The organism is Jeotgalibacillus marinus, assembly GCF_040801915.1.
Classification (GTDB): domain Bacteria; phylum Bacillota; class Bacilli; order Bacillales; family Jeotgalibacillaceae; genus Jeotgalibacillus; species Jeotgalibacillus marinus.
The window spans coordinates 1-57626 of sequence record NZ_JBFMIA010000015.1 but is presented as its reverse complement, the minus strand read 5'-3'; the positions used below and the strand labels follow the sequence as shown (position 1 = coordinate 57626).

The following is a 57626-nucleotide window of genomic DNA, read 5'->3' as shown; positions in this document are numbered from 1 at the left end:
AGGATTTTGATAGCCTGTTTTTATTTGGGTCTTATCGGCTTGTCATTACTCCTTAGATACCGAAATTTAAGAAGGATTGAAGGGAAGCACCTCGAATTGGTAGGCGGGGTGTTTTTTGTTTGCCATAAATGGGGTATCGTCAGGAAAATGCGAATTTACAACGTTAAGCACATTTTCTAGATGATACCCCCATTTTTAACAACGTTAAGAAAGCTTTAATGGTCTTAAAGAATCTACTGAGACAATTTTTTCTGAATTAAAATGGTATTCTCCCAGTAAGTTTATATGTTCCCATCCCAAAGGAGACATATGATGTAACAAGTCCTCATTAAAATCCCCTAAATCTTTTTTGTATTCCATTGCTTTTGTCAGATGTAGAGTATTCCATACACTAATGGCATTGAGCACTAGCTCTTTGTAGTTGATGCTGTATAGTTCGTTCCCGAAGTTCTCCTTGTTTCCCAAAGAAAATAGCTCTTGCGAGTCCATTCATGGCTTCTCCTTTATTTAAGCCTTTTTGAATCTTTCTTCTTAAAGATTCACTAGTAAGGTAATTAAGAATAAAAATAGTCTTTTCGATCCTTCCCATTTCACGTAAAGCTGTGGCTAAAATGTTTTGCCTAGAGTAGGAGCCTAGTTTTCCCATAATAAGTGATGCGGAGACAGTTCCTTCTCTTATAGAATGAGCTAATCGCAAAACATCTTCATAATTTTCTTTAATAATCTTTATATTTATTTGGCCACGTAAAATGGACTCTAATTTTGGATACTCGCTTGCCTTTTCTAATGTAAAAAGCTTTGAATCTGACAAATCTCTTATTCTTGGTGCAAATTTAAAACCTAATAGGTGAGTTAATCCGAAAATTTGATCTGTATAGCCAGCTGTGTCAGTGAAATGCTCTTCTATATTTAAGTCGGTCTCATGATGCAATAAACCATCTAGAACATGAATAGCATCCCTTGAATTGGTATGAATGATTTTTGTGTAATAAGATGAAAACTGGTCGCTAGTAAATCGGTAGATTGTTGTACCTTTTCCGGTTCCGTACTGTCCTCAAACTTTAAGATTATCGATACGAACAGGTTTGAAGTTTACAAAAAAACATTTCCAAACTGATTACCAAATCTCTTTACAATAATGTTTGTTCTTTGCATAACTCTATTTTAACCTTTTAAGGGAATTTACTTTGCGGTCTATAGCAAGAACCCAGTCACTAAGCCTAAAGGGGCAAGCTGATACCTTTGATCTGTACGATACAAAGAAATACAGCATTAAGGAGATCACGGAAAAAACAGGTGTATCAAAGCCTAAACTGTATCAAGAATTGAGGAAACGCAAGTCTAAAGAGAATGACTCAAAATTCATAATGTTGGTTCTTCTTGGGATTGCTGCTATTTATGTTATTATCAGTTTTTACTTATTAACAAGAGGGAGAGAATGACCATGAAAAAAATTAATATTCTTATCGCTTTATTGCTATCTTTGCTATTAGGCGCATGTGGTTCAGAAGAATCGACGAAAGAAGAAGTACCAGGGTATTCAATTGTTCAAGAAGACGAATATAACAACGGTACGTTTGAATATTGGGTTATACCCGATGGAATTTTCACAATTGATGAAAGTGGAATCGAATTAATATCAGAAGAATTGATAGATAAAGAGAATAAAACGGAAAAAAACGTGGTTATTTTCTTTATTGATGATGAAAGGCAAATTGGAAACGGTTATAACATGTCTAGATTAAATTACATTGATAAAAATTATGAATATACACATAAGTCTCCCGTAGCAATGTCAGAAGAAGACTATCCGACAGCGGAACAATTAGACATTTATTTCCGTTGGATCGAAATTTTTTATGATGTAGAACCTGGAGAGTTGAAAGAAGAAGATGACGTTACGCAAGAAGTGGCTGACGAGTTTGGTATAAGTTTTGAAGAATCGAATGAAGTATACCTCAAGGGGAGTCGAAGATAGCTATACAAGCGTGTTGCACTCGATAAATGAGTTACAACACGTTTTTTTATTTACAAAAACATTCAACTATTGCAAGTGTTCTTCTTGCGAAATCATAGAAGACCTAACGAACGTAGTGAGTCCATGTTCTAACAACCATTTCTGCACTCACAACAGCACCAGGATTCACCCTGTGGCCTTTGCCATTCGTCTGCAACAAACACCACTTGAAGGGATGTGACAAACGACTATGAACAAACTCATCAACGCTATGAACAAACTAAGCAGCATCACCGACACCCTCTTGATCATCATTGTGCTGTATTTTCTATGGTGGAGGCATTATGTTCCAGAGGGAACTGTCAAAGAAACCATCTATTTTATTATCATTGTGGTTTCGATTCTGCTTTCTGTTGCAGCTGCTATTACTCTTTCAGGTAAAATAAAGGAACTACGTGAGCGAATCAAGCAGCGAAAACAACGGCAATGATTCACCCTGGTTTCACATATTGTTCACTGGCGTTTCGCCCACCGTTCACATGATCTATAGGGTTCTGGTGCAAGAATCGTTCTGGTAGAAACATGGAACCATATAACCGATTCTAGTGACCATTTTGGATCTTCTCTCTAATGTTAAACATAAGGAATTGGCGGAAATGTTAGGTGTATCGGTATTTAGAATTGATTCCTTTAAGAGCTAGTTAAAAAGTTTGTACTGGTTGTCGCCCTTATATTATGGGGGGGTTGTTTTTTTTATGACTGATAGTTTAGGAGATTTATGATGGATATTCGTATTATAAGTGTTTTTATATCTGCTGCTGTGGTTACTGTTGAGGGGAGATTTAGAGAATGTTTCTAAATTTTGCGAGTTTTAACGTAGAGGAACAGTTAGCTACTTTTGGAACTGTTCTTGGTTATTTAGTTGTTGAATCTGATGAAATTTGAAGATTTCAATTTGGTTAGTATATTTTATTGGTGAGAGTATGTGATAGGTTTTATTACTGTTGCAATTTTTGTTTTTATAATTAAATTCATACATAGGAAGTGCATTTTGATTGAAAATACTAATAGGTTTTTGTTTAATTTTAGCTCCTTTGGTTATTTTAGGTTTACTTCATTCTCCATTATTTAGTTGGGCTCTAGGGTCTGTTGATTCCTGGATTGCGTTTTGGGGTAGTTATTTGGGAGCGCTAATTGGTGCTGGAATAGTTTATTTTGTGACTAATAAACAAGTACAGGCTCAACGTGAACTTCACAGTAAAGAATTAGAGGCTCAAGTTGAGCTTTTAAGAAAGCAAATAGAGGCTGAGCGTGAGACTCAACTAGACCTTCTAAAAGACGAGCATAATAATGCATTGAAAAGGGATATGAGACAATTTTATTTTCGTAATCAAGTTGAAAAAATTGAGGGGTTTTATGACTTGATAGATGAACTAGTGCTCTCAACAAATAAATGTTTAAATGATTTTTTTTATGTTGTTAAATTGAGTGATATTTATTATAAATCAAGAGGCGGATCTGAATCTGAACAGTTAGTACTGAAAATAGAGGAATTGCAGTTAAAAGCAAGTGATTGGTATGATATTTTGAATAGTGTAGTTTTTAAAATGAGGAGTTTACAGTTATCTGTTGAAAATACTGGATCTACTGTAAATGATATAGGAAATGAAATTAACAATTTAATTAAAGAAATTAAAACTTGTTACGGAGATCGTGATTCTTTACTTAGATATACTAAGCCCGATACACAACCGTTGAGTAAAACCCAGGACAGTATTACAGATTTTCTCAGTAAATTAAGGAATGTTTTACAACCGCAATTAAACGCCAAAATAAAAGAAATGAAAACAATGAGTGAGCAGTAACCTTGTTATTTTTATGGTGAAAAGTTTCAATACCCTTTACTATTGAGGATTACATAAAAGGGTTCTGGTGCAAAAACAATTTAATAGAGACATAGATCAAAGAAAGAAAAGCAACGCAGAGATACGGATAGAAAGAGTGAACAACGTAATTCTGTGACTCGCTCAGCGTATTTAGAAGAACAATCAAATGTTACGGACAATAAATTGTGGTTGTTACAAAAGGCATTAGAACGAAACCCCGAGGCTAAAACAAGAAACTTGGCTGAGATGCTGGGCGTTTCTATGAGAAGAGTACAGCAACTTAAGAAAGAGTTATAAAAAAGCTAAATGGTTGTCTGCTTATATTATGGGCGTTAGCCTGCGTGCTCGTGTGTGTTCGTTGAAGCGAAGGTTTTTACTTGGTGTTTTATATTTGTTTTTAGAGGGCCTAGTCCACAGCGGGAGGCGTATATATGGCTTAGTGGTAGTATTTCACAGTGATTTTAGGCTGTTTTCTATGTTACTCTTATTTCTCATTACATATAGACATCTAGGAGGATACATACATGGGAGCAATAATATGGGCTATTGGGCTTGCTGTACTTATTTTTGGTATTATGAAGTTTAGAAAGGCAAAGAAAGCGAATGAACCAACGAATAAGAAGCCAATTTTGATTGGTGCGGCTCTTTTGTTACTGGGGATGATCTTAAATCCTTCTAACGACTCTAAAGAGGTTGCGGAAGCTGAGGATACTAGCGAAGAAACAGCGGACGTTGAGGAAGAACCTGCTGACGAGCCGAAAGAGGAAGCTACAGAGCCTGAACCAGCTGAGGAAGAGTCTAATGATGACTCAGAGGTAGCAATGCAAGTTTATAAGGATGATGTTAAATCCTTCGTACAAGTCGTGCTTGATAGTTACGATAGCATTTGGGAAGAAACATGGACGAAACCGTGGGAAGATGTTGGTAACGGGGTTATTGGTGAATCAGAATTAATGGAAAGTATGGACGAATTGTACGAGCAGTATGAAGAGGTTATTGTCGATCTATCTGATTTCAATAAGCATAACGATTTTGAAAAAGATCAACAAAAAAACTTTGATTTATTTGTTGAGCATATGACGGAGGCTCTTTTCAGAAGGCAAAGTGCATCAACTATGATTTGGCTAGCGTTAGATGATAATAGATTTGATGAGAGAACAATGGAACTATCTATTGATCTTATAGGAGAAGGTGACGCTGAATTAATTAAGTCTTTAGCGTACTGGACAGATATTAAAATGCATTTCGATGATTTAGATTAATATTAGAGCATCCTTCGGGGTGCTTTTTTCTTTCACCCTTTCAAAATCAAAGCCTCTCACAGATTTAAATTTTATCAGTGATCATATTCACACAACCACAGCACAAGGGAAATTCTTCTTTACTGTGATGGCAGGATTCGCCTGGAGGCTGACTTAATCAGAGAACGGACCAAAGCAGGGTTAGAATCTGCAAGAGCGAGAGGTCGAAAGGGTGGACGTCCTGCTATGAACCAAGAGAAGATTGATCATGCTTTTGCTCTTTACGATAAAGGTAAGTACAGCATCAAGGAGATAACAGAACGTACAGACGTATCAAAGGCGAAGCTATACAAAGAATTGAAGAATAGAGTATAAGCCACTGAGAAGCACCGAGAGGCACTATAAGAATGTGAGTCATTGATAGGTACTGAGAGGCTGTGTATGTCGTGTGTTACTCTCTGTGAACCTTGTATTACTATGGGTGAATGGTGTATTACTTCATGCCTTATACGAGCGTATCATGTAGCACCTTATAGATTGTGATAATCATACATAGTCGTGCGGTTAGGGTCGTGATAGTGCCTATAGTATACATCGTGGTGCAGTATAGAGGCTATGCACATGGTGAAAAAAAGACAACATCACCGACAGGTGGAGTCTGCCCGAAATGAAGTTACATTCATCCATCAGTTGTTTGTAATTGCATCATGAATGGTCAATAGAAATAAAACAGTAGCTCTATGTCTCTATCAAAATGTGTTTGCACCAGAACCCTTTTTCGTAATGCCTAGTTTTCTTCCAATTCTCTAAAGGATCACCTTATGTCCAGTCATCGTATCGCGCCTCTATGTAATGGAATACACATACACATCTTGACCTAAACACACAATTTCCTTTTCTATTTTCATTCCAATATTATTAGCTACTTGGCGAGAAGCCAAATTCCTAGGCTGAATCAATGAAATAAATCTTTGTTTACCGAATCGACGAATTCCATGATCCAGAAGAGCTTTCGCTGCCTCTGTTGCATAACCCTGCCCCCAATGTTTACGAGCAATCCAATACCCTATTTCCATTTCCTCCACTCCGTCAATGGTCTGTGGAACGAGACCAGCATGCCCAATTGGAATGTTGTCATATTTCCTCACTAGAACCATCAATCCCCTATCAGAACCGCTTTCGTATGTAGTATAAATCCGGTCCAAAAAAATTTTTGCGCCATTTCGATCTCTTATCTGTCCATTCCCAATAAATCGAACCATTTCAGGGTCTGACAACAAAGAAACAATAAACTCGAAATCTTTATCATTGTATGGGCGAAATAACAGTCTTTCGGAATGCAGTTTCATACTCAATCATCCTTTCCACGTCGGAGTCCTATTACACAATCCTACCATGTGAAGTTGAAGAGAGAAAATTAAACAATACGCCTATTAATCAATCAAATATTGTACTCAAAGAAGCTCTAGTTTTTTCTTCACGTATCAAAAAACAGTGGAGCATGAAGATGGTGGCTGTACGCATGGGAGTGATAATTGAATAATGTAGAGATTTTTTTACAGAGGATTGTCATTCAAAATGCTGAAACAAGATTTTAATGAATTTTTTTAGTCTTTCTGGACTGGTGGACAGGATATAGTATCGTTTGACTCATGGTTTGATCCTGTAAACCGCATGTTTTAAGCAAAGAAAGCGCGTTTACAAAATAAAAACAGTAGTGCATATTACCATTGTAGGTGATAAATGGATAATTATTTCAATATAATGAAGAAAAAGAAAAACTAGGAGGGATTAACTGATGAGTATGATTTTGAAAAGAAAAAGTGTGTTAAGTCTATTTTCAGCGTTGATAATACTAGTGTCGGTTTTTTCATTTAATATGAATACGAAGGCAGTGACCGGTACGGAGGCATTACCCGATTTATCTAACTTTGAGAATGTAGATCTTTCTGCAACATTTAATCTCACTGAAGGCGGTATGCAGGAAGAAATGATTTATGATGAAGACGGTGAATATGTAGGGGCGATAGAAATTGAAATAGTGGATATGGTGGATGTTGCTGGTAATCCGATTGAAATCCCACATGGAGGGACGTTTAGAGTTCCAGAGGGAGCAACGACATATAAGGTTAGTGTTTATGCTGGTGTTGGTCCAGATCTATGGTTGGAGTACGAAGTAACAGTTTGGAATTTTATTAACGGTGCTCCTCTTTATATCATCGATGCAGGTAATGAATCTGCGCACGTTGATGATCCCTATTTTGGTCAAATAGAAGAAGAGTCATTGAAGATTATGAATCCTATAGAAGATGGCAGCAATGTAGCTTGGACAAGATATAATCTTCAGTTGACTAGTGGTATGGACATTTGGCTGGACACAAGAGCGTATTATGGCAATATAACTACTAGTATGTGCTTCACTGATTTGTGCCCGTAATGCTTTTGAGAACCATCGCGACATAGAAAACAGTTACGATCTTTTTTATAATTTTTGATTGTGACAGATTTGACTATGGATCTCGTTCTTCTGTATTTGATTACCAAGTGGAATAATTATCAGAGACATAATGAGAGATTACTGATAGCAAGTAACAATCAGGATAAAAAAGAGGGAGGGGAAGAAATGAGAAAAGCAAAGAGTTTACTTGTTAGTTTTTTTCGATTGCAGGATTATTGTTAACTGTACTTATTCCAAATAGTGTGAGTGCAGAGGAATTAGGGGAACTACGAGTTAGTTCAAAAGATTTCTATGTTGAAGGTGGGGAATTGAAAGAGATTTATAACGTTAATAAAGCACTGCTTCCACCATTAGATGAATTAATCCCTTGGGACGCTTATCTTTCTAATTCACTTCCTAGTAATACATATGATTTTCCTGCATTAGAAACATTAGAGCCGATTGATTATTTAGCATTAGTATTTGATGTAAATGGCAGGGAAATGACGGCTGAACAGCTATATCTTCATGCTCCAGATGCTGATTTATATGTTTTCAAAACTTCTCCAGACGATGATGGAATGATTATGCAGCTTAGTCGTGATGAAATGGAAAGATATACCCCTGGCGCTCAACGTATTTACCCTGCATTTGGGGAGAAAGATATAGAAGTACGTTATTATAAAGATCACCCCATTGTTGATGATCAGGCGAAAGTTCAATTTGTGGGATATTGGGAAATACTAGGATCTACTGTATCGGATAACACTGGTCGTAGAATTGTTAGAACCTACACTTCGAGTAGTGGTGTAGATAAAACAAGTGCATTAGAATTGGCTGCAACAGTAGGGGTTTCAGTAGGCTTAGAAGTAGGTCCTGATTGGGGGAAACTTAGAACAGAATTAAGTCTTGCGTTATCTGGAGCGATTGGTTACTCAAACACTATTTCGGAATATGACGAAGTTAGTACTGCTCACTATTTTGGGCTTGACGTTCCTAATGGAATTCCTTATATAGGCGGAGTATACCAGTTGAAAGGTGAGTATTTAGTAAAAGACCCTGGTCCTGATCTAAAAATAAGGTTGGACTTTTTAAACACCTACGGGGACTTCCCCGCCAAATTAAAACCTGATTTTTACTATGATAATGATCATTATAGACAGATACAAGCAGATTATAAAGAACCAGAAGCGTGATGATCACGGAAAGGAAAGACGAGTATGAATCCATACTCGTCTTTTTTTGTGTCTATAAGCGGTTGAAACAGTTCGGGTGCAAAAACTTCTAAATCAATCTCTAAATCTTTGTGTCTCTAGGTCTCTCTCAAATATTCTATTACTGTTTTTGTTTGTGTTTCTTTGTCATGTTTCTATGATTTGGAAAATCACACAGGTATTTTGAGTTTTTCTTCTGTTAGTGACCGAGCTTTTAAATAAGTCCTTCGGAAATCCCCTCTACAATTTCATATTCAAGCTAATGTTTTTGTCAAAAAATAATTTACTCCTGACTTCCCTAGTTGTATTAGCCCACAAGGAAATCGATTACCTTTTAAACTTACAATATTCATTGATTTCTGAACATTTTAAGTTATAATAGATTATAAGTAAGCGTTTACATTGTCGTTTTCGATAAAAATCATTTATTTTTTTGGCTGTTTAGGAAATCGGTTACTTTTAAATATTTCCAAATATAAGGGGGATCAACATGAAAAAATTTTTTGGTTCTATTGTAGTTTCGGCAGCTGTTATTGGGTTGATGGGATGCTCAGGAGAAGGGTCTTCAGAGGAAGGATCTTCGGGGGACGGTGATGCACTTGATTTTTGGATATTTGGGGCAACGAACTACGAAGACCTGGCAGACCAGTACATGGAAGAAAATCCAGATGTGAAAATCAATGTGAACTTCATAGAAATGGAAGATATGCATGACAACTTGTTCACGTCGGTATCCACGAACACAGGTGCGCCAGATATCACGATGATTGAAGTGAGCCAAATTTCTCGATTTTTAGATGCACAAGATCGTTTTTATAATTTGTATGATTTTGGTGCAGAAGATGTTAAAGGAGATTATCTTGACTGGAAATGGAATCTTGCAGAAAGTACAGATGGTGATTATTTAATGGGACTGCCTACTGATATCGGTCCAGCGGTTATGTATTACAGAAAAGATGTGTTTGAAGAAGCGGGGTTACCTTCGGAGCCAGAAGAAGTGCAGCCACTTGTAAGTGATTGGGAAGGCTTTAAGCAAATAGCTGAAGAAATACACGAAAAAACAGGAAAAGTCATGGTGGACACACCTGAGACACTTTTTGCTGCGATTAGAGATCAAGCACCTGAACAATATTTCAATACAGAAGATGAATTGATCATTGATGAATCTCCATACGTGAGAGAAGCATATGACGCTACGGTTGAAATGATTCAAGATGGGCTCGTTGGACAAAATTCTATGTGGACACCAGAGTGGGGAACGGACATGGCTGAAGGGAATTACGGAGCCTTGCTTGCACCATCTTGGATGGTAGCAAGCATTAAAGGAAATGCGCCTGACGCAGATGGTAAATGGGGAATTGTGCATACGCCAGAGCAAGCTGGGAACTGGGGAGGTTCATATATTTCCATTCCAAAAGAATCTGATCAGCCAGAAGAAGCCTATGAATTTATCGAATGGCTCGTTGCACCTGAAAGACAGCTTCAGTCGTTTAATGATAGTGGAATGTTCCCATCGGCTCCAGCCGTTTATACAGAAGAAGAATTCTTAAACACGTCAGATGAATACTTTGGTGGACAAAACACAGCGGAGATCTTTGCAGAATCGGCGGAAACAATAGAGCCTATATACATGGGTAAAAATTATGCGCTCGTACATGAAGAATTGATGACAGCATTGACCAATGTCGCGATTGAGGGAAATGATCCAGACGCAGAATGGGATGCTGCTCTTGAACGAATCCAGTCACAGCTTGAACGTCAGTAAGGGGTTGAATAGAGATCAATGGGCTTGCCTTTTAAGCTTTCATTGATCTCATCTTTCTTAGATGGGAGAGAAAGCGATGCGAAGCGTCGAGGTGCATTCACCTAAAAGAAGGTGGACGGAGAAAAGAAAAGAATCATTAGCGGGGTATATATTTGTTTCGCCATTTTTTATCTTGTTTGCGATTTTCGGTTTGTTTCCAATGTTATTTAGTTTTTATTTAGGTTTTCAGAAGTGGAATGGTTTAGGTGAAATGGAGTATGTAGGATTTCAAAATTTTGTCTTCGTTATGAAAGATCCTGTTTTTTGGAAAGCTCTTTCCAATACGATTATTATAGGTGTATTAGGTACAGTGCCACAGCTAATTGTAGGGATTTTTCTTGCCTTCGCATTAAATTCAGCTCTTGTGAAGTTTCAAAGTGCCTTTCGAGCGGCATTTTTTCTGCCTTATGTTACGTCTACCGTTGCCGTTGCGATCATTTTTGGTGTGATTTTTAGCAATCAAGATTTTGGTCTTGCGAATGTATTTATTAATGCAATTGGTCTAGACGGAGTGAATTGGCAAACGAACGAATGGGGTGTAAAAATTGCGATCGCAGTGATGGTTTTTTGGCGTTGGTTAGGGTATAACACCATTATTTATCTAGCTGGCATGCAAGGGATACCAAATGACCTTTATGAAGCAGCAACCATCGATGGTGCGACCGTATGGCAAAAAATACGGTTTATTACGATCCCGATGTTAAAACCGATTATTATTTTCACTGTGTTTTTGTCAACGATCGGATCGCTCCAATTGTTCACAGAACCGTTGGTGTTCTTGGGAGGTTCGATGAGAGAAGAAGGAATAACAGTTGTCCTTTATTTATGGAGAGAAGCATTTTCTAATATGGCATTTGGTACAGCTTCCGCTTCGGCGATTATTCTATTTTTCATCATTATTATATTTGCTACGGTGAACTCGTTACTCGTCAACAAATTATCCAAATAAGGGGGGAGATTAGCAATGTCCAACATTCTATCAAAAATTGGTTTATATACCGTTCTGATCATTGGCGCGTTTTTGTCGGTCTTCCCGTTTTATTGGATGTTCGTCATGGCGACCAATCATAATAGTGTGATCAATCGTGTGCCACCTGCTTACTTACCAGGTTCGGAGTTAGTGACAAATTTTAAAAATGTATTAAGCAATATCGATTTTTTCGGAGCGATGTGGAATTCACTTCTTGTGTCATCCTTGACGACATTTGGTGTGTTGTTTTTATGTTCGATCGCAGGCTTTGCTTTTGCTAAGTTTCATTTTAAAGGAAAGAATGTATTGTTTGGACTTTTGTTGATTACGATGATGGTTCCACCGCAACTAGGCCTTATCCCTCAGTATTATATTATTACTCAATTAGGATGGCTGAATGATTTAAAAGCAGTGATTGTTCCGGGGTTAATCGATGCGTTCGGTATATTTTGGATGAGACAGTATATAGCGAGTAATGTGCCAGATGAACTTATGGATTCGGCTAAAATTGATGGCTGTTCAAGTTTCCGCATTTATTGGAACATTACCGTGCCGATTATTCTGCCTGCTTTTGCGACATTGGCTATAATTAAATTCATGTATATGTGGAATGACTTTTTATGGCCGCTTGTCGTGTTAAGAGATGAATCGGTACAGACGATTCAAATTGCGATAAGAGGATTGATGAATGCGTACGTAAAGGATAACGGTATGATCTTGTCAGGAACGTTTTGGGCTACCGTACCGTTAGTTCTCATTTTTCTTATCTTCAACCGTTTTTTTATCAAGAGCTTAACACAAGGTGCAGTGAAAAGTTGATTTTAATGAGAGAAGAGTTCAGGAGATGACTGTATGACAAAGAGATATACAATCCAAGACATTGCGATGTTGGCTGGAGTTTCTGCAGCTACCGTGTCTAAGATTATGAATAATAACGGTAATATTAGTAAAGCAACAAAAGATAAAGTGAAAGCGATCATCGAGGAAACCGGTTATTCGCCTACTCACTCTGCCAAAAGTCTAGCATCAAAAAAATCAAATTTAATAGGAATTGTTTATGCAGGCAAGATCAATGTAGACTTTTCTCATCCGTTCTTTAACCAAGTGTTGAATAGTTTTAAAACTCAGATGGGGCTTCTTGGTTACGACTTTATTTTCTTTTCAAATGAACAATATAAAAATAACTATTTATCACGTTGCCTGCATTATAACGTTGATGGTGTGTTGATTGTTGCGGGTGATGTGGTAGAAGATGCTATTGGTCAACTTGATCATAGCACGATTCCGTGTGTGGGAATTGATATTGAGCTAACAGGTGATCAATCAAGCTATGTGATGACAAATAATCATAAAATATCGCATTTGGTTGTGGAATATGCCTATATGAATTCCATTGATCGTATTGGAATGATTGGTGGCACACATGATTCACGGATATCCATGCTAAGAGAAGAAGGATTCAGAGAGGCGATGAATAAATTTTGCCTGCCCATCGATGAAAAGTGGGTGACCTATGGTGATTATTATGAAGACTCAGGTTACCGCATGATGAAAAAAATGATCTCCCAAGAAAAAGAACTGCCGGAACTCATTTATGCTTTTTCTGATTTGATGGCCCTTGGAGCGATACGAGCGCTTCGTGAAGAGGGGTTACACGTTCCTACAGACGTGAAATTTATCGGTTGTGATGACATTGAAGCGTGCAGATTTGCTGAGCCGAAACTTACCACGATTCGCCAAGACAAAGAAAAAATAGGCATGTTAGCTGCGAAGCTGTTGTGTAACTTAATCGATCAGAAAAATACAAGCCGGTCTATACTTGTCGATCCGGAACTTACAGTAAGAGAAAGCTGTGGGGCAGCATTGAATAAATCAAGATAGAAGGGGGGATTTAATTGAAGAAAGGTTTCTTAGGTGTAATGGAAATGTTTGCTTCATTCGTTTTGTTAAACATCATGCTTTTCTTTTATTCTCTTCTTTTTGTTACCTTTATTCCTGCACTTGCAGCAACAATGGAGATTATGCATAAATGGAAGAAGGAAGGGCTCACCCCCTATTTTTTAAAATCCTTTCATTCTAGTTTTAAAAAACATGCACATGCGACTAGTCTACTCATCTCAGGAATATGGATCGCAGGTTTAGTCGTTTTGGCGTTGGATGCGTGGTTTTCGGCTACGATTGTGATGCCGCTGAGTGATGTCCTCTATGTGTTCTCAGTCCTTTTCTTTTTTATCTGGTTACTGATGCTTCCGTATATCATTGTACAGGTAATGAGAGTCGATTTGACAATAAGAGGTGTGCTAAAAAATAGTTTTTTCCTATTATGGATTGAATGGAAGAGAACATTTTTGATGCTTCTTGTATTGATCCTATTGAGTGTAGGAATCATGATGTCTCCTTTTATACTGATTATTTCAGGAAGCCTCTTTGCGATTTCTATTTATTCAATCTTTCTGCCGATTATTTCTACCTACTACCTATCACCAAAATCTAGGGAGGTATATGAATGAGTACGATTGATTTTCCAAGAAATTTTTTATGGGGAGCAGCAACGGCTTCTTACCAAATCGAAGGAGCGACAAAGGAAGGTGGGAGAGGACCATCCATATGGGATACCTTTTCTAAAACCCCTGGAAACGTAAAAAATGGAGACACAGGAGACGTGGCGTGCAATAGCTACCACTTATATGAAGAGGATATTAAGTTATTAAAAGAGTTAGGTGTATCCAGCTATCGTTTCTCAGTGGCTTGGCCTCGGATTTTTCCACATGGTGATGGCGAACTTAATCAACAAGGTCTAGATTATTATCACCGTTTAGTAGATGAATTGATTGCAAATAATATTGAACCAATGTGCACTTTGTATCATTGGGATCTTCCGCAAGCTCTTCAAGATAGAGGAGGGTGGGAAAATAGAGAGACCATTGATGCGTTTGACGAATATGCAAAAACGATATTTAGGTCTTTTAAAGGAAAAATCAAAAAATGGATTACAATCAATGAACCGTGGTGTGCTTCGTTTCTATCAAACTATCTTGGTATCCACGCGCCAGGATATAAGGATCTTCAATTAGCTACAACGATCGGTCATCATCTTCTCCTAGCACATGGTCGAGCTGTACAATCTTTAAGGAAAATCGATGATTCGGCTGAAATAGGATACGCACCCAATGCAGGGTGGGCACAAGCCTATTCGACGAGTGAGGAAGATCAGGAAGCGGTGCGAAGAGCGAATGGATGGCATATTGAGTGGTTTATGGATCCGGTTTTTAAAGGAGAATATCCACCATTTTTAGTGAAATGGTTTAAGGAACAAGAAGGAGTCACTGTTCCTATTCAAGAAGGGGATATGGAAGTGATTTCTAGTCGTATCGATTTTATGGGAATCAATTATTATACTGGAAATGTAGCAAGGTATGAAGAAGGCAATGGGTTATTTCATATAGAAAATTTGGATTTCAATTACGATCGAACCGATATTGGCTGGCCAGTGTATCCAGAAGGATTTTATCAATTACTCCTCTATATCAAAAATCAATATGGTGACGTACCAATCTACATCACTGAAAATGGCGCTTGCTATAACGACGGGGTAACAAATGGGAAAGTGGAAGATCATAAACGAGTTTCCTATATGAAAATTCATATCGCCAATGTCAACCGTGCCATTCAATCAGGAGTCAATATTAAAGGCTATATGGCATGGTCATTGCTAGATAATTTTGAATGGGCAGAAGGATACGACATGCGGTTTGGTCTCGTACATATCGATTTTCAAACACTTAAGAGAACAAAGAAAGATAGTTATTTCTGGTACAAAGACCTTATTGAAAAGACGAATTATCACCTTTAAAGAGTTTCGAATCAGTTCTCCTGATGGTAATGGAGGGCTGATTTTTTTGTGTAAATTTGCCTCACAACACCCAAGCAATTTGGTATCTAAATACATCGTGACAAATGAAAAATTAATTCTGTTAACAGATATGCCTAAAGACTAAAAAAGAGTTAACTCAAAAGGGTTTAACTTCGAAACTGTAGTAAAAAAGCACTCGATGTGTTTGTGATGAAGTGAAAATTCTCTTTCCAAAAATAATAAAACCAAAGGATGATATTATGTTAACAAAATTATTGATGTCAATCATCGACATTGAAATTATAATATTTTTAATATGTAGTTTAATTAAATGATATAAAAAGGAATCACTATTGCAACTCGGACATGAATCTGTGAGTTGAGTAGTCCCCTGTATCGACTTCAACCGCCTTCGCAAGTTATCATTAGGGTCGTAGTCATACTATTAGTGTATAAGTTTGTCGAAATATTTTGATTGTTTCAACGAGAAATGTTGTGGTATGATTTAACAGGAATCAATTCATTATACAAAAATAATAAAATCAAAGGATGATATTATGTTGAGAAATTATTGATTTCAAATTTCCCCTTAATAGATTATGAACTGAATCGATTAGCGAAAGGAGGTTAAAATGATGTTTTTGCAGTATTAACACTTCTTCAATGGGTAAATCCTTATTTTGTTTTTTTGATTACTCGCATAAACATCAAAAGGCTAAGGTGCCAGGATACACGTCGTCTCTTTCTTCACAACTATCGCCCCGTCTTAGTCTTTAGTCTCAGAGAATCGTAAAAAAATAATGAGGTGAAAAAAATGAAAAAGAGAAAAAAATTAGTTACCACGGTATTGGCGAGTTCATTAGCACTTGGAGCTTTTGTTGCTCCTTCTTCAAGTTATGTATCAGCTAAACCTACCGATCCATTAGAAAAGACAAGCTGGAGTGAGAAAGTTAACGCACCTGAATTTATTTCAGGTAAATTAACAGAACCTTCAAATAACGATCCTGAAGACATATTGTTTAGTTATATTGATAACAAAAAAGATCTCTTTAAAATCAATGGTTTATCCAAAAACTCGTTTGTTACTAAAGAAAAAAAGAAGGATGATTTAGGTTACACGTTTATTCGATTACAACAAGTGTTCAAAGGAACGCCCGTATTCGGTGCGACTTTGACAGCACATATTGATCAAGATGGTGTGCTCACTGCCCTTTCTGGTACTGCCCTACCTGAACTAGATAAAAAGAATTCCTTAAAGAAAGAACAAAAAGTAACCAAAAAAGATGCGATTGCGATTGCAGAGGAAAATTTAATAGGTTCCTTGCCTGATACACCTGAATACGAAAAGAATCCGAAGGCAGAACGAGTCATCTTCACTGACGGTGACACTGCAAACTATGCTTATGCAGTAAACTTTCTTTTCTTCTATCCTGAACTAGGAAACTTAGATTATTTTGTAGATGCCGTAACGGGTGAAGTGTTGGCGAAATATAGTAATATTCATACAGCAGAAGATTCGATTGGTACGGGTGTTGGCGTGTTAGGAGACCAAAAGACTCTGAATACTTCCTTTGATGGCTCAGCGTATTCATTGATTGACAACACACGTGGCAATGGGATATTTACTTATGACGCAGCAAATAAAATTAATGAAAGAAACTATTTTTTTAGATTACCAGGAAGTCTCTGGGTAGATGCTGATAATGAATTCACATCAAGTTATGACCGCGCTGCAGTCGATGCCCATTATTATGCAGGAGTCACATATGATTTTTATAAAGATGTCTTTGGTCGAGATAGCTTTGATGACAATGGTGCACCAATAAAATCTACTGTGCATTTTGGTAGAAATTATAATAATGCTGCTTGGGTAGGCACACAAATGATTTACGGAGATGGTGATGGAAGTAACTTCGTCGAACTATCTGGAGGTCTTGATGTAGTTGGTCATGAATTAACTCATGCAGTAACAGATTATAGCGCTAACTTAATCTATCAAGACGAATCAGGTGCAATCAATGAATCGATGTCGGATGTATTTGGTACATTAACTGAATTTCACGAGGGTATTAACCCTGACTGGGATATAGGTGAAGATATTTATACACCAGGGGTAGATAATGACGCGCTTCGTTCAATGTCCGATCCAACTAAATATGATGATCCAGACCATTATTCAGATCGATATACAGGAACGCTAGATTCTGGTGGAGTTCATACAAATAGCGGAATTCCCAATAAGGCAGCCTACTTAATTAGTGAAGGTGGCGCACACTCTGGTATTACAGTTACAGGCATTGGTCGAGATAAATTAGGTCAAATTTATTATCGGGCACTGACACAGTATTTAACTGAATCTTCTACGTTTAGTCAGCTACGCTCATCTCTTATCCAATCAGCTACTGATTTATATGGAGCGAATGGTCCTGAAGTCGTAGATGTAACAGCAGCATTTGATGCAGTTGGAGTCCAATAATCATTTGAATCATTTTCCATTTCCCCTCCGCCAAATGGTAGAGGGGTTTTGTTTTACGTTCAAAATGCAAGTTAGCAAAAGGCTATGCCTTCTTTAGAAAACCCGATTTTTCTAGCACTCGGATTGACCCAATATTATGAGGCATAACTCCTGCTTCAATACGGTGTAACTCAAATCGTTAAATGCATATTTTACTATCAACTGAACAGCTTCTGTAGTATAGCCTTTGCCGTTATGTTGTTTGTCTAACAGTTTAATATACATATAGGAGGGGAAAAATTGAAAAAATATATGAAACAGCTTTTAACATTGGCGACCGTAATTACGATACTCGTAAGTTATATTGTGCCATTAAATGCATTAACATACGCCTCTACAATTCTTACTGTTCAAGAGGCAATTGATAACAATGCAGGTTCAGCTACTGTTAAAGGCTATATTGTCGGGTATACGAATAGTGGCCCAAGTTATGATCAAGAGGCGCCATTTAATGCTGATACGAATATTGCAATTGCAGATCGTGTGGATGAAACGGATCCTAGTAAAATCCTACCAGTTCAGTTGCCATCTTCTCCAAGTGAACTTCGTGCAAAATTTGGCTTACAAACAAATCCTGACAACATTGGAAAGTCCGTTGTCATTACAGGATCACTTCAAGCATATTTTGGAGCTCCTGGATTGAAAAGTCCTACGTCTGTCATTTTTGATGGAGAGGAACCGGGGGAACCACCAGTTGACGAACCATTCGAAGGAATGGAAGGCTTAAAAATTCACGATATTCAAGGTGAAAGCCACGAATCTCCATTTGTTGGGGAGAATGTAAAGGGAGTTACAGGAATTGTTACTTATGTAGTAGACAGTAATAATTTCTATATGCAAGAGCAGTCTCCTGATGATAATCCTAACACTTCAGAAGGTATACTTGTATACAGACCTAATCATGGAGTAGTTAGTGGCGATGAAGTTTCCGTTAATGGTTTAGTGAAAGAGTGGATTCTGGATGGATATGATGATCGCTTTGATACTGACTTATCAATGACTGAAATTAATGCTGAAACTGTTGCCGTTACTTCCAGTGGGAACTCCTTACCTGATGCGGTTGTGATTGGTAAAGATGTTATTCCTCCAACTGAAATAATAGATAATGATGAATTTAATACTTTTGACCCGCAAGAAGATGGGATTGACTTCTATGAAAGTCTAGAAGGTATGCTTGTTTCTCTGGAAAATCCTACTGTTACTGGTCCGCAAAAATATGGAGAAGTGCCTGTGATCCTTGGTCAAGTTGAAGGGAAATCTTATACAAAGGAGGGCGCTCCATTATTAACGAAGGATAATCAAAACCCTGAAAAAATGCTCCTTTTACTCGATGATAATGACTATGTCGTGAAGACAGGTGATACGTTTGACGGAACCGTTACTGGAGTTGTAAGTTACTCATACACTAATTATAAAATATTAGTCAGTTCATCTTCGCTACCTGAGTTACAGGAACATCCATTTACTGAGGATGTAGCGACAATTGAAAAGGTAGACGAAAAGTTAACGGTTGCTAGTTATAATATCGAGAATTTTGATGCAGATGATACAGAAAAACGTGATAAGATTGCTCAATCTATTGTCTCTAACTTAAAATCTCCAGATATCATTGGGCTAGTTGAGATGCAAGATGATAGTGGTGATACGGATGATGAAGTCGTCACTGCGGCTGCCAACTATAAAGCGCTTAGTGATGCTATAGCAGGTTTCGGTGGACCAACGTATGCTTGGACTGAAATTGCTCCTGAGGATAAGCAAGATGGGGGAAAACCGGGTGGAAACATTCGAGTAGGTTTCCTTTATAACACGGAGAGAGTTGACTTAGCTCAAGGTACGGCAGGTGATGCAACAACGGCTGTTGGCTATGAAAATGGTTCTCTGACTTTGAACCCTGGAAGAGTAGACCCAACTAATTCAGCCTTCGATTCTAGTCGTAAACCATTAGCTGCACAGTTTACATTTAACGGTGAGGATGTTATCGTCATTGCCAATCATTTTAATTCTAAAAGAGGGGATCAGGGGTTATTTGGTAAAAATCAGCCCCCTACCCTAGGAAGTGTGCCAAAACGTCAAGAAATTGCCCAAATCATTAATGATTTTGTAACTGATATTCAGTCTAAAAATGAAAATGCAAATGTAGTTGTTTTAGGAGATTTAAATGATTTTGAATTTTCTTCATCGATAGAAACATTAAAAGGAAACGAATTAACAAATCTAGTCGAAATGCTTCCACAGGAAGAAAGGTACACGTATACGTATCAAGGGAATGCTCAAGTTCTTGATCATATCTTAGTGTCTAATCGTCTTGCTGCTAATGCAGAGATTGACATTATCAATATTAACTCTCCTTATATGGAGGAGCACGGTCGTGCAAGTGACCACGATCCATTACTTGCTCAAATAGAATTATCTCAATCTGATGAACCATTTACCCTTTCTATTATGCATACAAATGACACGCATGCGCAGGTAGAAGGTTATCCACAGTTAATCACGGCGGTTGAAGAACTGCGCGCAGAGAAAGAAAACTCTTTATTACTTGACGCAGGGGATGTGTTCTCCGGAACTTTATACTTCCGTCAATATTTAGGATTAGCGGATGCATACTTTAGAAATCAAGCAGGCTATGACGCTATGACATTTGGAAACCATGAATTTGATAAAGATTCCGCTACGCTTGGGGACTTTATTAAAGAAATGAATTTCCCAATGGTGAGTACGAACGTTGATGTAACAAACGATTCAGACTTAAACGGATTGTTTATGGATGATTTCTTTACGGAAGGCATGGGCGGAAAGATCTATCCTGCAATCGTAAAAGAATTTGACGGCGAAAAAGTAGGTATTTTCGGTTTAACAACAGAAGAAACTGAAAATCTTTCAAGCCCAAGTGACGATATCGTCTTTGAAAATGCCATTGAGTCTGCTACAGAAGCGGTTAAAATGTTCGAAGACGCTGGTATTGACAAGGTGATTGGACTATCACACTTAGGTAATGCAGCGGACATCGAATTAGCAGAAGCAGTAGATGGAATTGACGTAATTGTAGGTGGTCACTCTCATACAGTTTTAGAAGAAGCAATTGAAATTGAAAAAGACGAGCCTACACTGATCGTTCAAGCAGGAGATAATTTGAAATATCTAGGCTTATTAGACGTAACATTTGATGATGATGGTGTCGTAACAGATTATAATCGACAAATTTTAACATTAAAAGACTATGAGAAGAACGCTGAAGCAGAACAGAAGGTGGCAGAATACAAAGAGCCACTAGAAGAAGTGAGTAACCAGGTAGTAGGAACAACGGATGTCGATTTAAATGGAGTACGTGAAGATATTCGTTCGAAAGAAACGAACCTTGGAAACCTGATAACTGATGCGATGGTTGCGAAAGCAAATGAAGTTGGAGTACCAACTCATATTGCGATCCAAAACGGTGGAGGAATTCGTGCATCTATTGACAAGGGTGAAATCACTTTAGGTGAAGTATTAACGGTTATGCCGTTTGGAAACCAACTTGTAACGCTTGACGTAACAGGTCAAGAACTATGGGATGCGCTAGAGCACGGTGTAAGTGGAGTTGAAACAGGGGAAGGTAGATTCCTGCAAGTTTCAGGCATTCACTTTAAGTACGATGTGAACAAGCCAGTAGGGGAAAGAGTATGGTCAGTTGAAGTGAAAACAGATAATAATTTTGAAAGCATTCAGCTTGATAAAACATATACAGTAGCCACAAATGCCTTTACAGCAGATGGTGGAGACGGATTTGAAATGTTAAAGAATGCAAAAGAAGATGGACGTATGAATGATTTATTCATCGTTGACTGGGAATTATTCACGGAGTATTTAGACACACATAATCCTGTAGCACCAACAGTAGAAGGAAGAATTATTGAGGAAGTTGAGGAAGTTCAACCTGAGAAATTTTGGTTCTGGTTCAAGAGTGCATTGATCACCAATTTGAGATCATTTCTTCGTCTATTATGGTAGGAAACGGTTTGGTTGTTGTATAGGTCTTTAAAAAGGATTCATACAATATACAATAACAAGCTAATCGCGTGTGCTTGCGATTAGCTTGTTAAGTTTGGTACTAATAATAATTCGGTAATTACTTTAACTTTCCGGGAACGTTGCTAACGTATTCAGTGCAATATTTCGTATGTCCTCCCAAGTGGCCTTCGCATAATTTAATTGAGCTATTATAGCCAGACTATCTATTTCTTCTGTCGTATTAAGTATCTCTATTAGTCGTTCTAATCGATAATCCAAAATTCCCCATTCGTCAATTAATCCCGTAAAGATTAAGGCCTTATTCATTCCATCAATCACATCGATTGTCTCTTCCAAAGCGCTTTGAACTTCATATAATTCGGATAATTTCAATGTTGTCTTTCGTAACATATTGTGTCCAATGTTAAAGAATAAACGATTAGCACCATAATTATCGTGGACTTCAATAATCGTTCCATTTTCAACTTCAATAAGACTCGGGCTGTAACCTGTATCGTAGTTTATGCCACCACTAAAATCCCAATCGATCTTACTCCCATTTAATTTTCCTGTTTTATAAAATAAGCCACCCATATTATTATCGTGAGCCTCAGTAATATTACCGTCTTCATTGACTGCTACGGAAGGTCGTTTCCCACTATCATACTTTCTTCCGCCACTAAAATCCCAATCGATCTTACTCCCATTCAATTTTCCTGTTTTATAAAATAAGCTGGACCCACCATTATCGTGTACTTCAATGATCTTTCCATCTTTAGTGACTGCTATACTCGGGCTATACCCTGAATCATATTTCTTCCCACCACTAAAATCCCAATCGATCTTGCTCCCGTTTAATTTTCCTGTTTTATAAAATAAGCCACCATGGCCACTATCATGTAATTCGATGATCTTCCCATCGTCCCTTACCGCTACGGTAGGTCGTTTTCCACTATCATACTTTCTTCCGCCACTAAAATCCCAATCGATCTTACTCCCATTCAATTTTCCTGTTTTATAAAATAAGCTGGACCCACCATTATCGTGTACTTCAATGATCTTTCCATCTTTAGTGACTGCTATACTCGGGCTATACCCTGAATCATATTTCTTCCCACCACTAAAATCCCAATCGATCTTGCTTCCGTTTAATTTTCCTGTTTTATAAAATAAGCCACCATGGCCACTATCATGTACTTCGATGACCGTCCCATCTTCCATTACTGCTATAGAGGGTCTTTTTCCAGAATCGTATTTTGTACCGATATTAACCCAATCAACTAAATTAGAATCCTCATAGCCGTCTCTTATCGTGTTTTCTGTTTTTATTTCTGTCGGAATGTCTGATAAATCATCATTAAAATGTTCATAATCTTCAAGGATTGAATGGCTGAATTCCTTTATCTCCGGGTTTATTTCATTAACGAAATCCCATTTCTTCTGAACACTATCATTCAATTCTGTCAATACCTCTATAAATGCACTTCTATCATCTAAATCGTCGTTAATATCGCTAGCGAGTTCAATTAACTGGTCATACTTCCTGTTAAATTGATTACTATAGTCAACGATGTCCGTGAGAGCTCTAACTACTTGTGGTTTAAGTTCGTCAATCCAGGTTGTGGCGTTTGCACGTGCAGTCTGCTGATGCTCTGGTATATTACCATAATCTATATCAGGCTGTTCTAAAATTAAAGTTGCATAGTTTTTCATTTGCAAGATATGATCTGACAGATTTTGTATTTCATTCTGTAAATCGTCGGACGTAAGTGAAAGTTCACTTTCTGATAGGGGAGAGGCCGAAGTCTCTGATGCAAAAGCGTTGTAAGGGATGATGATATTTATAAATAATAAAGTTATTAGAGAAATAGTAACTGATTTTTTAAACATTATCTGAACCTCCTAGAAAAAGAAAATTAATAATGATTAGGATGGGAAATTTATATCCCTAAATTTGTTACTATAATCATCAGTGATTCAAGAAGAAATTAAACAACCTGAGCCCTTATGAATATAGAACTCAGGCTGCCTAATATGCTTTCTCTTTTCTATTATTTCGTAACCTGGATAAAGGCTGTATTTGAATAAACAATACCATCAAAAGCTCTGACCGCATATTCGTGGTCACCTGTTGGGAATTTATCAGCGCCTGTTATTGTGATACTCGTATCACTTAAACCAGATTCGATGACTTTTCCATCTAGTAAAATACTATAAGTAATATTATCTCCGTCTATGCTTTCAGCATAGGTCGGTTTATTCCACTGAAGGTCAAGACGATCGCCATCTATATTCGCTACAAAATTATTTGGTGCATTAAATTGATAAGAATCTAGGTCGTCTACTGTCTGGGCATTCCCAAAAGCATTGAGTAGATCCGTTTGTCGCTCAATATCTGTCCATTGTTCAAAAGCTACCTCTAGCTCGTTTTTAGCTACAAGTACACGGTCTGCTGAGTTATCTAAGTGAGTTGTTAGGTTAGAAAAGTCATCACCAATCGTAACCCATGTAGATCTTATATCTCTAATAGCTACAATAGCATTATCGATTTGGTCAACCATTAATGACACCTGTTCTTCAACTATTTTGGCAGTAGCCGACTGGGCTTGTAAATCATTCAACTGATACAGTGCATCGTGGTATTCTTTATTTAGATTGCCAATTTGGTTTTGTATTAAAACACCACCTGCTGCAGTGCCTCCTGCAGTTAATAATCCTCCAGTAACCATACCACCTATGAGCCAGGGCGATGCTTCTGGTGCAAGTGCAAAAACGATAGGAGCACCTATAAGCAATACTGATGATAAGGTCGCGCCACCAATTACTTCCAAAATCAAAGTATTTCTTAGTTCATCCATCCCTTGTTCATAGCTAGCTATATCGCGGTTTAATTGTTCGACAGCTTTACCGTCTTCTCCGTTTACGCCAACCCATAAATCAATGACTCCTTTATCATCTTTTAAATTAGTGGAGTCAACGCTGATTGCATTTTTAAAATCAGTTAGTAGTTGGATTGTTTCATCGGTTGAAGCAACATGTGTACTGATATCCTCTTGAAGATAAGCAATCACTGTTTTAAAGTCATCAACCCTAAAATTATCTAATAATCCGTAAAGTGTATCGTAGTAGTTTTGATATTCCAGCGAAAAATCTTTAATGTCTAAGTTCCTTCTAATTAGTTCAGGTTCTAGTTCATCCTGCCAATAAGTAGCGTTTTCTTTCGCTGATTGCTGATGCTCATTTATTGGTACATGTTTAATTTCCTGACCGTCGTTTAAATCTAGGTCTTTGATTGTCCCTTGTGATAAAATCGTATTTGCATAAATATCTAATGAAATTTTATCAGCTATTAGCTGTTGTGCCCTATTACCGATTTCGGATGGGTCAAGTGAAATAGCTTCGTCTTGTTGTATTTCACCTGATGGTACAACTTCTTTTGCAAGAACATTATAAGGAATAGAGCTAGTTGAGATTGCTAGTGCTAATACCGATGTTGTAAGTACTTTTTTTGTGATTTTCATTTCATCGTTGCTACTATAGACATAAACAAATGTCATCATTCGTTTATGTCAGACGGTTTCCTGCTTCTCTGTACTCCGCCTTGCCACTTTACGGATTGTGTAGCACTCCACAGGCGTAAATTCGGATGTAGATCACCCTAATATATACCTTATCGTTAACGGTATATTCGTCTCAGTAGCTTCTCCTTTCGTTATCTATTTGTTTGCTTGGTTTTCGCCTCTCACACAATGGAGGCAACCCTCACGATTCTATCCGATGCCTACGCCACTTTTGCAATGTTTTGGGAAATATCACAACACCTTCTTAATTGGTTGCTTTGTAAGACGGATTATAATTCTCCTGCTTCAACACTCCTCTTAAATTACTTTGTTTCGCCATCGCGATTTCACACTTAACTGTTTTCACCTATTTCGATTGTTTTAATGTCGCCAACAAGGTTTAATTGATTGTCGATATAGTCAGCTTGATCTTTGCTGTTTCCCCATGTTTGTTTTGCATTTTCTAGAAGACCCTTAATCGCGTCAGTATTAACCTCCCCTGATTTAATTTGATCTTTTAACTTTTGAATTCCTTGATAGGCTTCATCCCATTGAAAATATAAATCCCTTGTAGCATGAATGATGCCATCATTGCTTTCGTAAAAACTGTTTAACTGACCTTGTATTACTTCTAATGCCGCAGCTTGTAGCTCTAATCCATCTAGGTCTTTCATGGTGTCATAATATTCATCCATTAAGTCATTAAGCTTTTCCTGCTTTTCTTGTAGTCCTATGTTTCCAAGAATCGTCCCAGTTGTAATTGCACCTGTCGCTAAACCAATTCCTAATGCAGCTAATGCGCCATGAGGGGCCATCAAAAATATCGTTAATTCTAATCCAACAACTCCTGCCTCAATATATTCTGGTATTAAGACATTGCTCTCATTTGTAATTTCTCCGTTTAATTCATGCATCTGGTCTAGCACGTATTCTCTTACGCGATCATCTAACTTTATTTCGTTCATTGTTGTTGTAGCGGCATTTTGGAAATTAAAATGATCATCCTGTAAGGAATCTTTGTAGTCCTGAAAAGTAAGACGGGTATCATTGATAGCATCCCGGTGTGTCTGGATATCTCGTTGTAAATATTCAAGCATTGTTAAAAATTGATCTTTAGCCGTTTCATCCGTTTCCATCCGATCTAACGTAGCGATCAGTGAGTCATAATAGTTGTTGAATTCATTACCAAAGTCGATGATATCTTTGCTTGCACTTAATAATAAATAATCAAGATTATCGGCATAGTACGTAGCATGTTCTCTAGCCTCTTGTTGGTAGTCTGCAAGTTCTGGCATAATATCAAGATGAACGTTTCCTTGAGTTGTTATAGCTGTTTCACTTGCATTCATTATTAACTTGCTTGCTGCTAAACTATTGAGCACATTTTGAATATTTGTTGGTGCAAGTGTAATATCATCCGTTTTCACAGAAGCAATAACTTGATTATCGGCTGCGAAGGTATAATTAGGAAGGATCGTACTCGTTGCTAATACAGCTACTAAAGCTGAAGCCGTAACTGCTTTTTTTGGAAAATTCATTTTTGGTATCCCTGCTACTATAAACATAAACAAATGTCATCATTCGTTCATGCCAGACGGTTTCCTGCTTCTTTGTACTCCGCTTTGCCACTTATTCGCTACAACGGTTTGTATAGCACCCCACAGGCGTAAATTCGGATGTAGACTACCCTACATATATACCTTATCGTTCTGTAAAAACGGTATATTCGTCTTAGTAGCTCCTTTCGTTAGATTTACGATTTTTTTGTGCGTGAAATCAGTTTGTGATGGATGGTGTTGTGACGACTAGCAAGCCATAAGTCAATCAACCAAACGAACCCCTCCTTTTTTGTTAGAATATTTTGATTAATTTAAATATTATTGTGGTTACCCCTGTTTATCGTGTAATGAAATTCTTTCAAATAAGACTTGGTGCGTCATAGAATTGTTGCTAGTACGCAACCTTATAAAATTTTTATTTATATAAATAATTGGTAATATTCATATTACTCCGTTCTTGCAATTTTTTCTATGTATATTTTGTGAATTTTCAATAAAGTGATATGAATCTCTTTCTATCATTGGTATATCGGTCATTCAAAATCGTCTCGATAGGGTACACTCTATTTGAGATGAAAGAAAAACCCCACCATGTGCATGATAGGTTCACTCGAATCTTCCGTACCCATCCATTAAGCTAAAGGAAATAACAAGCCCCCAAAACGAATAAATATTTTTCATGTGGTTGCTGATGTTTCCAAATATCATCGTGCTGTTAATGAGAGTGGATTTGACAATGATACGTGTTCTAAAAACGCTTAAGATCCAAAACAGATGAAGGATGAAAATTAGATATAAAGTGATATAGTCAAAATTCCTGCATGGTGCAATAAGGTAGGTCTGTAACAATAGGTCATTTTAGAGACAGCCTAAATACCATTTGAGTATTGGAGAAAATTATAATTTTTTTCCTTAAAAAAATAAAGATGGCCTGATAAATCAAAAATGATAGATTTATATATCTATTATTTTTGTTCATAAACATAATTTTCTCTATTTATTTAATTTTTCTTTTTTTAGTATATTCTTGTTGACTTTCATGAAAAATTACTTAATAATAATTAAAAATGATAGACATTCATATCTTTCATTTTAGGTATAAGAAAGATCAATTTTTTGTGAACATGGGGGGAGGGAAGCCTAAAAGAGATGTTTCCAGTGCTTTTAACTATGCAATTATAATCTGATAAAGAGAGAGCGAGGAAAAGAAAGCGTTTACTTGCTAGTCTTTTGTCAATCGCAGTATTATTGCCTGCAATTACCCCATTAATCAAAAATAAGGGAAGAGGGAAACAAGAATGTCACGTAAACGATTATTATCTATATTATTAGCCACTGGACTATCCGTAAGTAGTATGATCCCTGCTGTTAGTCCGACCACTGTATTAGCGGCGGAGGAACCATCCAACATAGAAACAATAATTTACAATAAAGCTTCTAATGCTTCTAATGCTTCTAATGGTTTATTACCACTCTTAGAAGATGTATTACCTGTCAATTCTTATAACATGGGTCTACCTAAGGACACATATCCTGAAAGAAATTTAGTTGAATCAGATCTATTAGATTTTGTCGGAATTGAGTTATACGGTTCAGATAGCTTTGGTGATTCGTTTGTTAGTAATATGTTTGAAACAGACAGTGGAAAACATTATGACGGTGGTGAACAACCTTCTGTCACACAACTTGCCAATGGGATTGTACTAGAAGTTCATAATGGTGGTGGAAATAATAATCTTTATTACAATTTAGGTAAATACAAAGAGGATGGGACAATGGATTGGTGGGAGATTAAAGAAAAACAATATAACAATGGTGATAATCCTTCTGTAACTTTACTTGCCAATGGGGATGTACTAGAAGTTCATAACGACGGAAATAAACTTTATTACAATATAGGTAAATACAAAGATGATAGGACAATGGACTGGAATGGTGAAGGTAATCAATATGGCACTGGTAATCAACCTTCTGTCACAGTACTTGACACAGGTGAGATATTAGAAGTTCATAACGATGGAAATGACCTTTATTACAATTTAGGTAAATACAAAGATGATGGGACAATGGATTGGTATAGTATAGATAATCAATATGACACTGGTGAACAACCTTCTGTCACAGTACTTGACACGGGTGAAATACTAGAAGTTCATAGCGACGGAAATGACCTTTATTACAAGTTAGGGGTTTACTACGGTAGTAACAAAATTACTTGGTATAATATAGATGATAACCAATACACTACGGGAAAAGACCCTTCTGTCACAGTACTTCCCAATGGGGATGTACTAGAAATTCATAATAGTAGTTATGGAAGTTCTCTTATTTACGATTTAGGGGTTTACGTAAGTGGTAAAATTATATGGTATAGTATGTATAGTGAAGATAGCCTAACTAACCGATATGACCATGGGTATAAACCTACAGTAATAGTCCTTGAAAATGAACGTATACTAGAAGTTCATAATGGTAGTGGAAATAATAGTCTCTACTATAACTTAGGGACTGGCCCCCGTGATCAGATACCAGAGATTATAGACCCTGAAACTGGTAAAAATGTCGTCTTAGGATTTATGGATGATTCGGAAACTGTTAGGGATAAGCTTTTATATAATGACAATGACAATCCGGATAAATATATAGGTACACTCATGATTGATCCAAACTCATCCTTTGCTCAAGGCACAAAATTAGCATTTGAGGGATATTGGAATTTGATTAGTCCATCTTATTTAAGTACCGCTGGAAATTCGATAGAGCGTTCAGTTTCATATACTTCAGGCGTTTCTGTGTTGGAAAGCCAATTATTAGCTAAAACAGTAGGTTATACCCAGACATATGAAATAGGGTTTCTATCTGTAAAAAATACTCAAGCATTTAATCAATCAGTAACTAACACTTTTCAGACTTCTATATCGGTAACGGAAGAGACATCTTCTACGGACAAGTATAGTTTCGGAGATTATTCAGAGGGACAAGCTTACATCGCAGGTGTCTATCAACTCGTTGGTAATTATTATATGATTCCTGGAGATAACATTCAAGACTTAAAAGATAAAGTAGATGAATGGGGAAAAAGATATGAGGGTCATGACCTTTTTGGTTATACCGATTTAACATCACCTTATAATTATAGAGCGGAAAGTTTTGCGTCGGTAGAGGTTAAGAAGATAGATCCGGAGCAATATTTTGGGGATCTTAATCTTAAGCCAACGAATATACAATCGCATTATAGTAGTCAAGGAGTCGAGGTCACATGGGATAATCCTGAATCAGAGATCGATAAGTACGCAGGTGGAGTTGATACAGAATCTCATCCTGTTGGCGAGGGATTACCTTATTATACTATTTCTGTTTATCGTGATGGAGAATGGATTGGTAGTTCTAGTATTTCAGGTACTTCGTATACAATTCCCTTTGACCCCGATGATAATGCCGATACATTATATCAATTACGACTAGGTGTGTACGGGGGACATGGAGAAATGTATTCCCTGGGAGATCCCGTTAAAGTAGATAAGATAGATCAACATTTAGAGGATCTTAATCTTAAGCCAACGAATATACAATCGGATGGTGGCAGTCAAGGAGTTGTTGAGATCACATGGGACAATCCTGAATCTGAGGTCGTGAAGTACTTTGGTGAAGTTGGTACAGAAGAACACCCTGCTGGCGAGGGCTTACCTTATTATGGTATTTCTGTTTATCGTGATGGAGAATGGATTGGTGGTTCTAGTGCTTCAGGTACTTCGTATACAATTCCCTTTAACCCCGATGATAATGCCGATACATTATATCAATTACGATTAGGTGTGTACGAGGGATATGGAGAACAGGTATACCTAAGTGATCCCGTTAAGATACAAGTTGATCAGATAGATCCGGATAATCTTAAGCCAACGAATATACAATCGCATTATGGTAGTCAAGGAGTCGAGGTCACATGGGATAATCCTGAATCTGATATCTTGAAGTACTTTGGTGAAGTTGATACAGAAGAACATCCTGCTGGCGAGGGCTTACCTTATTATGGTATTTCTGTTTACAGTGATGGAGAATGGATTGGTGGTTCTAGTATTTCAGGTGCTTCGTATACAATTGACTCCTATGATAACGATAAATCATATCAATTACGATTAGGTGTGTACGAGGGATATGGAGAACAGGTATACCTAAGTGATCCCGTTAATGTTCCTGCGGGCAGCTTTTGATAAGCTTTATTTGATTGAAAACCTTTCAACCAACCAGACATTAATTTTTTTATAACTCTATACAGTAGGAGAGCCCTCTTAATGGGCTCTTTTCTTGCTTTAAGGTTCAAGGGGGGGACAATTAACTTTCCCTTTATAAGATTTTTTAATAATAGGTGATTGAAGATGAGTTTTAAAAGATGTAGCTAAAACTACATCTTTTAAAACTCATAAAATGTATGGATAGGTTATGTGGTGAAAAACATTCTCCACAAAGAAAACGTTTCCTTCTGTGGGGAGGTGTATGGATAACAATATTTTTTCAAAGGCTGTTTTCGTATATATTGTTGCTTTTCAATAACACTACGAGCTTCAGTTGAATGGTTATCTACTGTTTCATTTTCTTTTTTTAACGAATTTTTTTCCTTAATTTCGTTTATATCATTTTCTAGATTATCGAGTCGCTTGTTTATTTGTTCGAGTTGTTTTAATACTTTTTCCATACGTAGACACCTCACTTTTTAATTAGTATATTATTTCTTTCTTTGAAAAAGAAACAATATATGCGAAAAGAGTTTTTTCAAAAAGACGGGATCGTCATGATCTAAAATAAAAAGCAGATAATTTGCACTACTAACCTTCAGCCCATCATATCAATATTTTCACCCAACTGCCAATTTCTATACAGTAGTTGACACTCCCATCCCTAAAGGGGGAATAACAAGCAGTTAGCTGAACACTTGAACGTTGCACCTAAAACAATTTAGAAAGGGAAAAAATCCTCATAACAGTGAAGCAGAATTTCCCTTGTGCAGTTGATTTATCAATATGATCATTGATTGAAATTGAATGCCACGTTCGCTCAATATCTCCACAAGATCAATAAGGCAGGATTGGAATCTGCAAGGGCAAGAGGGCGAAAAGGTGGTCATCCTGAATTGAAGAATAGAGAGTTTGCAGGGGGAGAGGGTTAAGGGTAGAATCGTGTATTACCTCATGTGAATTTCATATTACGAATCACAACAAAGACCGACCATTAAAATATAAGTCGGCCTTAGCTTTGTCATTATGGGGCAAGGTTATAAAATGCAAAAGATGTAGTTAGATAACCGTATTCCATTCTTGCGTCCAAAAAAGCATAACCAACAAAGGAACTGGGACTTGTTGTAGAAACGATTATTCCATATCGTGCCCATGCCGGTGTAAATCCTGAATGTTCTAAATTATTCCTAATATTAATTTCTTCATAATCCGAGTGAAAATTTTTCTTTAAATCATAATCACTATTATCTGCACGGACAATTTCACTAACAGGCCAACTCCACATAGATTCTCGACCATTAACTGTCACATCGAACTTCATCATGTTTACTATGTCTGAAGAACCATCGAATTCAATCTCAAACGTCGACTCTCCTAAAGGAATGAGAGTCGGATCATTAGCACTAGCAACCTGATCCAAATTTTTAACCCGTAGAGTCCCTATAACTTCACCGTCATCACCGTATACTTCTTGTTCTTGAACTCCATCTGTATTCATATCAAACCTAGCAGAAACATCTACATTCTCTAAGTTAGATAGGTCGGGTGTTTCTTCCGTATCTGTCATCGCATTCGCACTCGCACTCGTATTAAACGAAAACACCGTCAATAACATGACCAAAGATGAAAATAGACTTAACATACTTTTTCTTGTAACCATTGTCATTAATAATTTCTCCCTTATTTTTGTGTGTTTTTGTTCTGATTATTACTGGCCATCATTAATCTACCCTATCCACCGCATCACCTCATCTATTTGTGCCAAGCGTTATACCCACCTGGCGGTTTTTGTGTAAAAACATCATTTGTTTTCTGTCCACGATGATATGGGGGTACCACCATTGAATGTATCCATGTCACTATTGTCAGATCGATTCCCTTCTGTCTAAATAAACTTGTATATACAAGAAATATGTAAGTAATAACTATCTTACATTATGAAATAATTCATGTAAACCCCAATTATGGTAATTCCAACATTTAGGAAATTTTGTACACTAAGTAAATATCGACATAAATATAGCCAAAATACCTGTACGTTAAGGAATTTGGCTTATGTTACAGATTTTAATAGTCTTAGAGAATTTGCTGGTAATCTATTCGAATCGAATTTATATTCCCCAAGAAAATTAATATGTTCTCATCCTAAAGGTGAAATGTGTGGAAATAACTCTTCTTTTAGGACACATTTTTCTTATATTCTTTTGTCACTTCACTTAAATACATAGTGTTTCATACACTTATTGTATTGATTAATGGTGGTCTTTTGAAAGAGATAATAGAGACCCCTTTAATCACATCCTTAGGTCATTTGAATATTCTTGAAATTTAAAGTTTACATAAATTGTTTCTTGTTGTAAGATAGTACTTACTTACATTTATCTTATATATACAGGTTTGAATTATACATATTAGGAATATATCAAAATATAAAGGAGTGAATCGAAGTTTATTTTAACAGGCAAGAGAATGTGCAAAGTAACAAAAAAAAAATGGCGAGGTCTTTTGATTCGCTAGATCCCAACAATTCTTGGAATCTCAAATTAAAACCAGATCTGGTTTATTCCAATAATCTTTATAGACAAGTTCAAGTTGATTATATAGAACCTAATTAATTGGTACTTAGTTTAGAGTAAAAGAAGCCACCCTTCTAGTATTCTACGGATAGGGTGGCACTTTTTTCTTATTCCTTATTTTTTAGCTATAGCAAATATCGTTATCACCTCAAGCTCTAGAAGAACTAGCTAGAAAGGTAGGATTTGAACAGGATTAGTAAATATCACTCACAAGAGATAGCCGCATGCGTGTGAATTAGTCAACAGGTAGTAAGTACATCACTTACATAGCTGTGCAGTTTTCTAGCATAGTACCGAAAACGAGAATCAACCTGTGGGATAAACTCGTTTATCTTAGAATTTTAAAGGTGGGGTGTTTCAGTATGTATACAGTTGATTATTACCTCCGTGTCTCCCAAACTTAAAAAATGTTTAGGTTTAGGAAGTAAACCTATCATCAATATAATGAGACAGGGTGGCATCAGAGTACGATGGAAAACGGAGAGAGTTTTTCCTTAATTGGTCATGCAATGGCAACTTATAATTTTTTAATAAGATATCGCATCGAACTACAGAAAATTAAGGAATTAAACAAATGGTAGGGGGGCAGTTGAATGCCAATGTAGTAGGTGGAAAATAGAATAATTGGGAAATATTTGTACAACCTTGGCAGAATTAAGTCCAAGTGACGAAGTTTACCCAGTTTTTTGATTTGTCTGGTTAAGAATCTTTTTCATTTAATTTTAATCCTGCTATAAAGAGCCCTACTACTGTTTTTTTATATTTTTCACTTGTTATTAAAGATGAAATTCCTTCATTTTGAAATTGGTCTTTTATTAAAAAAAGAATTAAGCCATTCGAAATGAATAGTAAAGTTAATGACTTAGTATCAAAAGGTCTCATCTTCTCTTTTTCAATCATAGTATTAAAATAATTTACTAAAAATTCTCCTTTCATATATTGTTCTGGAATAACAAATTTAGTCATATCTTCTCGAAGAATGAATTTAACTAAATACTTATTTTGATATATCTCTCTTTCGAAGAGAGTAATAATGTTGAATAAGTCTTGTTCTAAATCGTATACAACTTCATTCTTAAGATAATCTGCAATTGGTGCAAGAGGAGAAGAAATCATGGTGTTGATTTGTTCAAGTATGTTTATTTTCTTACCAAAATGCCGATAAACGGTAAGTTCTTTTACCTTCACTTTTTCAGCGATCTCTTTTATTGTAGTTGCTTTATATCCCTTCTCTGAAAATAATTCAAGACTTGCATTAACTATCTTTTCTTTAGTGGATAATCTAACCAAAAAAATGCTCCTCTCTAATATCATTACTATTATTATAACACAATTAATTAAAATCAGTCCTCATTATGGTAACGGAGGACTGTTTTTTTATGCAATAATCAATAGAGGAAACATGCTTCACAAAACCCAAACTATCTACATTCGTGGAAGATGAGCAAAACGAAATTTTAACTAAAGTTCAGTGGGGTATGTATTTTACCTGTTTGTAGAATGAACGTGAGCAGGGTAGTGAAAGAAGGATTTTTTTCCAATACAACGAATTTATATACTGACAGTAGAGAGACAGATAGGATAAGAGGAAGGACATTAATTTGACGAGGGTGAGAATATGATCGCTTCACAAGAGATCCTTTCAACATGGAGAAAGTTTGATGACTTTCCAATGGAGACACTAGCAAAAGCATGGTTTTATAAAAGGGCAAATGGTAATAGACAGAGAGATGTATCGTTAATGAAGGAGCATCGGAGTCAATATGGTATGTCAGGTAATTGTTTTGATCTTGCAATATGGTTGCTTGATGAATTCACCAAAAATGGGATAGAAGCATATCCTATTGGTCAAGATTTAAAAACAAAAGATGCTCATGTGTCAATCGTGGCATTAGATGAAAATGGGCAGCGCTTTTTGTGTGATTTAGGAGACCAGTGGTTAAATCCAGTGTTACTGGACTTGGATAGCGAAGATTATACAAATGATAAGCTACGTGGTTTTTTTCCTGCTGCACAGATTCAAGTAAAGCCAAAAGGAAACAGAGTGGAACTGTACTATCATCGGTCAAGTGGAAAAGTGTCAAAGCAGACATATCATACAGAACCGTTGGACATAGATTTTTTTATGGAGGCTGCTGAATTCTCTCAAAACTTAATTAAACCAAAACCACTTTTGGAGTGTAGAATCCCTTATAAAAATGAAGTGGCACATTGGGAATTTTGTAATTGGAAGAGTTTTTTAAGCACGAGTGAAGGATTATTTCATGAGCAACAATTAGGAACAATAGAGGAATGGGCAGAGAAAATCAATCAGCAGACAGACTATGATCAACAATTTCTTATTGAAACACTAACCATATATAAAGAATTAGCTAAGATAAAATCCTAGTCTTCTTATTCAGTTAACAAAGAGGGAACAGGGAGGGGTTCAATGAATAAAAAGAAGCAAACACCTAAAATCAAAGCACCTGATCTCCCTTCGTATCTAGAGAAACAGATCATATCACCTAGTTTTCTACGAGATGACGAGAGAATTCAATTAGTAGAAATAGAAGGACAAACATTTAATGGTGTTGATTTGGACAAGTTGTATTTTGAAAAAGTGAGGTTTAAAGATGTCATCTTTGAAGAGTGTTCTCTTAAACATATTGAATTAGTTGATGTTATCTTTATCAACTGTGATCTTTCAAACGTGGATTTTAGTGATGCGATCATTCATCATGTTGAATTCAAAGCATGCAAATTAATGGGGACTAATTTATCAGGAGCGACACTGAGACATGTGACCATTGAGGGTTGTCATGCTGATTACGCATCATTTGGGTTTACAAATTGCAAACATGTGTTATATAAGGAAAGTTCTTTAAACCGTTCAGATTTCTATGAGGCTAGATTTAAACATACGAGCTTCTTTTCTTGTAAATTAGATCAAGCAAACCTTGCAGGGATTGAGTTATCAGGAGTCGACCTTAGTACTTGCTTATTTGATAAACTGACCGTATCAATTGAAAAACTAGAAGGGTGTATCATATCTTCCGAACAAGCAATAGGGTTCGCCAAAATATTAGGTTTGGTTATAATGGAAAGGGAGTGACCAGCTACAACAGAACTGATGGTAAATTCATAATAAACGACAGGTGGGATAGCCAAGGTAGAAATATTTCCTGTGTATATAACTTCGTTCAAGCAAGAAAGACTGATTAGAGTATATCTACCTAAAAATTATAACAAGGAAAATAAACGTTACCCCGTATTGTATATGCACGATGGACAAAATGTCTTTTGCGATCATGATGCAATAGGTGGCACATCTTTAGAACTTGAAAATTACTTAGATGAAAAAGGACTGGAAGTTATCGTTGTCGGGATAGATCAAAATAGCGAAGAGCGAATAAATGAATATTGCCCTTGGGTAAATGGTGAATACAGCAAGAAGATAGTAGGGCAAATTAGTCCATCAGGTGGAAAAGGAATACAGTATATAGACTTTATCGTGAATGAACTAAAGCCGTTTATAGACAATAAATACCGTACGTTAAAAGATCGTACTGCAATGGCAGGGGTTTCATTAGGAGGACTTATTTCCACTTACGCTGCGTGCCGTTATCCGCAAATTTTCAATAATATAGCCATTTTGTCTTCTGCTTTTTACCGTAACCAGGAGGAAATAGAAAGACTACTACAAGATTCCGATTTGGCCTCGATTGAAAAATTTTATTTAGACTGCGGAACGAAGGAGGCTGGAGAAGAAGATTTAATAAGTAAGGAATTTTTAGCTTCAAATAAAGCCATTTATGAAATCTTAAGAGAGAAAATACCCCATACAACGTTTGAAACGATTAACGATGCAAAGCATAATTACGTTCTTTAGAGAGAGAGTCCCTAAAATTTTTTCTTTTTTAATGTCAGCAAATAGTAGATAGGTTAACGCTTTAGTCGAGTTAGCTATATAATTCCAGATGCCACTTTTTCGAAATTTCTTCGATGCTTTTTCATTTTTACTACGAGCATTTTTGTACATCAATCGAAAATATAAAGTAATGACTTTTTAGTATATAAAAAAGAGTCCCTCCCCAACATCTCGAATCGTTACGAAACGCTACAAAAAGATGAAAGGGTGGACTCCTAATGTATATAGGGTAAAATTATTCGCCTCTAACTGCCAAGTGTTAAGAACTAGCTATAGATTCTATTAGGAATCTTTATCGTCAGTCAGTAAGCCGTGAAAGACGACATCAAACTCATACCTACCATCATCATTTACACGGTGGTTAACAAAGTAAGCGGTCACGGTTTTATACCCGCTCCATGTCGAGTCTAAATTCGCTAACGCTTGGTTCACGATATCGTTCATTTCTTCTCTGTCATCGGTAAGGCCGTTTGATTTTCCACCAACATATGTCCCCTCCACTGTATAAGTATTAAAGAACTCCGCACTGTTTTCTGTGTCTGAAACACGTCTCAAACGCATTTCATTCAAAATGCCCTCTTTAATATCTACAAAATCCCGTGCAGAATGGCTAGCCGTGTAATCATCTTCTACTAATACGACACGTCCGCCATCATCGACTAATTCTTGCATATGCTCTTGAAATTCTTCTTCTAACACAGGGTCGCTTGATAATTCATCCATATATTGATCAAAACCAGCAGCATCTTCAGTTCGTAATAGCACTTTAACTTGATCAAAAACGTCAACATGCTTTGTTACGATAAAATCATAGAAGGCGTATGCATAGTCATAAATGTACCAAGAACCATACGTTCCATGTAACACCTCATCTAACGTATAACGATCTTGTGGGTTGGAATGAATGCCTCTTATCTTGGTTGATCGAGTATCAAATCCTGTTCTCGTTGCGCCTGCGAAAAATTCGCCGCCACCTTCTTCAATCCAAACTAACCGATCGTTATCATATAAAGGTGTTCTCCCCCACATTCCTGGTATGGCGTATCTACTTTGAAGATAGTGAAAATATTCGTGGCGGAACAATTCTTCTAGTTCATAAATACTATCTCCCGCAGCTACATCTCTATCCCATGTAAACAGCGTTCCCCAAGGCTGGATGTAAATCCCACCATTATTCGTACTTACATTATTGAGATGTTGATTCATATTATACTCATCTCTATCATTATAAATAATTGCGGTAAGGACGTCGTCTACATTCCCTTGTTCAATGGGTTCGTCCACTCCATAGTAGCGATGAAATTGAGCTTTTTCTTCTTTAGCCGCCCAATAAAGTCTCTGAATCTCTTCTGGATCTACTCGGTCTCCAGCTTTAATCACAATCTCACCGTTATCAAAAGTATATTCATTGCCATAATAATAATCTTCATAGTCTTCAACGATTTGATCGTAATCGATGTCTCCACCTAATCTATCAATGGTTCTCGCAAGCCCTAAATAAACCCCACCATAATAAGGATAAGTATTTAAAGCCTTATTAAATGTGTCCAACGTAAAGGTTAGGTCACTATGAAATTTGCCTTCTTCAGTGATGAAAAAAACGGCATTATCGATGAGCCATTCATGTCTTGTGTCTGCAAATTGGCTGAATTCTAAAATGACTGCAACCTCATTAAAAATGTCGTCTATTTGACCGTACCAAGGTGCTTCTTCTACAAAATCATATGGGCCATTGCGATAATTATAGTATTGGACATATTCTAGACCATTAATTAACCCATAAATCGCATTTGTCTTAGTAATCTCCGTAATATAGGTATCTACTTGAGAATTAAACTCCTCTAGAACGGGTAGTGCGTTATCAAACAGTTCAAGATCCACTGTTGCGTGCGTTGTTAAAAAGCCTGCGTGTTCTACAACGGCATCTTGAGCCGTCGTCCCAAGACCAAAATGACTGTTCTTTATAACAGAAACAACAGCTGGCGTTACTTTTTCTCTGAACGAAAGATCACTTAAATAGGCCATTTTAGGATCTTGATAATCAAATTCAAAGAGGAACCCTTTATTGACTACTTCCATCAAAGTGGCAAGACCTCTACCATCATTTGCTGTATATTGTGAACCTAAATCGTTAATTTCATCTAATAAATAGAGAATTCGTTGTTGGTCACCATAGAATTCAACGACATCTCGACTATACGACCAAAAATCTGAAATGTCTCTTGTATTAATAGTCACTAGTAGGTCTACTAAATCAGCATTACTTAATCTATTTAAATCAGCAAATGTATAGTCATTTACTGCTTCATTTTCAAATTTTTGATCCGAGGTATTGTCCTCATCTTTAGGACCTTCAGGGCGTATACGCTGAAGCTCCTCTTCATTTTTAACGTGTACGGTTTGCTCATTTTGTAATAGGGATTGCTTCTGATCAAAAGTACTTTCAATTAGCTGATCATATTTCTCATTACTCGTCTCTTGTGCATAAGTTGTATAGCCTACTGGTACCAATAAAGTTACTGCTAATAATGAATTACCAACCGTTTTAAATACCTTCTTGTTTTTACTCGTCAATATTTTAGACCTCCCATAATGTTCGATTTTGTTAATTCACTTCAAATCACTAATCTTTCCGATCGCATCACCTCGTCCGATTATTCTAATTCTTCGAACTAATGTGAATATCCTTTTTTCTATTAAAAAATTTTACAAATAAAATACTTGACATAGTTTTTTTGAGTAAATTGGAAAGAAAGTCCACCCTAACATACAAAGTGGTATCGCTACGATACGCTACAAAAAGATGAAAGGGTGGACTCCCGGTTTATCCTATTTGGCAAAAATTTTTATTTAAGCAAAATGAGCCTTTAACTTGAGAAGGGAGGGAGTGAATAAACAAGAATATAGACATGCCCTTCAATCATAGATTAAAGTCGGAGGTGGGAAAAATGGAAGGTTGTAAAAAACGTTGTTGTCTTTGTTTAGGTGCGTTGATTGTATTAGCGGGCGTTGCAATTGGATTAGGTGAAAGCGCAAGTGGTCTTACAATTGCTTACGCACGTAATCCAAGCTTAGAATCCGATCTTGTATTTTATACTATGTTAGTTGGTGTTGTGCCAAGTATTATTTTATTCTTTATTGCTATATTTATAATAATTATGTGCATGATGAAAAAAGAAAAGTGTTAAACATTCAACTTAATCGCCGAGAAGTTACCCACCTCTAAACGTAGTGAAGGTGGGTGATGAATCGGTAAGCACGTATCCCGAAACCCGGAACATCTATTTTCTCAAGGGTTAAAGTTTTTTCACTGGCGTGCTGATACAACCGTATATGAAAGAAAAGAGCACGAAGAATGCGAGCGGATCATTCAACGCAAAAAAGAACGCGGGGGCGTTCACTCCACGCCGCTCGTCCATCAAATAAACGTGACACAAGAATAGTTAAGTACTGATTAACAAGTCCAAGCAGCATATTGGTAAGCCGTATCCTTAATAGGACATATACGGTTTGATAAGGGGGATCCTTGAGAAAGGGTACCCCCTTTATCTATTAGTGTATTGAAAAAGCAGTCCCACCCCAACATTCTCGAATGGGATCGCTTCGATACGCTACAAAACTGATAAGAGGGTGGACTCTCGATTTATCCTATTCAGCAAAAATATTTATTTAAGCAAAATGAGCCTTTAACTTGAGAGGGGAGGGAGAGTGAATAAACAAGAATATAGACATGCCCTCCAATCATAGATTAAAGTCGGAGGTGGAAAAAATGGAAAAATGTAAAAAACTTTGTTGTCTTTGTTTAGGTGCGTTGCTTGCCTTGGGTGGAGCGGGCGATTGGATTTGGCCTTAGTTCAAATGCTCTTATCCTTGGCATCGCACGTAATCCAAGCCAAAGTGAACAGCTTCAAATAACTTATTTACTTACTATTATACCAATTATTATTATTTCCATTATTGCTATAGTTAGTTTATTGATTTGCTTATTTAAAAGAGAAAAGTGTTAAACATTTTACTTAATCGCCGAGAAGTTGTCCACCTCTAAACGTAGTGAATTTGGGTGAGGAATCGGTGTTTTTTTCTTTCTTCGGTTTAGCGTTAGGGTTTAGGGGGTACAAAAAACGGTAGAATCGTCTTGATCGTTTTGTCTCAAAAAAAGTGTGAAAACGTATTTTCAACTGAAGTTGAAACGAGTTAAGGACTGTATCTAATCACAGTCCTTTTTAAATACGTCTCCCGAATCGCAGGACCTCTATTTTCGGCTCGTTCCACGCAAAAAAGAACGCGAGAAGAGTTTCAAACTCCACAACGCGTTCTAAATAAACGTTTGTTTAAATGTCTGGGTTGTTGTTATTCTTCGGAGGTCCAATAATAACACCGTCTGTTCCATCAATTGGCTCCAAAGCCCTTCCCATTAATCGAGGATCAATATTGTACGCTTGGTTATAGACTTCCAAAGGCGTTCTTGTTAATGTAGTAGATCCATCTTGCGTTTCAATTTGGTCATTGTTAAAAAATAACAGTAATTGTGTGTTATCTGAGTCGGCTGCAACCCAATGCCACCAGCCCATTGGAATAAAAACCGTCTCACCACTTTTTGTGAGCTTGAACGTTTGTAGATTGTTTTTGGGATCCAATACCGATACAGTAGCTGATCCTGAAATGAGATAATCTAATTCCCAAGCATTCGTGTGCCAGTGTGGTTCACGAATAAACCCTTTAGAGAGTTCCATATTAGCCACTGACCCACCAATCATGGCAGGCGTTTGGGTGGAAGATAATAAAAAGAGTTTATTTTCAGGATTTCTCTCAAATGACAAACTATTATTAATATCAAAAAATAAATTTGGGGTCCCGTTTCCTGTAATATTTCGATTATCTGTAACGTAGCCTGACGTTGGACTGGTCATCCACTTTCCCTCCTTTAATCATGTGCATCTATGTTATTTTATGAAGGAGGTGTTATAAAGTGATTGATTCTTAACGTCTCAGGGGTTCGGAACCGCCATCCTTAGATGATTGCAAAATAAATAAGAATACAGATAAAGCCAAGCATTGATATGACTAAGCAATAAATAAGTGAAGAATGCTTAGTGGATTCTCTAAGAATTTCTTTTATCGTCACCATGAAAATAATGCCAGCGGTTAAGCTGATGGTGAAGGCCCACAAAAAAGGATGATTTATGCCAATCAAAGATCCAACAAATGATCCAATTCCAACAGGCACAGCGACAAGGACTGAGAACCAGAACCACGTATAAAAACCAAGCCCTGCCAAAAATAAGGGAGTAAATAAGATCATGCCTTCTGGGACGTTGTGAAGAATAAGCGTGTGTAATAGAGAGGTGCTCATAGAGGAATCGCTTGAACCAAGAATCATACCTAAGGGAAAGTTATGAACGGCAATACTAAGGCTTAATAAAAAACCAGTATGGATAAACAAGTCTTTCTCAGGGCTGTTAGTGATGAGGGTAATCTTATGAGAAACTGTATGTAAAAGCTCAAATAAAAGGATGCCAGCTAAGAAACCTAAGAAAAAAATAATCCAATCTCCTAATTGGATAGCCGCTGGGATAATTTCCAAACTCATTAGCCCAAGAATTAACCCAGAGCATAAGGCATATATCGTATCAATACTTTTCTGAAATCCTTTTAACAACCATGCCAGCAGTCCACCAATCCCAATCCCTACCGCCGTCGAGACAAAACCTAAAAGCCACATGGAAGACATACCAACATCCTTTCTTTTGAATTCCACCACGTACATATAGACAGACAGCATTTTGAATTTATAAAAAAAACGTATCACGAAGATACGTTTTTTTTATTGGTCTCATTTATTTTATGCATTGCTTAGTATGATTAGAATGTTTGACGGTGTCCAAGCGCTATGTAAGTTCACGCTATTTTTTCGATAATAACCATGCACTTATAAAGTTTGCTACCAACCTGATTGAAGCTATTAACATCCACTGGCATAGTCTGAAGTTCTATCGATTTGTACGCCATTTCTCATTAATGCTTTGTTCAACGGTTTTTCGGTTTAAGAATTGTCCGTTGTAAAGGAGCACCCATGGGCACGTTACTTGAAATCATCGTGTATACCTTCCCATCTATCAGGAATTGGTAATTACCTTCGTAGTTAACTGTTCTTCCTTGATTTTCTAACTCTTGCTTAACTGCTTCTACATATTTTTTGGGGTCAGTGTAATGGTCATCTAAATCAAGGGTGATGTTCCCTTTTTTATACCCCATTAGAAAACTAAAAGAAAACCAAAATATTAAAATTCCTAATAGTACAAAAATAAAAGTCGTCATCTTTTCACGCTCCTATTTTTATTAAATCATAACATGGCTCAAACCGAAAAAGGGTCAGAAGTCTATTTTCACTACAATAGATCGTATAACAGGACTATAAAAAAACGTATGTAATGATGGACCAGACCGTTCAAAAGAGTTGCTACTGATCGATAGAATTCATAAAGTTTTTAGAAGAAGGGGGATGATGGGAATTATATACTAAGCTTGAAAATAGTAAACTGTATCATTTAGCGTATGCCTAACATCGGTCAATAATGCCAGGCGAGATTAACGATGAGGAGCCGCTGGTTGTACCATGATTCCTCCATAATAGGAGGGATAATTTAACGATCTTCTTGTTAAGTACAGATAAAAAATCTAAGTGGTGATAAAGTTAATAAATACAGTGAAAACAAAATATAACAGAATACATTAACCTCGTTGACGTCAATCAGTACTTGAGGAAGCAGGCGATAGAATATCGCACTCAGTGTGCGATATTGATTACGCTGTGTTCTTCAATTAGTCCACAATCACATGCCTAAAATTCCTTCCTAAATTTGATCCCTTCGTTTTTTATCGTTAACGAAACATAATCATCTATAGTTCTTTACATCATTGTAAAATCCACCTAAACATTAAAGTGAAAAAATACTCCATCTCATAAGTATTATCCGCTTATAATCGCAAATAATACTGAGAGGAGGTGGATACTTTGGCTCAAGATGTTCTTTGTGAAGTAAATAACTGTTCTTATTGGGAAAAGGGTAACAAATGCAAAGCAAAATCGATTTATGTTGCAAGTCATAAGGGGAAAAAAGCATCCAACGTTGAAGAAACAGATTGCACAACATTTGAACCACAAGTGTAAGTTCGTTGGATAAACACCTATGTATTACATGTGAGAAGGAAAGAGCTGATTGTTTTTAAAACAATCGGCTCTTTCCTTTTACAGTAGTGTGATTGAATGTTGTACATCCAATCAGTAAAATTTTCTAACAAATATCTCACTTGCTTACGGGCATATTAATTCTAGGGGGTGATCAGCTTGAGTAATCCAAAAAAGAACAGCAAAGCTTATGTCCCGAGCCATTTAGGAACACAACCAAGAAACCTAACTAAAACAAATAAAGGGAAAAGGTTAGACAAAACAGGAAAAGAGCCGAATTCTATAAACGGGTAAGGACTATTTTTGATCGGAGGAATTGAAATGACTGACAAAGTTAATTGCAATAAAGCTGAACATCGAACAAAAATTAAAAAGATGGAAGCAATGGTTAATAATACACTTGCAAATGTCTATGATGCAGAAATTTCAATGGAACATGATGACAGTGCGGCTCACAGAGAAAAAATTAAAGAAAAAAATGCGCAACGGTTAGAAAGTGTTGAAGATACGCGCAGAGAAATTGAAGAAGAACGTTCTTATTTATAAAACAGCGGGCAGCCCTCTACAGGGTTGCCCGTCTTGCTTAAACATTTAATCGGTCGTTCGTTGATTCGAAGCTTCCATGCGCTCTTGAGGATGCGTGTTCGTTGTTCCATCTGCTCGTTTGGAAGCATACCTATCCTTAGCACGACCTTTTCCTGCGTCACCATTTATCTTCATACTCGGGAAGTCTTTCGCTTTATTTTGCATATGATCTCCTTCATTACCGTATTTAAAGCCCTCGTCTCCGTTTGTGGTTAGTATGGGTAAACGTCTCGAAAGTATGAGGAGTGGCTTATTAAAAAACATGGTAATAATTGAGTTGATGAAAGTAAGCATTAAAATATTCTCTAAGGAAATTTTATATATGGAGGTGTTAAAAATGTCTAGAGATCGACAAGAAAAGAAGCTCAAAAAGGAAAAGAAAGTACAGTCAGATCGAGACCAAGCTCTCCATTATCCAGGAGCAGCAAGGGTTGAAAAAGAAGGAGAAGAGGGGAAGGTTATTGAGGAGTAAAAATGGCTAATCAAATATGATTAGCAATTAGCATGTTTTGATGCGAAGCACTCTTTTAGTTACGTTTGAAGTAACTGAAAGGGTCCTTTTACCATTGTATTTAGATGATAAATTCTTTTTGTGATTATTGGGGCTTGTCGGTATTTGTCGGGGGAAATATCCACAAGAGGAAAGAAATAGTGGTATAATTTAGTAGTGCCGTAATACAATCATCATCCAGTCTATAAATACATGCATCACACTACAGTAGTCCTTTTTTCAACCAAGGGGCTACTATTTTTTTGATGATAAATGTGATTATCGCAGCTAGAAAAACTGTTCCACAAGCGTAAGTGGTCTTGGGCGGGAATGGAAAGGTGCACTGAACTACTCAACACATAGCTTGAAGTGTTCTTTTAATGATTACATCACATCATGTCATTTAAAAAAAGACGTTCATTAAGTAACAAAACAACCTTAATGAACGTCGTTCCTTTTCAATCATTCGCTTTCATACGATTATCTATAAATGTTTCATTAAAACTGCATTTATGCTTTTTTAACAAATTCAGATTTTAATTTCATCGGTCCAAAACCATCAATTTTGCAATCAATATCATGATCACCATCAACCAGACGTATGCTTTTTACTTTTGTACCTATTTTTAAGACGGATGAACTTCCTTTTACTTTAAGGTCTTTGATGACTGTTACTGAATCACCGTCGTTTAAGACATTTCCATTTGCATCTCTGATCACTTTTTTATCTTCACTACTTTCAGTTTCAGATTCTAAAGTCCACTCATGAGCACATTCTGGGCAAACAAAAACATTTCCATCTTCGTAAGTATATTCTGAATTACATTTTGGGCAATTTGGCAAACCCATCATTTATTTCCTCCATTCGCTATTGCTAATTCTAATATATAAGAATCAATTTTCCTTTTTACTAAGATAGGAATTACAAACTTGAAATTCAAAAAAAAATATAGGGAGTTCCTTATATGCTTAGTCTTTTTATATTGACAACCCTTCCTCCAGCCTCCATTTTACATTTTAATTATGCTTGCGTGGAGAATTTTTTCAGCCATTTAAGTCGGACTGTTTTTCAGTGGAAACATTTGTATAGTTTTTGTCATGTTGAGACTGAGGATACATACCATTAAAATTGGAAGATGAATTTTTTCAAAGGGAGGATAAAGAATGACAAAACCATTGGATCCTAATTTGATCCCGAAGTATGTTAATGAATTAGTGGTTCCGCCTGTATTTAAACCTACCGTTGTAAAGGATCCAACTACAGGTGAAGAAATAAGTCATAACTATACCGTTTCTGCAACTGAACTCAAACAGCAACTTCTTCCTCGTAGGTTTCCTAAAACACCTGTGTGGGGCTACGAGGGTATTATAGAAGACGGCACTTGTTTTAGTAGTACTCCAGGACCTACTTTTGATGCTGTTAAAGGAATCCCTGTAAATGTTCAGTGGGTAAATAACATTACGGGTCCTAGTTTTCTTCCAGTGGATCCTACTTTACACTGGGCAAATCCTAATAACATGCCCACACCAGAGCCACCATTTCAACCGTTTCCACCGGGATACCCACTAGCACAGAGTCCAGTTCCTATTAGTACTCACTTGCATGGGGGAGAAACTAGATCTGATTCAGATGGAAATCCTGAAGCGTGGTTTACAGCTGGAGAGGAAAAAACAGGCCTTGCCTTCACTAAATCTCGCTTCACGTATCCAAACCAACAGGAACCGACTACCCTATGGTACCATGATCATACGCTTGGTATTACACGACTGAATGTTGTTGCGGGACTTGCTGGATTCTACTTGTTGAGGGATCCTAATAGTGAAATCGAACCTCTTCTTCCAAGTGGACCATTTGAAATTCCAATCGTTATTCAGGATCGTTCATTTAATGAAGATGGTTCATTATTGTTCCCTAACGAGGGTAATAATCCTAATATTCATCCTTATTGGATTCCAGATTTTTTAGGCAATGCCATTATGGTTAATGGCAAGGTTTGGCCAAACGTCGATGTTGAACGAAGGCAGTACCGTTTTAGGATCCTTAATGGATCGAACTCCCGATTCTATAACCTAAAACTATCAAATGGTCAGTCATTTATTCAGATTGGTTCTGATGGAGGGTTTTTACGTTGTCCATTGACAATGACTGAACTTCTACTTGGACCAGCAGAGCGTGCTGACGTTTTAATTGATTTTTCAAAGGTAGAACCCGGAACTAAAATTATTTTTACTAATGATGCGGCTGCCCCTTTCCCTGCTGGCGATCCACCAGACGACAATACTGGGCAAGTGATGCAGTTCACTGTGCTTGACACAGCCTCCGTGCCACCAGTGACTCTTCCACCAATACTAAATAAAATACCGATATTGATTCCGGATACTCCCCAAAAAATCTTAACTCTAAATGCGGTGCTTGGAAGAAACGGAGCTCGTGAATTATTATTGGACGGTCAAAGGTGGGAAGCTCCAATCTCAGAACTACCCACAGTCGGATCAACAGTGGATTGGGTGTTCGCGAACGTGTCGAGAGCCACTCATCCCATCCACATTCACTTGATTCAGTTTCAGATAGTCAGTCGTCAGCTCTTTGAATCTGACAGATATTTAGCCGATTGGCTACTTCTAAATGGCGAGCCGCCTCTCCAGCATCCAACGATACCCTTACCTGTAGAACCCTATCTTATAGGTAAGCCTATGGAGCCAGATTTGAATGAGCAGGGGTGGAAGGATACGATTCGAGCGAACCCAAATGAAGTTACCAGAATGAGACTTCGTTTTACACCACAAAATGTTGAATCAGGAGATTCCAAGCCTGGAGTAAATCAATTTTCATTTGATCCTACTGTTGGTCCTGGCTATGTATGGCACTGCCATATTTTAGACCATGAAGATAATGATATGATGAGACCAATGAAGGTTGTATCAAGTACTATTATTGAAAACAATCCACAAACGTGTTGTCAGGTTGTTGTTGAGGGAAATACTCAGTTGGTACCACCTGCATTAAAAGATGCACCTATTTCTCAGAGTAAGACAATCTTTGCTAAAATAGAAAAAGTATGTCCTGAAAAAGTTGTCATTAGTGGTTTCCTTCGTAAGACGATCACCTATACTGCAGTCTTAGATAGCGGAGTTAAAGAAAAAAATACAGTTACTGACGACCTTCCATTCCAATGTATTAATGATCGAGAAGATGCTAATGAGAATGACTCTTTCATGATTACAGGTTCAACTGTATTATGTGAAGTTGCTGCTCATACGCAGAACTTTGGAACACATCCTGTAACGAATGAACAAGTGGCTTTTAAATTTGTTGAAAAAGACATCGTTAAGGTTTGTATTAGAAAAAGCACACCTTAGTCCCTTAAAGACTGGAATGTAATAAAAGGGATTAGACTGATAAAGATGACCCTAGCTTGACTCGGGGGCATCTTTTTTTTGCCCGCTGATAATACATGTCACAACTGCACATTGAGTGCTTGCGTGGAAAATTTCTTCAGGCATTTTAAGTCGGCCTTTTTTCACCTTTATTCTTTCCGCAATATGTGGAGGTTAAATTTTTTAGTCTTAACATTTGTATATGTCTGTCATGTTGAGACCAAGGATACATATCTTAAGAGCGAGAAGGTGAGTTGTTCTTCTTTCCAATAATTATTTACAAACCCATCAAGGGAGGGTAAAGAATGACAAAACCATTGGATCCTCATTTGATTCCTAAGTATGTTAATCAATTAGTGGTTCCACCTGTATATAAACCTACCGTTGTAAAGGATCCAGCTACAGGTAAAGAACGAAGTCATAACTATACCGTTTCTGCGACCGCATTCAAACAACAACTTCTTCCTCGTCCGTTTCCTAATACACTTGTATGGGGCTACGAGGGTATTATAGAAGATGGCTCTTGTTTTCATAGTACTCCAGGACCTACTTTTGAAGCGGTGAAAGGAATCCCAGTAAATGTTCAATGGGTAAATAACATTACGGAACCTCATTTTCTGCCGGTGGATCCCACTCTACACTGGGCAAACCCTAATAATATGCCTCCAGTAACGCCACCATATTTACCGTTTCCACCGGGATACGCACTAGCACAGATTCCAGTCCCTTTCGTTACTCACTTGCATGGTGGAGAAGTTAGATCTGATTCAGATGGAAATCCTGAGGGGTGGTATACAGCTGGAGAGGAAGAAACAGGCATTGCCTTCACTGGATCTCGCTTCACGTATCCAAACCAACAGGAAGCGACTACTCTATGGTACCATGATCATACACTTGGTATTACGCGACTGAATATTTTTGCAGGCCTTGCTGGATTCTACTTGTTGAGAGACCCCAATAGTGAAATAGAACCTTTTCTTCCAAGTGGATCGTTTGAAATTCCGATCATTATTCAGGATCGTTCATTTAATGAAGATGGTTCATTATTGTTCCCTAACATTGGTGTTAATCCTGAAGTTCATCCGTATTGGGTTCAAGATTTTATAGGCAATGCCATTATGGTGAATGGCAAGGTTTGGCCAAACCTCGATGTTGAACGAAGGCAGTACCGCTTTAGGATTCTTAATGGATCGAACTCTCGATTCTATAACCTAAAACTATCAAATGGTCAGTCATTTATGCAGGTTGGTTCTGATGGAGGGTTTTTACGTGGTCCAGTGACACTGACTGAACTTTTACTTTCACCAGCAGAGCGTGCTGACGTTTTAATTGATTTTTCAAAGGTAGAACCCGGAACTAAAATTATTTTTACTAATGATGCGGTTGCTCCTTTCCCTGGTGGTGATCCACCAGATCCAGAGACGACTGGGCAAGTGATGCAGTTCACTGTGCGTGACACACCCCCAGTGCCACCAGTGACTCTTCCACCAATACTAAATCAAATACCGACACTGATTCCGGATACTCCCCAAAAAATCCTCACTCTAAATGTGGTGAGGAAGGAAGGAAACGGTCCTCTTGAATTATTATTGGACGGTCAAAAATGGGAAGCTCCCATCTCAGAACTACCCATAGTTGGATCAACAATGGATTGGGTGTTCGCGAACGTGTCGAACGCTACCCATCCTATCCACGTGCACTTGATTCAGTTTCAAATAGTCAGTCGTCAGCTCTTTGAATCTGACAGATATTTAGCGGATTGGTTACGTCTAAATGGCGAACCGCCTCTCCAGCATCCAACGATATCCTTACCTGTTGAACCGTATCTTATAGGTGAGCCTATGGAGCCAGATTTGAATGAGCAGGGGTGGAAGGATACGATTCGAGCGAACCCCAATGAAGTCACTAGAATGAGACTGCGTTTTGCACCACAAAATGTTAAATCAGGAGATTCTAAGCCGGGAGTAAATCAATTTTCATTTGACCCTACTGTTGGTCCTGGCTATGTATGGCACTGCCATATTATAGACCATGAAGATAATGATATGATGAGACCGATGAAGGTTGTCTCTTCTCCTATTATAGAAAACATTCCACAAACGTGTTGTCAGGTTGTTGTCGAGAGAAATACTCAGTTGGTACAACCTGCACTAAATGATGCCCCTATTTCTCAGAGTAGTACAGTCTTCGCTGAAATAGAAAAAGTATATCCTGAAAAAGTGGTCATTAATGGTTTTCTTCGTAAGACGATCATTTATACTGCAGTTTTAGATAACGGAGTGAAAGAAAAAAATACAATTACTAACGATCTCCCTTTCCAATGTATGATCGATCGCGAAGATACGAATGAGAATGATCCTTTTACAGGTTTAACTGTATTATGTGAAGTTTCTGCTCATACGCAGAACGTTGGAACCCATCCTGTAACGAATGAACAAGTAGCGTTTAAATTTGTTGAAAAAGATGTTGTTAAGGTTTGTATTAGAAAAAGCACGCCTTAACATCTTAAAGTAATAAAAGGGACTAGACTGGTAAAGATGACTTTGGTTGACTCAGGTTCATCTTTTTTAATCCGCGGATGTAGAGTGTTTATCGAAGTCTGGGCAGTGAATATCCGCGGATACGGCATCGTTATCGAAGTCTGCTCCGTACTTATCCTCACTTCATGCCAAATGTCCTACCTTATAAAGTGGATAGACATCTTTCAAAGATTCTCTGGAAAGATGCTAACTAAATGGTAGAAGTACACCCCACCAAAAAAAAGCTGAAACGGATCGTCGTTTCAGCTTTTCTTTTTCGAAGATCTTACTCGTTTGCCGATTGACCGAATAGCGCTTGAAGGTCGAAGGGGTTTTTCACTAGATCATCTAGCGTATAGTCGTCTAATACTTGAAAATAAGCTTGCAGTGCTTTGTTTAGGACGTGTTTTAATCCACAAACGGGGGTGATGACGCAGCGATTGTGTTCCGTATCAAAACACTCGACAAGATGAAAATCTTCTTCCGTTTGGCGGACGAGGGCTCCAATATTAATGTCTGTAGGCTGTTTTGCGAGTCTGATTCCACCATTTCTTCCTCGAACGGTTTCTATAATTCCCATTTTCCCAAGCTCGTAGGTTATTTTCATTAGATGATTTTTGGAAATGTGATAGGCATCAGCAATTTCTTGTATGTTCGCAAGGTCATGGTCTTTTTTAGAGGCTAGGTAGATGAGGACACGCAAGGAATAGTCTGTATATAATGTTAGTTTCATTTTTCACTCACCTTTATCAACATGGAATCAATTTTCAGTTGGTCTTTCATTTAGTTGTACGTCGCACGCTTCATTGGGTAGTGGAGCGTGATTTTAGTATACGCTTCTTTCAACGTGCTGTCTAAATTCTAAATGTGACGACTTTTCTAAAGATGTATTTAATATATTGCTTTTTATAAATAGAGGAGTATAGTAAAGGTGTATTTAAAATATATGTTTATTCTATAAAAGGAGTGGGATACATGCTTTCTCAAAAAACGATTGATATTGTCAAGTCCACAGCACCTGTATTAGAAGTAACCGGAACGGAAATTACAACAAGATTTTATAAAATGTTGTTTGACGCACATCCTGAATTGTTAAATATATTTAATCATGCGAATCAGCAACAAGGTCGCCAGCAAACGGCTTTAGCGAATACGGTCTATGCGGCTGCACAAAACATCGATAAGCTAGAAGCGCTGTTGCCTGCTGTGAAAAACATTGCGCATAAGCACCGCAGTTTAGGTGTTAAGGCTGAACACTATCCAATTGTTGGTGAGTTTTTACTAAAAGCGATTAAAGATGTTTTAAAAGAAGATGCGACAGATGAGATTCTGCAAGCGTGGGGAGAAGCGTATGGTGTCATCGCGAATGTGTTCATTAGTGTAGAAAACGATATGTACAATGAGGCCGAAACGAAAGAAGGCGGCTGGGAAGATTTCAAGGAATTCACCATCATCAAAAAAGTGGAAGAAAGCGCATTGATTACATCATTCTATTTACAACCAAAAGATCAATCAATCGTTTCTTCGTATCTTCCAGGTCAATACATTTCCATTCGCGTGCAAATTCCTGGTCAAGAGTATACGTTGAACAGACAGTATAGCTTATCTTCAGCGTACACACCTGAATGGTACAGAATTTCAGTGAAACGTGAAGCTGAGCATGATCCAAAAGGACAAGTTTCCACGTATCTTCACGATAAGATAGACGTTGGCGATTCGCTTGAAGTTAGTGCACCAGCTGGCGATTTTTATTGCGATGTCAATGAACCAACGCCGATCGCACTCATTAGCGGTGGTGTTGGCGTGACCCCGATGTACAGTATGCTGGCATCCATTGCCGATAAAAATGCTGCCCGTCCTGTCACGTTTATTCATGCGGCGCGCAATAAAGAGGTGCATGCATTTGCTGAAGAAGTAACAGAAAACATGTCCAAGCTTGAAAATGGAAAAAGCTATGTAGTATATGAACAAGACGATGCTAACAGTGAGCTTACTGGTTACCTTAATGCGGATAAGTTAGAAAAAATGATAGATCAAAACAGTGTTTGTTACGTTTGTGGACCGGTTGCATTTATGGAAAGTGTCATTCAATCACTTGTCAAAATCGGCATCCCAACCGAACGAATTAATTACGAATTTTTCGGACCTTCTTTAGCGATCGAAACAAAGTGAACAAAGAATACGGACTAATTTTGCGACTTGGATCGACACCTGACTAACCATCAGGAGTTGATTCAAGTTTTTTTGTGAGATTAATTGTAATTTTTGGTTGACCAGAGTGGTCTATTGGTGGTATATTTTAGTCGACCGATGTGGTCTAAAGTAAATGGATGTGAATAGACTAATACAAGGAGAGGGTGGTTATTACGAAGTCATTTAACAACCTCGATGCTGACAAACAAAAGCGAATTCTAAATGCGGCACTTAAAGAATTTTCAGAGAACGGATATGATAAAGCTTCCACGAATCGGATCGTAAAAGAGGCTGGAATAGGTAAGGGAATGCTTTTTTACTATTTCAAAAATAAAGAAGAACTGTATTACTATTTAATCAATTATGCAGTTGACATGATGACAAATGAATATTTCAGTCTCATTGATATGAAAGAACCTGATTTCATCGAAAGATTAAAGAAGAGCGTTCAAGTCAAAATAGCGTTTTACGCAGACAATCCACATGTGAATAATTTTTTAGGTGCGCTTTTTCTAACGGATAAATTGGAATTATCAGCCGATTTAGAAACGAGATTTGAAGAAATGCAACGTTTAGGTTTTTCGATACTCTATGCTGATATAGATCATTCGTTATTCCGTGAAGATATAGATGTAGATAAGGCTTTTCAGCTTATTCGTTGGTCTATTGAAGGGTATCAGAATGAGCTAATAAACAAGTTCAAAGGACAGAAAGTGACTTCGATTGATATGGATCCAGTTTTGGAAGAATTCGACGAATATCTAAACATATTTAAAACCAGCTTCTACAAACAAGAGGGGGATACACAATGAGCCTAGTAAAAATGCACAACGTAACGAAAAGATTTGGGAAGTTTACTGCATTGGATGGTCTGAACATTGAAGTGAATAAAGGGGAAGTGTATGGGTTCATTGGTCCGAATGGAGCTGGAAAATCTACTGCAATCCGTGTGTTGCTTGGTATTTTAAAAGCATCTGAGGGGGAAGTGACGATCTTTGGCAAGGATGCTTGGAAAGATGCGGTTGACATTCACAAACGTGTGGCCTATGTGCCAGGAGATGTGAATTTATGGCCGAACTTAACAGGTGGAGAAGTCATTGATCTATTTGTGAAATTGCGAGGGACAAACAATAAAAGTCGACGTGAAGAACTGATCAAAAAATTCAATTTAGATCCTACCAAAAAGTGTAGAACGTATTCAAAAGGGAACAGACAAAAGGTGGCGTTAGTTGCAGCTTTTTCCTCAGATGCCGATCTATATATTTTAGATGAACCGACGTCAGGTCTTGATCCGTTGATGGAACAAGTCTTCCAGGAATGTGTAATGGATGCGAAAAAAGAAGGAAAAAGTATCTTGCTCTCTAGCCACATTTTATCTGAAGTAGAAAAATTGTGTGATAAAGTCGGCATCATAAGGCAAGGTCAAATGATTGAAACGGGTTCGTTAAGTGAATTACGTCACTTAACACGAACGAATTTGCTTGTTGAGACGAAACAGCCTATTCCTTCTTTAAGCGAATTAACAGGTGTTCATGCGATCGAAAAGAAAGAACAAGCACTTTCATTCCAGGTAGATACAGAAGAATTGAACAATGTGATCGCGCACGTCAGTCAATTTGAGATTGTGAGGTTAGAGAGTGCACCACCAACATTAGAAGATTTATTTATGAGTCATTATGAAGGGACGAGACAAACTTCGAATACTGGAGTGGGAGGCGAGTCATAATGTCGACAAAGTTATTTTATAAAACGGGGCGACTCATCCGTTTTATCCTACGCCGAGACCGTATTCGCCTTCCTGTTTGGTTACTTTCTATATTTGCTCTAACCATTATAAACGCTCTATCCTTTGCTAGTTTATACTCGACAGATCAAGAAAGACAGGCGATTGCTGAAACAATGATTAACCCTGCAATGACCGCAATGGTTGGCAAAGGTTATGGCTTAGACAACTATACAAATGGGGCGATGATGGCGCATCAAATGTTACTCATGACTGCGATAGTGGTTGGTCTTATGAGTATTTTACTTGTTGTGCGTCATACACGAGCAGATGAAGAGGATGGCCGTATCGAAATGATTCGCTCGTTTCCGGTTGGACGTTTATCTAATTTAAATTCAACTATTGTCGTTTTGTTTGGCACGAATGTGTTGTTAGCGTTACTGATCGGTTTTGGCTTGTATGCTTTAGGGATTGAAAGCATGGATTTAGAGGGTTCACTAATATATGGAGCGGCTTTAGGAGCTACAGGAATTTTTTTCGCAGCGATCACAGCATTATTTGCACAGCTTTCCGAAAATTCCCGTGGCGCTATGGGGTTATCATTTGCTGTAATGGGCATCGCTTATTTGATTCGTGCCGTTGGTGATGTAAGCAACGAAACACTTTCTTGGTTTTCGCCATTTGGGTGGATCTCACGTTCGGAAGCTTATGTCAATAACGTTTGGTGGCCTATTTTACTTACGGTAGGTGTGGCACTTGTTATCCTTATCGTTGCCTTTTATTTGAATGCCATCCGGGATGTGGAATCTGGATTTTTACCATCAAAGCCTGGGAGAAAACATGCGTCACCCTTTTTACAAAGTCCACTCGGTCTGGCATTAAGACTTCAGCGTACAGGATTAATTGCTTGGGCTGTTGGAATGACCATTTTAGGGGCGTCTTATGGGTCTGTTTTAGGTGATTTAGAGTCTTATTTTAAAGATATAGAAATCTTACAAGAGATGATAACACCGATAGAAGGGTTTTCGCTGACAGAACAATTTATCACGGTGTTAATGTTAGTGATCTCAATTTTTTGTACCATTCCAGCTGTGATGGCGATGAACAAGCTTAAAGGAGAGGAAAAAAAGAACCGTACGGAACATTTATTGGGTCGAGCGGTAGGGCGTACACGACTAATGGGAAGTTATTTGGTCATCTCTGTTGTCAGCGGATTTGCGATGTTGTCCCTTGCTGTGATTGCTTTGGCATCTGTCGGCGGAGTAGTAATGGATAACAGCATCGCTTTTGGTACGTTCTATCAAGCAGCAATGGCGTACCTACCCGCAATGTGGATCATGATTGGGATCGCGGTGTTGTTTGTCGGCGTGGCGCCAAAATTAACAAGCTTAACCTGGTTATACTTAACCTTTTCATTTATAGCTGTTTATCTAGGAGAATTATTTCAATTCCCTGAATGGGTGAGTAAACTATCACCATTTGGCCATATTTCACAACTGCCTGTTGAAGATATGGATTTTATGAAGGCTTCGAACCTGACCATCATTGCTGTTGGCATCATGGTGGTGGGTTTTGTTGGTTATAATAAGCGGGATATTGAAGGTTGATCGTAAGAAAAGAGGATGGATCAATTTATCAGATAAAGGGTGTTGGAGCGCACAGGGGTGCAAAAACTCAGAGGGTTGAACATTTCACTCCATTGACTGCAAAACAGAAGAAGTAATCAATACTATCAGCTATTGTAGTTAAAAAGGGTATAACCATCCCAAAGCAAAGACCGCCAAGTATGAACTGCACCCCAAATTTTAGACACAGTCTAGAATTTGGAGGTGCTTTTCTTTT

The 57626-nt window shown here is 37.4% G+C and carries 44 protein-coding genes and 2 pseudogenes; 30 read left to right on the top strand and 16 right to left on the bottom strand.

The genetic code is table 11. The annotated features are described in order from the left end of the window. Positions 1–204: 204 nt before the first annotated feature. Positions 205–1024 (bottom strand): annotated as a pseudogene (locus tag AB1471_RS13460) (Tn3 family transposase). A gap of 420 nt (positions 1025–1444) precedes the next feature. Here AB1471_RS13460 and AB1471_RS13455 point away from each other — a divergent pair. The 5 genes from AB1471_RS13455 to AB1471_RS13435 all read left to right on the top strand — a co-directional run bounded on the left by AB1471_RS13455 (position 1445) and on the right by AB1471_RS13435 (position 5459). Continuing rightward, positions 1445–1978: a hypothetical protein gene (locus AB1471_RS13455; RefSeq protein ID WP_367780287.1), complete on the top strand. Its 534-nt coding sequence runs from the start codon at positions 1445–1447 to the stop codon at positions 1976–1978. A 229-nt stretch (positions 1979–2207) separates the two neighbouring features. Further along, a complete protein-coding gene (locus AB1471_RS13450; protein ID WP_367780286.1) occupies positions 2208–2447 on the top strand; it encodes a hypothetical protein in 240 nt (79 codons plus the stop codon). A 565-nt stretch (positions 2448–3012) separates the two neighbouring features. Then, on the top strand, positions 3013–3822 hold the full coding sequence (locus AB1471_RS13445) for a hypothetical protein (protein WP_367780285.1): 810 nt from the start codon (positions 3013–3015) through the stop codon (positions 3820–3822). A gap of 545 nt (positions 3823–4367) precedes the next feature. Next, positions 4368–5105: a hypothetical protein gene (locus AB1471_RS13440; RefSeq protein WP_367780284.1), complete on the top strand. Its 738-nt coding sequence runs from the start codon at positions 4368–4370 to the stop codon at positions 5103–5105. A gap of 225 nt (positions 5106–5330) precedes the next feature. Then, the gene (locus tag AB1471_RS13435) at positions 5331–5459 is read left to right on the top strand and encodes a helix-turn-helix domain-containing protein (protein ID WP_367780283.1); all 129 of its coding nucleotides are present in this window, start codon (positions 5331–5333) and stop codon (positions 5457–5459) included. A gap of 470 nt (positions 5460–5929) precedes the next feature. On the opposite strand, the gene AB1471_RS13425 is transcribed toward AB1471_RS13435, so the two are convergent. Continuing rightward, positions 5930–6433, bottom strand: coding sequence for a GNAT family N-acetyltransferase (locus AB1471_RS13425; RefSeq protein WP_367780282.1), 504 nt, complete (start codon positions 6431–6433; stop codon positions 5930–5932). A 449-nt stretch (positions 6434–6882) separates the two neighbouring features. Between AB1471_RS13425 and AB1471_RS13420 the strand changes: the two genes are divergently transcribed. The 9 genes from AB1471_RS13420 (at position 6883) to AB1471_RS13380 (ending at position 17838) form a co-directional block, all read left to right on the top strand. Then, positions 6883–7521: a hypothetical protein gene (locus AB1471_RS13420; RefSeq protein ID WP_367780281.1), complete on the top strand. Its 639-nt coding sequence runs from the start codon at positions 6883–6885 to the stop codon at positions 7519–7521. Between the two features lie 236 nt (positions 7522–7757). Beyond that, positions 7758–8717, top strand: coding sequence for a hypothetical protein (locus AB1471_RS13415; RefSeq protein WP_367780280.1), 960 nt, complete (start codon positions 7758–7760; stop codon positions 8715–8717). Positions 8718–9225: 508 nt separating this feature from the next. Beyond that, positions 9226–10500, top strand: coding sequence for an ABC transporter substrate-binding protein (locus AB1471_RS13410; protein WP_367780279.1), 1275 nt, complete (start codon positions 9226–9228; stop codon positions 10498–10500). Between the two features lie 76 nt (positions 10501–10576). Continuing rightward, positions 10577–11488, top strand: coding sequence for a carbohydrate ABC transporter permease (locus AB1471_RS13405; RefSeq protein ID WP_367780278.1), 912 nt, complete (start codon positions 10577–10579; stop codon positions 11486–11488). Between the two features lie 15 nt (positions 11489–11503). Beyond that, the gene (locus AB1471_RS13400; protein WP_367780277.1) at positions 11504–12328 is read left to right on the top strand and encodes a carbohydrate ABC transporter permease; all 825 of its coding nucleotides are present in this window, start codon (positions 11504–11506) and stop codon (positions 12326–12328) included. A gap of 33 nt (positions 12329–12361) precedes the next feature. Continuing rightward, the gene (locus AB1471_RS13395) at positions 12362–13390 is read left to right on the top strand and encodes a LacI family DNA-binding transcriptional regulator (RefSeq protein WP_367780276.1); all 1029 of its coding nucleotides are present in this window, start codon (positions 12362–12364) and stop codon (positions 13388–13390) included. A gap of 14 nt (positions 13391–13404) precedes the next feature. Continuing rightward, the gene (locus tag AB1471_RS13390; protein ID WP_367780275.1) at positions 13405–14019 is read left to right on the top strand and encodes a DUF624 domain-containing protein; all 615 of its coding nucleotides are present in this window, start codon (positions 13405–13407) and stop codon (positions 14017–14019) included. Further along, on the top strand, positions 14016–15362 hold the full coding sequence (locus AB1471_RS13385; RefSeq protein WP_367780274.1) for a GH1 family beta-glucosidase: 1347 nt from the start codon (positions 14016–14018) through the stop codon (positions 15360–15362). Before AB1471_RS13390 ends, AB1471_RS13385 begins: the two co-directional genes overlap by 4 nt. Before the next feature lie 814 nt (positions 15363–16176). Continuing rightward, a complete protein-coding gene (locus tag AB1471_RS13380; RefSeq protein ID WP_367780273.1) occupies positions 16177–17838 on the top strand; it encodes a M4 family metallopeptidase in 1662 nt (553 codons plus the stop codon). 88 nt (positions 17839–17926) lie between these two features. Here AB1471_RS13380 and AB1471_RS13375 read toward each other — a convergent pair. Further along, positions 17927–18087: pseudogene (locus AB1471_RS13375) on the bottom strand (GNAT family N-acetyltransferase); the annotation flags it as partial. A 30-nt stretch (positions 18088–18117) separates the two neighbouring features. Between AB1471_RS13375 and AB1471_RS13370 the strand changes: the two are divergent. After that, positions 18118–21867, top strand: a complete 3750-nt coding sequence (locus AB1471_RS13370) for a 5'-nucleotidase C-terminal domain-containing protein (protein ID WP_367780272.1) — start codon at positions 18118–18120, stop codon at positions 21865–21867. 123 nt (positions 21868–21990) lie between these two features. On the opposite strand, the gene AB1471_RS13365 is transcribed toward AB1471_RS13370, so the two are convergent. The 3 genes from AB1471_RS13365 to AB1471_RS13355 form a co-directional block, all read right to left on the bottom strand. Further along, positions 21991–23757: an HBL/NHE enterotoxin family protein gene (locus tag AB1471_RS13365; protein WP_367780271.1), complete on the bottom strand. Its 1767-nt coding sequence runs from the start codon at positions 23755–23757 to the stop codon at positions 21991–21993. Positions 23758–23918: 161 nt separating this feature from the next. After that, on the bottom strand, positions 23919–25427 hold the full coding sequence (locus AB1471_RS13360; protein ID WP_367780270.1) for an HBL/NHE enterotoxin family protein: 1509 nt from the start codon (positions 25425–25427) through the stop codon (positions 23919–23921). A 353-nt stretch (positions 25428–25780) separates the two neighbouring features. Further along, complete coding sequence (locus AB1471_RS13355; RefSeq protein WP_367780269.1) at positions 25781–26965, bottom strand: HBL/NHE enterotoxin family protein; 1185 nt, start codon at positions 26963–26965, stop codon at positions 25781–25783. 1319 nt (positions 26966–28284) lie between these two features. Between AB1471_RS13355 and AB1471_RS13350 the strand changes: the two genes are divergently transcribed. After that, positions 28285–31200 (top strand): hypothetical protein, encoded by a 2916-nt coding sequence (locus AB1471_RS13350; protein WP_367780268.1) that lies wholly within the window; start codon positions 28285–28287, stop codon positions 31198–31200. A gap of 227 nt (positions 31201–31427) precedes the next feature. On the opposite strand, the gene AB1471_RS13345 is transcribed toward AB1471_RS13350, so the two are convergent. The 3 genes from AB1471_RS13345 to AB1471_RS13335 form a co-directional block, all read right to left on the bottom strand. Next, a complete protein-coding gene (locus tag AB1471_RS13345) occupies positions 31428–31682 on the bottom strand; it encodes a hypothetical protein (protein WP_367780267.1) in 255 nt (84 codons plus the stop codon). 563 nt (positions 31683–32245) lie between these two features. Beyond that, positions 32246–32887 carry a hypothetical protein gene (locus AB1471_RS13340; protein WP_367780266.1) on the bottom strand — a complete coding sequence of 214 codons (642 nt, stop codon included), beginning with the start codon at positions 32885–32887 and terminating at the stop codon, positions 32246–32248. A 1609-nt stretch (positions 32888–34496) separates the two neighbouring features. Next, on the bottom strand, positions 34497–35087 hold the full coding sequence (locus tag AB1471_RS13335) for a TetR/AcrR family transcriptional regulator (protein WP_367780265.1): 591 nt from the start codon (positions 35085–35087) through the stop codon (positions 34497–34499). 328 nt (positions 35088–35415) lie between these two features. Between AB1471_RS13335 and AB1471_RS13330 the strand changes: the two genes are divergently transcribed. The 3 genes from AB1471_RS13330 (at position 35416) to AB1471_RS13320 (ending at position 37668) form a co-directional block, all read left to right on the top strand. Further along, complete coding sequence (locus AB1471_RS13330; protein ID WP_367780264.1) at positions 35416–36186, top strand: hypothetical protein; 771 nt, start codon at positions 35416–35418, stop codon at positions 36184–36186. A 42-nt stretch (positions 36187–36228) separates the two neighbouring features. Further along, entirely contained in the window at positions 36229–36891 is a 663-nt protein-coding gene (locus tag AB1471_RS13325) for a pentapeptide repeat-containing protein (protein ID WP_367780263.1), read from the top strand. Between the two features lie 72 nt (positions 36892–36963). Then, entirely contained in the window at positions 36964–37668 is a 705-nt protein-coding gene (locus AB1471_RS13320; RefSeq protein WP_367780262.1) for an alpha/beta hydrolase, read from the top strand. Positions 37669–37989: 321 nt separating this feature from the next. On the opposite strand, the gene AB1471_RS13315 is transcribed toward AB1471_RS13320, so the two are convergent. Then, positions 37990–40281: a collagenase gene (locus tag AB1471_RS13315; protein WP_367780261.1), complete on the bottom strand. Its 2292-nt coding sequence runs from the start codon at positions 40279–40281 to the stop codon at positions 37990–37992. A 374-nt stretch (positions 40282–40655) separates the two neighbouring features. Here AB1471_RS13315 and AB1471_RS13310 point away from each other — a divergent pair, with 374 nt between their 5' ends. Beyond that, complete coding sequence (locus AB1471_RS13310) at positions 40656–40895, top strand: hypothetical protein (protein WP_367780260.1); 240 nt, start codon at positions 40656–40658, stop codon at positions 40893–40895. Positions 40896–42038: 1143 nt separating this feature from the next. Here the strand turns inward: AB1471_RS13310 and AB1471_RS13305 are convergent. The 3 genes from AB1471_RS13305 to AB1471_RS13295 all read right to left on the bottom strand — a co-directional run bounded on the left by AB1471_RS13305 (position 42039) and on the right by AB1471_RS13295 (position 44025). Next, a complete protein-coding gene (locus AB1471_RS13305; RefSeq protein WP_367780259.1) occupies positions 42039–42617 on the bottom strand; it encodes a cupin domain-containing protein in 579 nt (192 codons plus the stop codon). A 101-nt stretch (positions 42618–42718) separates the two neighbouring features. After that, positions 42719–43438: a ZIP family metal transporter gene (locus tag AB1471_RS13300; RefSeq protein ID WP_367780258.1), complete on the bottom strand. Its 720-nt coding sequence runs from the start codon at positions 43436–43438 to the stop codon at positions 42719–42721. A 296-nt stretch (positions 43439–43734) separates the two neighbouring features. Next, a complete protein-coding gene (locus AB1471_RS13295; protein WP_367780257.1) occupies positions 43735–44025 on the bottom strand; it encodes a hypothetical protein in 291 nt (96 codons plus the stop codon). A gap of 697 nt (positions 44026–44722) precedes the next feature. On the opposite strand from AB1471_RS13295, the gene AB1471_RS13290 reads away from it, so the two are divergent. The 3 genes from AB1471_RS13290 to AB1471_RS13280 all read left to right on the top strand — a co-directional run bounded on the left by AB1471_RS13290 (position 44723) and on the right by AB1471_RS13280 (position 45442). Then, positions 44723–44878, top strand: coding sequence for a DUF1540 domain-containing protein (locus tag AB1471_RS13290; RefSeq protein WP_367780256.1), 156 nt, complete (start codon positions 44723–44725; stop codon positions 44876–44878). A gap of 177 nt (positions 44879–45055) precedes the next feature. Continuing rightward, positions 45056–45190 carry a small acid-soluble spore protein N gene (sspN, locus tag AB1471_RS13285; RefSeq protein WP_367780255.1) on the top strand — a complete coding sequence of 45 codons (135 nt, stop codon included), beginning with the start codon at positions 45056–45058 and terminating at the stop codon, positions 45188–45190. Between the two features lie 27 nt (positions 45191–45217). Then, positions 45218–45442 carry a hypothetical protein gene (locus AB1471_RS13280; protein WP_367780254.1) on the top strand — a complete coding sequence of 75 codons (225 nt, stop codon included), beginning with the start codon at positions 45218–45220 and terminating at the stop codon, positions 45440–45442. 45 nt (positions 45443–45487) lie between these two features. Here the strand turns inward: AB1471_RS13280 and sspK are convergent, their stop codons facing one another. Next, on the bottom strand, positions 45488–45646 hold the full coding sequence (gene sspK / locus AB1471_RS13275) for a small, acid-soluble spore protein K (protein WP_367780253.1): 159 nt from the start codon (positions 45644–45646) through the stop codon (positions 45488–45490). 172 nt (positions 45647–45818) lie between these two features. Between sspK and AB1471_RS13270 the strand changes: the two genes are divergently transcribed. Then, positions 45819–45953, top strand: coding sequence for a YpzI family protein (locus AB1471_RS13270; protein ID WP_367780252.1), 135 nt, complete (start codon positions 45819–45821; stop codon positions 45951–45953). A gap of 528 nt (positions 45954–46481) precedes the next feature. Here the strand turns inward: AB1471_RS13270 and AB1471_RS13265 are convergent. Further along, on the bottom strand, positions 46482–46823 hold the full coding sequence (locus AB1471_RS13265) for a zinc ribbon domain-containing protein YjdM (RefSeq protein ID WP_367780251.1): 342 nt from the start codon (positions 46821–46823) through the stop codon (positions 46482–46484). A gap of 312 nt (positions 46824–47135) precedes the next feature. Between AB1471_RS13265 and AB1471_RS13260 the strand changes: the two genes are divergently transcribed. Together AB1471_RS13260 and AB1471_RS13255 are read left to right on the top strand one after the other, a co-directional pair. Beyond that, positions 47136–49331 (top strand): multicopper oxidase family protein, encoded by a 2196-nt coding sequence (locus AB1471_RS13260; RefSeq protein ID WP_367780250.1) that lies wholly within the window; start codon positions 47136–47138, stop codon positions 49329–49331. A gap of 323 nt (positions 49332–49654) precedes the next feature. Continuing rightward, positions 49655–51850, top strand: coding sequence for a multicopper oxidase family protein (locus AB1471_RS13255; protein WP_367780249.1), 2196 nt, complete (start codon positions 49655–49657; stop codon positions 51848–51850). Positions 51851–52154: 304 nt separating this feature from the next. On the opposite strand, the gene AB1471_RS13250 is transcribed toward AB1471_RS13255, so the two are convergent. Beyond that, positions 52155–52601 (bottom strand): RrF2 family transcriptional regulator, encoded by a 447-nt coding sequence (locus AB1471_RS13250; protein WP_367780248.1) that lies wholly within the window; start codon positions 52599–52601, stop codon positions 52155–52157. A 242-nt stretch (positions 52602–52843) separates the two neighbouring features. On the opposite strand from AB1471_RS13250, the gene hmpA reads away from it, so the two are divergent. The 4 genes from hmpA to AB1471_RS13230 all read left to right on the top strand — a co-directional run bounded on the left by hmpA (position 52844) and on the right by AB1471_RS13230 (position 57391). After that, positions 52844–54040, top strand: a complete 1197-nt coding sequence (gene hmpA / locus AB1471_RS13245; RefSeq protein WP_367780247.1) for an NO-inducible flavohemoprotein — start codon at positions 52844–52846, stop codon at positions 54038–54040. Between the two features lie 185 nt (positions 54041–54225). Next, positions 54226–54873: a TetR/AcrR family transcriptional regulator gene (locus AB1471_RS13240; RefSeq protein WP_367780246.1), complete on the top strand. Its 648-nt coding sequence runs from the start codon at positions 54226–54228 to the stop codon at positions 54871–54873. Then, on the top strand, positions 54870–55787 hold the full coding sequence (locus AB1471_RS13235) for an ABC transporter ATP-binding protein (RefSeq protein WP_367780245.1): 918 nt from the start codon (positions 54870–54872) through the stop codon (positions 55785–55787). Before AB1471_RS13240 ends, AB1471_RS13235 begins: the two co-directional genes overlap by 4 nt. Next, a complete protein-coding gene (locus AB1471_RS13230; RefSeq protein WP_367780244.1) occupies positions 55787–57391 on the top strand; it encodes an ABC transporter permease in 1605 nt (534 codons plus the stop codon). The genes AB1471_RS13235 and AB1471_RS13230 overlap by 1 nt, the downstream gene beginning before the upstream one ends. The last annotated feature ends 235 nt before the right edge of the window (positions 57392–57626 follow it).

Bases quoted from the DNA above. Each gene is read 5' to 3' on its own strand.
- AB1471_RS13295 (WP_367780257.1), bottom strand. From the start codon at position 44,025: ATGACGACTTTTATTTTTGTACTATTAGGAATTTTAATATTTTGGTTT.
- AB1471_RS13310 (WP_367780260.1), top strand. From the start codon at position 40,656: ATGGAAGGTTGTAAAAAACGTTGTTGTCTTTGTTTAGGTGCGTTGATT.
- AB1471_RS13280 (WP_367780254.1), top strand. From the start codon at position 45,218: ATGACTGACAAAGTTAATTGCAATAAAGCTGAACATCGAACAAAAATT.
- AB1471_RS13405 (WP_367780278.1), top strand. From the start codon at position 10,577: ATGCGAAGCGTCGAGGTGCATTCACCTAAAAGAAGGTGGACGGAGAAA.
- AB1471_RS13330 (WP_367780264.1), top strand. From the start codon at position 35,416: ATGATCGCTTCACAAGAGATCCTTTCAACATGGAGAAAGTTTGATGAC.
- AB1471_RS13325 (WP_367780263.1), top strand. From the start codon at position 36,229: ATGAATAAAAAGAAGCAAACACCTAAAATCAAAGCACCTGATCTCCCT.
- AB1471_RS13270 (WP_367780252.1), top strand. From the start codon at position 45,819: ATGTCTAGAGATCGACAAGAAAAGAAGCTCAAAAAGGAAAAGAAAGTA.
- AB1471_RS13235 (WP_367780245.1), top strand. From the start codon at position 54,870: ATGAGCCTAGTAAAAATGCACAACGTAACGAAAAGATTTGGGAAGTTT.
- AB1471_RS13410 (WP_367780279.1), top strand. From the start codon at position 9,226: ATGAAAAAATTTTTTGGTTCTATTGTAGTTTCGGCAGCTGTTATTGGG.
- AB1471_RS13350 (WP_367780268.1), top strand. From the start codon at position 28,285: ATGTCACGTAAACGATTATTATCTATATTATTAGCCACTGGACTATCC.
- hmpA (WP_367780247.1), top strand. From the start codon at position 52,844: ATGCTTTCTCAAAAAACGATTGATATTGTCAAGTCCACAGCACCTGTA.
- AB1471_RS13425 (WP_367780282.1), bottom strand. From the start codon at position 6,433: ATGAAACTGCATTCCGAAAGACTGTTATTTCGCCCATACAATGATAAA.
- AB1471_RS13265 (WP_367780251.1), bottom strand. From the start codon at position 46,823: ATGATGGGTTTGCCAAATTGCCCAAAATGTAATTCAGAATATACTTAC.
- AB1471_RS13420 (WP_367780281.1), top strand. From the start codon at position 6,883: ATGAGTATGATTTTGAAAAGAAAAAGTGTGTTAAGTCTATTTTCAGCG.
- AB1471_RS13400 (WP_367780277.1), top strand. From the start codon at position 11,504: ATGTCCAACATTCTATCAAAAATTGGTTTATATACCGTTCTGATCATT.
- AB1471_RS13450 (WP_367780286.1), top strand. From the start codon at position 2,208: ATGAACAAACTCATCAACGCTATGAACAAACTAAGCAGCATCACCGAC.
- AB1471_RS13355 (WP_367780269.1), bottom strand. From the start codon at position 26,965: ATGAATTTTCCAAAAAAAGCAGTTACGGCTTCAGCTTTAGTAGCTGTA.
- AB1471_RS13255 (WP_367780249.1), top strand. From the start codon at position 49,655: ATGACAAAACCATTGGATCCTCATTTGATTCCTAAGTATGTTAATCAA.
- AB1471_RS13380 (WP_367780273.1), top strand. From the start codon at position 16,177: ATGAAAAAGAGAAAAAAATTAGTTACCACGGTATTGGCGAGTTCATTA.
- AB1471_RS13365 (WP_367780271.1), bottom strand. From the start codon at position 23,757: ATGTTTAAAAAATCAGTTACTATTTCTCTAATAACTTTATTATTTATA.
- AB1471_RS13440 (WP_367780284.1), top strand. From the start codon at position 4,368: ATGGGAGCAATAATATGGGCTATTGGGCTTGCTGTACTTATTTTTGGT.
- AB1471_RS13385 (WP_367780274.1), top strand. From the start codon at position 14,016: ATGAGTACGATTGATTTTCCAAGAAATTTTTTATGGGGAGCAGCAACG.
- AB1471_RS13340 (WP_367780266.1), bottom strand. From the start codon at position 32,887: ATGACAATGGTTACAAGAAAAAGTATGTTAAGTCTATTTTCATCTTTG.
- AB1471_RS13230 (WP_367780244.1), top strand. From the start codon at position 55,787: ATGTCGACAAAGTTATTTTATAAAACGGGGCGACTCATCCGTTTTATC.
- AB1471_RS13345 (WP_367780267.1), bottom strand. From the start codon at position 31,682: ATGGAAAAAGTATTAAAACAACTCGAACAAATAAACAAGCGACTCGAT.
- AB1471_RS13260 (WP_367780250.1), top strand. From the start codon at position 47,136: ATGACAAAACCATTGGATCCTAATTTGATCCCGAAGTATGTTAATGAA.
- sspK (WP_367780253.1), bottom strand. From the start codon at position 45,646: ATGCAAAATAAAGCGAAAGACTTCCCGAGTATGAAGATAAATGGTGAC.
- AB1471_RS13250 (WP_367780248.1), bottom strand. From the start codon at position 52,601: ATGAAACTAACATTATATACAGACTATTCCTTGCGTGTCCTCATCTAC.
- AB1471_RS13395 (WP_367780276.1), top strand. From the start codon at position 12,362: ATGACAAAGAGATATACAATCCAAGACATTGCGATGTTGGCTGGAGTT.
- AB1471_RS13300 (WP_367780258.1), bottom strand. From the start codon at position 43,438: ATGTCTTCCATGTGGCTTTTAGGTTTTGTCTCGACGGCGGTAGGGATT.
- AB1471_RS13305 (WP_367780259.1), bottom strand. From the start codon at position 42,617: ATGACCAGTCCAACGTCAGGCTACGTTACAGATAATCGAAATATTACA.
- AB1471_RS13360 (WP_367780270.1), bottom strand. From the start codon at position 25,427: ATGATGACATTTGTTTATGTCTATAGTAGCAACGATGAAATGAAAATC.
- AB1471_RS13435 (WP_367780283.1), top strand. From the start codon at position 5,331: ATGAACCAAGAGAAGATTGATCATGCTTTTGCTCTTTACGATAAAGGT.
- AB1471_RS13455 (WP_367780287.1), top strand. From the start codon at position 1,445: ATGAAAAAAATTAATATTCTTATCGCTTTATTGCTATCTTTGCTATTA.